Genomic DNA, 56,802 nt, shown 5'->3' on the forward strand with positions numbered 1-56,802 from the left:
CTGCAGCGTCTGGGCGGTGTCCTTCAGGCTCTCGCCCTTCGAGACGCTCGAGCCCTTGGCGCTGAACGTGATGACATCGGCCGACAGTCGCTTCGCCGCCGCCTCGAACGAGACGCGGGTGCGGGTCGAGTCCTCGAAGAAGAGGTTCACGACCGTGCGGCCGCGCAGCGTCGGGAGCTTGCGCACCTCGCGCTGCTGGACCGCCGCCATGTCCTCGGCGACGTCGAGCAGCTCGATGGCCCGCTCGCGCCCCAGATCGCGGGTCGAGAGCAGGTGCCTCATCGCACGCCCCCCTCGATGGTCACGCCATCCTCGCCGTCGATCTCGCGCAGGTGCACGTTGATGCGCTCGGTCGCCGCGCTCGGCAGGTTCTTGCCGACGAAGTCGGCGCGGATCGGGAACTCGCGGTGACCGCGGTCGACGAGCACGGCGAGGCGCACCGCGCGCGGCCGGCCGATGTCGGCCAGCGCGTCGAGCGCGGCGCGGATGGTGCGCCCCGAGTAGAGGACGTCGTCGACGAGCACGACGGTGCGGCCGTCGATGCCGACGGGCACGTCGGTCGGCGCGGGCGTGCGCGTGCGCGTGTGGGAGAGGTCGTCGCGGTACATGGTCACGTCGAGCGCGCCGGCGAGGGCGTCGGGGGCCCCGGGCTCGATGCGACGGATGACGTCGGCGATCCGGGAGGCCAGCACCACGCCGCGCGTGGGGATGCCGAGGATCACCAGGCCGTCCGCCCCGCGGTTGGATTCGAGGATCTCGTGGGCGATGCGCGTGAGCGCGCGTTCGATGTCGGCCTGCTGCAGCACGGGGCGCACAGCCATGCAGACTCCCTTCTCCGCCTCACGGGACGGACTTCAAAGGATGTCGGTTTCGTCGATTCTACCGGACAATGACGCCATGGCCGACGTCATGATCGCCGTGATGCCCTTCGCGGGGCACGTCGCACCGCTGGCCGCGGTGACCGCGGCCTTCGTCGAGGCCGGCCACGACGTGCGCGTCTACACCGGCCGCGCCTACGCCGAACGGTTCGCGGCGCTCGGCGCCGAGGTGGTTCCCTGGACGTGCGCACCGGACTTCGACGAGCTCGACCTCGCCGCCACGTTCCCCGCGCTCCGTGGCCGGAAGGGTCCGCGCCAGCTGCTCGCGAACGTCGAGCACCTGTTCGTGGGCACCGGCGCCGCACAGGGCGAGGACCTCGCCCGTGCGTTCGCGGCACGCCCGTGGGACGTCATCGTGGCCGACGGGCTCAGCCTCGGCACGCACCTCGCGGCGGAACGCCTCGGGACGCCGTCGGTCACCGTGAGCATCGTCCCGCTCTCGATGCCGACCCCGGAGCTGCCCCCGCCGATCCTCCCGCTGCTCCCGGCGACCGGTCCGCTCGGCCGCCTCCGCGACCGCGTGCTGTTCACGGCGCTGGACGTGCTCTCGCGCGGCGTGCGGCGGGCGTACGACGCCCAGCGCGCGGCGTTCGGCCTGCCGCCGACCGACGGGCCGCTCGACGATGCGTGGCACTCGCCCGACCTGGTCTGCGCGTCCGGAGTGCCCGAACTGGAGTTCCCCCGCAGCTCCTGGCCCGTGCGCGTCGAGTTCGTGGGCGCCCTCGCGCCGACGGGGTCGATCCGGCCCGAGCCGCCGGCATGGTGGGCGGACCTGCCCGACGACCGCCCGATCGTGCACGTGACGCAGGGCACGCTGAACGTCGACCCGGACGACCTGATCCGGCCGACGTTCACGGCCCTCGGCCGCCAGCCGGTGTCGATCGTGGCGACGACGGGGCGGGCCGACGCGCCGGAGCTGCCGTTCCCGGCCCCGCCGAACGCGCACGTGACGGGGCTCGTCGACTATGCGGCGCTGCTCCCGCGGCTCGACGCGATGATCACCAACGGCGGGTGGGGCGGCGTGCTCGCCGCGCTCGCGCACGGGGTTCCCCTCATCGTCGCCGGCGGCGACATCGACAAGCCGGTGATCGCCGCTCGGGTCGGCTGGGCCGGCGCGGGCATCGACCTGCGCACCGGCACGCCGAGGCCGCGGGCGATCCTGCGCGCGTGGCGGCGGCTCTCCGGGGACCCCCGCTACCGGGAGCGCGCCGCCGAGATCGGCCGCGCCCTCCGCACCCACGACGGGCCGCGCGAGGTCGTCGCCCACACGATCGCGCTCGTCGAGCGGCGGCGAGCGGGGCGTCCCGCGAGAGACGCCGGCTGACGCGGCGGAATCAGTTGCCGGTGATGAACGCCCGCACCTCGTCGGCGTCGAACGCGCCCGTGTACGGGGCGCCGTCCACGAGCAGCGTGGGCGTGCCCTCGACGCGCTCGATCTCGGCGCCCTCGATGGGCCCGGTCAACGCCTGGTCGTTCGACGCCTGCACCCAGTCGACGTAGGTGTTCGCCGCGATGCAGTCCGCTGCGCCGGGCGCGCCCGCGTCGGCCGCGAGCTGCGACAGCGCCGGGTCGTCGAGCCCGGCGGCATCCGACGGCTGGTTCGCGAAGACCGCGGCCACCATCGGCAGCAGCGCCTCGGGCGCCTCCGTCGCGACGCACGTCATCGCCGAGCCCGCGCGCGACGAGTAGGCCGTGTCGGAGGCGCGGTCGAGGAAGTTCATCGGGTGGACGGCGTAGGTGATGGTGCCGTCCTCGACGAGTTCCGCGATGGTGTCGCCGACCTCGGCCTCGAAGTCCGCGCAGTGCGGGCAGGACGGGTCGACGTACGCAGCGACCCGGATGTCGCCGTCGCCCGCGACGAGCGCGAACTCGTCGAAGTGCGCCGCGCCGATCGTGCCGGTCGGCAGGTCGGCCGAGGCATCCGCCCCGCCCGTGCCGGTCTCGCTCGCGGTGTCGGGCGCGCAGGCCGCCAGCGAGGCCGCCAGCGCGATGCCGCCCGCGATCGCCAGCACGCGACGGATCACGCGCGGTCCCCCGCCACGGCCGAGAGCAGGCCGTTCACGAAGCTCGCCGAGTCGTCGGTCGAGAGCACGGTGACCGACTCGACGGCCTCCGAGATGGCGACGCCGTCGGGCACCTCGTCGTTGTACGCGATCTCCCAGACCGCGATGCGGAGCACGGCACGGTCGACCGCGGGCATGCGCTCGAGGGTCCAGCCGCGGGAGTGCGACGTGATGAGCTCGTCGATCTCGGCACGGTGGTCGATGACGCCGTCGACGATCTCCCGCGCGTACAGCCACGACGCCTGGCGCTCGGGCTCGCCGACCGCGCGCTCCGCCTCGTCGGCGAGGACGCGCTCGACCGGCACGCCGCGGAGGTCCGCCGCGTAGAGCATGTCCAGCGCGCGCTTGCGCGCCTTCGTGCGGGCGCTCACTAGTCGTTCACGCGGCCGAGGTAGTCGCCGGTGCGGGTGTCGACCTTGACCTTGGTGCCGGTCTCCAGGAACAGCGGCACCTGGATCTCGTAGCCGGTCTCGAGCGTCGCCGGCTTGGTGCCGCCGGTCGAGCGGTCGCCCTGCAGGCCCGGCTCGGTGTAGGTGATCTCGAGCACGACCGAGGCCGGCAGGTCGAGGTAGAGCGGGTTGCCGTCGTGCAGCGCGATGGTCACGGGCTGGTTCTCGAGCATGTAGTTCTTGGCGTCGCCGACGACCGTGTCGGTCACGGTGATCTGGTCGTAGTCGGTCGCGTCCATGAACACGAAGCTCTCGCCGTCGTTGTACAGGTACGTGTAGTCGCGGCGGTCGACGTTCTGGATGTCGACCTTGGCGCCGGCGTTGTAGGTGCGGTCGACGACCTTGCCGCTCACGACGTTCTTCAGCTTGGTGCGCACGAACGCACCGCCCTTGCCGGGCTTGACGTGCTGGAACTCGATCACGCTCCAGAGCTGGCCGTCGATGCTCAGGACGACGCCGTTCTTGATGTCCGCAGTGCTCGCCATGTGGTGGTTTCCGTTTCGATAGAGAAGTCCGCGGGCGCGCCGAATCGGCTGCGGCCCGCAGAGCAGTCTAGACGCCGGGCCGCCGAACGGCCGAATACGTCAGGCGACCAGGCGCGCCACCTGGTCGATCGCGAGCCGGTACGAGTCGGCTCCGAACCCCGCGATCACGCCCGTCGCGACCTCCGACACGACGCTGTAGCCGCGGAACGCCTCCCGCGAGTGCGGGTTCGACAGGTGCACCTCGATGAGCGGCAGGCCCGACTTCGACACCATCGCGGCCGCGTCGCGCATGCCGTAGCTGTAGTGCGTGAACGCGGCGGGGTTCAGCACCACGGGGCATCCGCGGTCCACCGCCTCGTGCAGCCAGCCGATCAGCTCGCCCTCGTGGTCGGTCTGGCGCAGCTCGATGTCGATGCCGGCGGGAGCGGACGACTCGAGCCGCGCGCGGATGTCGTCGAGGGTCGCCGTGCCGTACACGTCGGGCTCGCGCGTGCCGAGGCGGCCGAGGTTGGGTCCGTTCAGCACCAGCACCGTCGTCATGCGCTCAGCCTAGCGGCGAGGTCGGCGGGCTCGGCGCGGGGCCGGGCCACCACGCTTCCGGCTCCGCGGCCGGCGTTCCCTCCGCAGGGGGCGGGTAGCCGTGCGCGACGATCCGCTCGGGCCGGTACGCCTCGCCGGCACCCACGGTGAAGGCCCAGACGAAGGGCACGAGGACCCCGAGCGCCACGTAGCCGGCGTCGCGACCGAACGCGAGCCCCGTCCGGTGCATCCCGATCCACAGGAAGATCGAGGTGACCCACGACCCGCCGGGGACGAGCTGCAGCCAGGTCAGGTGGCCCGGCTGCCCGCCGAGGCGGAGCCACGAGTACGTGCGCAGGAGCGGGACCCACGCACGCCACGCCGGGATGCCGACCCGGCCGAACAGCACCGTGAGCCCGGCCCCCATGAGCACCCAGGAACCGACGAGCACCGCGGACACGAACACGAGGCCCAGCAGCACGAACGCTCCCAGCGCCACGACGAACTCGAGCGGCGGCACCAGGGGCGACGTCGGACCGGACCCCGCCGACGCGCCGCCGAGGTCCCAGGACGGCTTCCGCACCAGCGCACCGTCTCCGCCGACCGCCTGCGCGCACTCGATCGTCGGCTCGTTCAGGTACGTGCCCGAGGCCGGGTACCAGACCCACGGGGCGAACTCCGGCTCCGACGTGCCGATCGCAACGGAGCAGACGGCGCGCGCCGTCTCGGCCATCGCCTCGGTCCCCGGATACGCGCCCTCGAGGTCCTCCCGGTGCACCAACCTCGCCGCAGCGCCGGCGTCGCAGTCCACGAGCCGCACCAGGCTCCCGAACTCGCCCCCGGCGTCCTGCGCCGGGTCGAGGCACTCGCCGATGCGCACCGCGGAGATGTGGACGACGTCCGGGTCCGCGAGCGTGCCCGCGGCGTCCGCCGCAGCGAGCGAGGTCGCGAGCCGCGACCCGTCGCGGGGCACCGCGACGCACTCCAGCTCCGGACGGTCGGCGAAGGATGCCTCGTCGGGGATCCGGTACACCGCCTCCAGCACGCTCTGCTCGATCCGGAGCCCGGACGGCACCACCGCACGATCGCACAGGGCGGCCGCGCGGACCAGGAGCGCGTCGTGGCCCGGGTACGCGCCATGCACCCGGAGCCGGGCGTACACCTCGCCGTCGTGCGCCGCATCGCACGAGGCGACCGTCGCCTCGGCCGCCACGCCGGAACCGTCGCGCGCGACGAGGTCGACGCAGCTGCCGACCTCGACGTCGCCCGCGGCGGCGCCGGCGCCGGCATCGGCCGCCTGCGCGGGCGCGGCCGTGAGCAGCATCCCGACCGCCAGGGCCGCGATCGCCGCGGCCCTGCCGGAGATCACGAACCGATCTCCTGGTACGCCGCGAACAGCAGCGACTGCTCGGGCGCCTGCAGCACGGTCGGCTTGGCGAGGTCGTCGAGCACGATGAAGCGCAGCATCGCGCCGCGGGCCTTCTTGTCCCGCTGCATGGTCGCGAGCAGCGTGTTCCACCGGCCGACGGGGTAGGTCGTGGGCAGGTTCAGCAGGTCGAGCACGCGGCGGTGCCGGTCGACGACCTCGTCGGAGAGCCGGCCCGCGAGGCGCGAGAGCTCGGCCGCGAACATCATGCCCACCGCGACCGCGGCGCCGTGGCGCCACTGGTAGCGCTCGGCGTGCTCGATCGCGTGGCCGAGGGTGTGGCCGTAGTTGAGGATCTCGCGGAGGCCCTGCTCGGTGAAGTCCTCGCTGACGACCTCCGCCTTCATCGTGATCGCCAGTTCGAGGACACGGCGGAACTGCGGGGTCGACGGGTCGGTCGCGGCATCCGGGTCGGCCTCGATGACGTCGAGGATCTCGGGGTAGCGGATGAAGCCGGCCTTCACGATCTCGGCGAAGCCCGCGAGGATCTCGTTGCGCGACAGCGTGTCGAGGTGGTCGAGGTCGCAGAGCACCGCGGCCGGCGCGTAGAAGGCGCCCACGAGGTTCTTGCCCTCGGCGGTGTTGATGCCGGTCTTGCCGCCGACCGCAGCGTCGACCATGCCGAGCACCGTGGTCGGCACCTGCACGAGCTTCACCCCGCGCAGCCAGGTGGCCGCGACGAATCCCGCGAGATCGGTCACCGCTCCCCCGCCGAAGCCGATGACCGCATCGCTGCGGGTGAAGTCGGCCTGGCCCATGACCTGCCAGCAGAACGCGGCGACCTCGACGCGCTTGCCGGCCTCCGCGTCGGGCACCTCCGCGAGCAGCACCTCGTAGCGGCCCAGCAGCGCCTCGCGGAGCGCCGCGGCCTTCGCACCGAGCGTCGGCGGGTGCACCATGAGCACCTTCGCGACGCCGCCGCCCAGGGCGTCCGCCACGCCGTCGGCCGTGATGCCCCGCCCGACGCGCACGTCGTAGCCGTCGGCGCCGCCGACCCGGATCGTCGTCGTCTCGTCGGTCACGTCTCGTTCCTCCACCAGTCGCAGATCAGGTCGGTCAGCTGGGCCGCGGTGCCGCTGCGCGTGTCGACCACGAGGTCGGCGAGCGCGTCGTAGACCGGCTTCCGCTCGGCCGCGATGCGGGTCCAGGTCTCGATGCCGCCGCCGTCGAGCAGCGGTCGGCGCGCGCCGGCCGCACCGAGCCGAGCCGCGACGGTGCGCGCATCGACGTGCAGCAGCACGACGGATGCCTCGCCGAGGTCCTCGCGCGTGCCCGCATCGAGCACCGCGCCGCCGCCGAGCGAGACGACCGCCCGCTCGCGCAGCGCCGCGGCGACCGCGGTGCGCTCCTTCGCGCGGAACCCGGCCTCGCCCTCGGTCGCGAAGATCTCGTGGATGGGACCGTGCGCCGCCACGATCTCGGCGTCGGTGTCGATGAACGGCAGGTCCAGGGCGGCGGCGACCCGTCGGCCGAGCTTGGTCTTGCCCGATCCCATCGGGCCGATGAGCACGAGCGGAAGGGGCCGCTCAGGCATCCGCGTCGGCGGTCACGGCGGAGGCCACGTGCGTGGCGAGGCGCTCGGGGATGCCGTCGAGGTAGCCGCGCAGGTTGCGCGCGGTCTCGGCGACCGCGTCGCCGCCGAACTTCTCGAGCACCGCGTTGGCGAGCGTGAGCGCCACCATCGCCTCGGCGACCACGCCCGCGGCGGGCACCGCGCAGACGTCGGAGCGCTGGTGGTGCGCGGTCGCGGCCTCGCCGGACGCCACGTCGACCGTGCGCAGCGCACGCGGCACCGTCGCGATCGGCTTCATGCCCGCGCGCACCCGCAGGACGGTGCCCGTGGACATGCCGCCCTCGGTACCGCCGGCACGGTCGCTCACGCGCGAGATGAGCCCGTCGTCGAGGTCGAGCTCGTCGTGCGCCTCCGAGCCGCGGCGCGTCGTGGTGAGGAAGCCGTCGCCGACCTCCACGCCCTTGATCGCCTGGATGCCCATGAGGGCGGCGGCGAGCTGCGAGTCGAGACGTCGGTCCCAGTGCACGTGCGAGCCCAGCCCCGGAGGCACCCCGTAGGCGAGCACCTCGACCACGCCGCCGAGCGTGTCGCCCTCCTTGTGGGCGAGGTCGACCTCGGCCACCATGCGCGCCGAGGTCTCGGCGTCGAAGCACCGCAGCGGGTCGGCGTCGAGCGCGTCGACGTCGTCGGGCATCGGCAGCGGGCGTCCCTCGGGCACGCGCACCGGGCCGATCGCGATCGTGTGGGCGACCAGGCGGATGCCGAGCCCCGCGAGGAACGACCGCGCGACGGCGCCGAGCGCCACGCGCGCGGCGGTCTCGCGGGCGCTCGCGCGCTCGAGCACCGGCCGCGCCTCGTCGAAGCCGTACTTCTGCATGCCGACGAGGTCGGCGTGGCCCGGACGCGGTCGCGTGAGCGGCGCACCGCGGCCGCGCGAGAGCCGCTCGGGATCGACGGGCTCGGGGCTCATGACCTCGGTCCACTTCGGCCACTCGGTATTGCCGATGCGCAGCGCGATCGGACTGCCCATGCTGAGGCCGTGGCGCACGCCGCCGGAGATCGCGAGCTCGTCCTGCTCGAACTTCATGCGTGCGCCGCGCCCGTAGCCGAGCTTGCGACGAGCGAGGTCGGAGCGGATGTCGTCGAGCGCGACCGGCACGCCCGCCGGCAGGCCCTCGAGGACGGCGACGAGTTCGGGGCCGTGCGATTCCCCCGCGGTGAGCCATCGAAGCATGGGGACTATCCTCCCATGTCGTCGAGCGCATGACGCATCGCAGCGAGCACGGCCGCCTCGTCGGGCAACTGGGCGCCCGGGTCGCCGAAGGCGAAGATGCGCACCTGCACGAGCGCCTGGTGCAGCAGCATCGGCAGTCCGGAGATCACCGGCCTGCTCGCATCCGACCAGATCGAGGAGGTCGCGGTCGGCCACGGGGCGTAGACGACGTCGAACAGGGTCGACGACGCGACGAGGGCCTCGTCGACCCGGACTCCGGGCGCCGTGCCGCCGGGCAGGCAGCCCACCGCGAGACTCGCCGGGCCCGCGTCGGCGAGGCCGGCGAGCGGCAGCGCGCGCACGTCGACCCCGAGCTCCGGCCCGAGCGCGACGAGTCCGTCGGCCTTCGCCGGCGTGCGCGCGTAGACGTCGACCCGGTCTGCGCCGAGCTCCGCGATCGCGACGAGCGCCGACGTCGCGGTCGCACCGGCGCCGACCAGCACCGCCCGGCCGACCTCGCCGACGCCCCGCTCGCCGAGCGCGCGCACGATGCCCGCGACATCCGTGTTGAAGCCGAGCAATCGTCCGTCGTCGGCCCGGAGCACCGTGTTCACGGCGTTCGTGAGGCGCGCGACGCGGTCGATCCCGTCGAGCGCGGGGATCACGTCGCGCTTCAGGGGCATCGTCAGTGACAGCCCCCGCCACGGGTCCCGGAGGGCCCGCACGAAGTCCGCGATGCCGTCGCCGGTCATCTCGATGGCCTCGTAGGTCCAGTCCAGGCCGAGCGCGCCGTAGGCGGCCCGATGCAGGGTCGGGCTCAGGGAGTGCGCGATCGGCGAGCCGAGCACCGCGAGGCGCCGCCCTCGCGGGAGCTCAGCCGCCATATTCGGGGTGGTCGCGGAGCCAGGCCTGGTACTGGGCGACGGCCGCCTCGTGCTCCGCGAGGGTCGTGCTGAACACGGTCTCGCCGGTATCGAGGTTCACCGTCACGAAGTACACCCAGGTGCCGTCGGCGGGGTGCAGCGCGGCGTCGATGCCCAGGTCGCCCGGGTTGCCGATCGGTCCGGGCGGCAGCCCCGGGTGCACGTACGAGTTGTAGGGGTTCGACGCGTCGGCGCGCTCGGCGTCGGTGGTCGTGATCACGCCGTCCTCGCCGATGCCGTAGTGCACGGTCGAGTCGAACTGGAGCAGGCCGTTCGTGGGCGAGTCGTCCGACAGTCGGTTCCGGATGACCCGCGACACCTTGTAGTAGTCGTCTCGCAGGCCCGCCTCGCGCTCCAGCATCGAGGCGATGATGATCGTCTCCCAGCGGTCCTCGGGGGCGACCCCCGCCTCGTCGAGCGCCTGGAACTGGCGATCGACCAGGGTGCGGACGACCTCCTCGGCCGTCGCGTCGGGTCCGAACGTGTACGTCGCCGGGAAGAGGAAGCCCTCGACCGTCGTCGCCTCGTCGGGCAGGCCCAGGGCGGCGGGGTCGGACGCCGCGGCCTCGAGGTCCTCGACCGGGATGCCCGTTCCCTGCGCCGCCGCGGAGAGCGCGTTGTCGGCCCACATGCCCTCGGTGATGACGAAGGTGTTCTCGAGCCGGTTGGCCTCGTCGAGCAGCGCGTCGAGCGCGGCCTGCGCGCTCATCTCGGCGGCGAGCTGGTACGCCCCGGGGTAGAAGACCGGGTTCTGCTCGAGGATGAGCTCGTAGAACGCGTCGAACGAGGCGGTCACGCCCTGGTCGTGGAGGTTCGCGGCGATGTCCTCCCCGGTGTCGCCGTCCTCGATCATGAAGACGAGTTCGCCGGTGCCCGCACCCGAGTAGTCGGGCGCGGGCTCGAACCGCTCCATGAACGTCGCGAGCGGCGCCTGCACGGCGAAGTAGCCGCCGACGAGCGCGCCCACGATGATGAGCACGACGATCAGGCAGCCCCAGCCACCCCGGCGCCGCGGCGGCGCCGTCTCATGCGCGTCGCCGAACTCGAGGCCCGCCGGGCCGTCGTTCGCGGGCCGCCGCTGCGCCCCGGATGACGGCGTGGCGTTCCGCTGCGGCGCGGCCTGGCCCGCCGGGGTCCGCTGCGGGCCGGTCGCCGCCTCGCGTGCGTCCCGTCGCGAGCCGGAGCCCTTGCGCCCCCGGGCCGCTGCAGCCGCGGCGGCGGCCTCGGCCTCGCGCGCCTCGCGGCGCGTCATCGGCCGGCCGGTGGGCGCCTCCCCGCCCTCCGGGGCCGGCGGCGGTGCCGGCCGCCCGCCGCCGGGCACGCCGGTCAGGACGTGGTCCCAATCGAGACCGTCGTCGTGGCGTGCGCGCGAGTCGCGTCCGTCGCTCGGCGGGGGGAATGACACGGGGGCTAGGGTCCTTCGTTCGGGTCGACCAGCGATCCCGGCGGCGTCGTAGCCGACCGCTCGGCATCGAGGGCGTGCTGGAGAATGATAACCGCAGCCACCTGGTCGACGACCGGACGGTGGTGCTTGGTGCGCTTGCCGGAGCTCCGCAGCGCCGAGTGCGCGGAGACGGTGGAGAGCCGCTCGTCGACGAGGCGCACGGGCACCCGCGCGGCCGCGGCGAGTCGCCCCGCGAAGGCGACCGCGTCGTCCGTCGACGCCGTCGCGGCGCCGGACATCGAGAGCGGATGCCCCACGACGATCTCGATCGCGTCGAGCTCGTCGGCCAGGCCGACGATGCGGCCGACGTCCGCCCCCGACTCGTCGTCGCGCGGCACGGTCTCGACCGGCGTCGCCAGCATGGCGTGCGGGTCGCAGCGCGCCACGCCCACCCGGGCGCGCCCCACGTCGACCCCGATCCGCACCCCCGGGCGCAGCGTCACGCGACCGCCCGGCGCACGGCCTCGAGCGCCGCGGGGATCGCGGAGGCGTCCTGCCCGCCGCCCTGCGCGAGGTCGTCCTTGCCACCGCCGCCACCGCCGAGCACGCCCGCCATCTGCTTCGCGAGGGCGCCCGCCTTGAGCCCGTGCTCGCGGGCGGCGGGGTTCGTGGCGACGATCGCCACCGGGCGGGACTTCACGACCGCGGTGAGCGCCACGACCGCGGCATCCGTGCCGAGGCGCTCGCGCACGCCCGTCGCGAGCATGCGCAGGTCGTCGCCCGAGCCCAGTTCGCCGAGGTCCTCGGCGATCAGTCGGACGTCGCCGATCCGTGCGGCCTGCGCGGCGATCGAGGGGATGCGGTCGGCCAGGGCGCGAGCCTCGTACTGGGCGATGCGCTTCTCGGCGGCCTTGAGGCCCTGCACGAGTTCGTTGACGCGGTCGACCAGCTGGTCCTGCGGCGTCTTGAGGTTGCTGGTGAGCTCGGCGACGAGCGCGCGCTCCGCGGCGAAGCGGCGGAACGCGTCGAGGCCGACGAGCGACTCGACGCGGCGGATGGTCGAGCCGACCGACGACTCGCCGATCAGGTTGATCATGCCGATCTCGGCACTCGTGCGCACGTGGGTGCCGGCGCACAGCTCGCGCGACCACGGGCCGCCGATGTCGACGACGCGCACGACGTCGCCGTACTTCTCGCCGAACAGCGCCATCGCCCCGAGCTCCTTCGCCTCCGCGAGCGGCATCTCGCGCGTGACGACCTCGAGGTTGTCGCGCACGGCATTGTTCGAGATCTCCTCGATCTCGCTGCGCGTCTCGGCCGACAGCGCGCTGTTCCAGCCGAAGTCGAGCCGCAGGTAGCCGGCCTTGTTGAACGAGCCCGACTGGTGCGCGTTCGGGCCGAGCACCTGGCGGAGCGCGGCGTGGATCACGTGGGTGCCCGAGTGCGCCTGGGTCGCGCCGCGCCGGTAGGTCTCGTCCACCAGCGTGGTCGCGCGATCGCCGACGGCGACCTGCCCGCTCGTCACCTCGACCGTGTGGCTGATCAGCCCCTTGACGGGCTTCTGCACGTCGAGCACCTTCAGCTCGTAGCCGTCGCCCACGATGAGTCCCTGGTCGGCGGCCTGGCCGCCGGACTCCGCGTAGAGCGACGTCTCGGCGAGCACGACCTCCGCGGTCTGCCCCGCGGTGGCGACCGCGACCGGGCGGCCTGCGACGAGCAGGCCGAGCACCGACGACTCGGTCGTGAGGTCGGTGTACCCCGTGAAGACGGTCTCGCCCCGAGCGCGCAGGTCGGCGTAGACCGACAGGTCGGCCAGCGCCTTCTTCTTCGACTTCGCGTCGGCCTTCGCACGCGAGCGCTGCTCGGCCATCAGCGTGTCGAACGCGCCGCGATCGACCGAGAGCCCGGCCTCCTCGGCCATCTCGAGCGTGAGCTCGATCGGGAACCCGTAGGTGTCGTGCAGCAGGAACGCGGTGTCGCCCGGCAGCGCGGTGCTGCCCGCCTCCTTCGTCGACCCGACCGCGAGGTCGAGGATCGACGTGCCCGCGGTCAGCGTGCGGAGGAAGGTCTCCTCCTCGCCGAGCGCGAGCTGCGAGATCTGCCCGTAGTCGTGCTCGACCTCGGGATATGCGGCCTTCATCGCGTCCCGCGAGGCGCCGAACAGGGTGGCGAACGTCGGCTCCTCGACGCCGAGCAGGCGCATGGCGCGGATGGAGCGTCGCAGCAGGCGGCGCAGGATGTACCCGCGACCCTCGTTCGAGGGCGCCACCCCGTCGCTCATGAGCATCAGCGAGGAGCGCACGTGGTCGGCGATGACGCGCATGCGCACGTCGTCCTCGTGGTCGGCGCCGTAGCGTCGGCCCGAGAGCTCGGCCGCGGCGTCGAGCACCGGGCGCACCTGGTCGATCTCGTACATGTTGTCGACGCCCTGCTTGAGGAACGCGACGCGCTCGAGGCCCATGCCGGTGTCGATGTTCTTCTTCGGCAGCTCGCCCACGATGCGGAAGTCGGTCTTCGACCGGACGTCCTCGATGAGGTACTGCATGAACACCAGGTTCCAGATCTCCACGTAGCGGTCGTCGTCCGTGGCGGGACCGCCGTCGACGCCGTACGCCGGGCCGCGGTCGAAGAAGATCTCCGAGCACGGCCCGGCGGGGCCGGGCTGGCCGGTGGACCAGTAGTTGGTGTCCTTGTCGAGCCGCTGGATGCGGTCGTCGGGCAACCCCGCGATCCGCTTCCACAGCGCGATCGCCTCGTCGTCGTCCTTGTAGACGGTGACCCACAGGTCGCGCTCGTCGAACCCGTAGCCGCCCGCGGACTCTGGCGTGGTGAGCAGCTCCCACGCGTACCCGATGGCGCCTTCCTTGAAGTAGTCGCCGAACGAGAAGTTGCCGTTCATCTGGAAGAACGTGCCGTGACGCGGCGTGCGGCCGACCTCCTCGATGTCGTTCGTGCGGATGCACTTCTGCACGCTCGTGGCGCGCGGGAACGGCGCCGGCACGACCCCGGTGAGGTACGGCACGAACGGCACCATGCCGGCCACCGTGAACATCAGGGTGGGGTCGTCGCTCACGAGCGAGGCGGAGGGGACGACGGTGTGTCCGCGCTGGGCGAAGTAGTCCAGCCAGCGCTGGCGGATGTCGGCAGTCTGCATGGTTCCGTTCAGGGGTGGTCGTCACCCGCGGCGGCGGGTGGGGCGGTGCGGTGCGGGTGGCCTAGGACTTCGCGTCCTCGGCGGCCTCGGCGACCTCCTCGGCCGCGTCCGCGAGCTCGTCCGCGGTCTCCGCGGCGGCCTCCTTGGCGCTGGCCACGACCTCGTCGACCATGGCGCGGAGCTCGGCCTCGCGCGCGTGGTAGCCGTCGGCCACGGCCTTGCCGAACTCCTTCGCACGTGCGTCGACGGTCGCGAAGAACTGCTGGCCCTGCTGGGTCTTGTTGACCTGGTGCGCGGCGACGAATCCGGCCGCAACGCCGACGGTGAACCAGAGGATGTTCTTCATTGCTGTCTCCTTCACTGCTTGTCGTGTGCCTGCGACGCGGCGCGCCGGGGACCAGTCTAGTGGCGTCGTCGGGGGCCACCGCCCGCCGCGGCACGGGTTCCCGGAGCGAGCGCCGGGGACGACGAAGGGGGCCGTGGCACGAGCCACGACCCCCTTCGTCGAACGGATGTCAGCGAGCGGCGTAGTACTCGACGACCAGCTGGACCTCGCAGGTCACGGGGACCTCGGCGCGCTTCGGGCGACGCACGAGCTTCGCCTGCAGCTTGTCGAGCTCGACCTCGAGGTAGCCCGGGGTCTTCGGGAGCACGTCGACGTGACCGCCGGCGGCCGCGACCTGGAACGGCTCGGAGCCCTCGGAACGGGTCTTGACGCCGATGGTCTGGCCCGGCTTCACGCGGAACGAGGGACGGTCGACGAGCTTGCCGTCGACGAGGATGTGGCGGTGCACGACGAACTGGCGTGCCTGCGCGGTGGTGCGGGCGAAGCCGGCGCGCAGCACGAGCGCGTCGAGGCGCATCTCGAGCAGCTCGACGAGGTTCTCGCCGGTGGCGCCCTCGGTGCGCTTGGCCTCGTTGTAGGCGATGCGCAGCTGCTTCTCGCGGATGCCGTACTGGGCCCGGAGGCGCTGCTTCTCGCGGAGGCGGATGGCGTAGTCGGAGTCGGCCTTGCGCTTGGTGCGGCCGTGCTCGCCCGGTGCGTAGGGGCGCTTCTCCATGTGGCGCGCGGCCTTCGGGGTCAGCGGGATGCCCAGGGCGCGCGAGAGGCGGGTCTTGCTACGGGTGCGTGACGTGGTGGACACGGGTTCCTTTCGGAGGGGATGCTCGTACGTATGGACTCCCGGGCACAGCGCACGGGAGGAAGTATGAGGGATTCGCCTGGGGGCGACCGGCTACAGGTCGCATCCGTTCGCCGTGGTTCTCCGCGCAGCCGCTCGCTGAGACCTGGCTTCAGGCCGCATCGATGGTAGCACGAAGCGGATGCCCCGGCCGAACCACGCGCTCACCCGCGCACGATCTTGAGCAGCCGCTCCAGTCGCGCGGCGATCTCCCGCTCGTTGCCGTGGTCGCCGGGCAGGTAGTACCGGGCGCGCTCCAGCCCCTCGGGCAGGTAGTCCTGACGTACGACGCCGGCTGCGGCGTCGTGCGGGTACGCGTAGCCCTTCCCGTGGCCGAGGCGCTTCGCGCCCGGGTAGTGCGCGTCGCGCAGGTGCTTCGGCACGGGGCCCGCGTGGCCGGCCCGCACGTCGGCGATGGCCCGGTCGATGCCGAGGTAGGCCGCGTTCGACTTCGGCGCGGTGGCGAGGTGCACGACGGCCTGTGCGAGCGGGATGCGGCCTTCGGGCATGCCGATGTACTGCACGGCGTCGGCCGCCGCGACCGCGACCTGCAGTGCCTGCGGATCGGCCATGCCGATGTCCTCGGAGGCGAGCACGATGATGCGGCGCGCGATGAACCGCGGGTCCTCCCCCGCCTCGATCATGCGCGCGAGGTAGTGCAGTGCCGCGTCGACGTCGGAGCCCCGCACCGACTTGATGAACGCGCTGATCACGTCGTAGTGCTCGTCGCCGTTGCGGTCGTACCGGAGCAGCGCACGGTCGACGGCGCGCGCGACCAGTTCGGCGGTGATCACCGGGCGCGGGTCGTGGTCGGGCTCGTCGTCGGGGGCGGCTTCGCCCCCACCGGCATCCGCCTCGTCGCCCGCGTCGTCCCGGTCCTCGCCGACGCCCGGCGCGTCGTCGCCCGCACGCGCATCGGCCCGGTCGCTCTCGTCCTGGCCGTCCTCGTCGCCGGACCCGCCCTCGCCGGTCGCGGCGGATGCCGCGGCCGCCTCGCTCGCCGCGGTCACCGAGGCCGCCTCGAGTGCCGTGAGCGCGCGCCGGGCGTCACCGGACGCCAGCCGGATGAGCGCCGCCCGCGCCTCGGGATCGAGCACCACGCGGTCGCCCAGCCCGCGCGGATCGCGCACGGCGCGGTCGACGAGCACGCCCAGGTCGTCGTCGGACAGCGGCTCGAGCGTGAGCAGCAGCGAGCGCGACAGCAGCGGCGAGACGACCGAGAACGACGGGTTCTCGGTCGTCGCCGCGACGAGGATCACCCACCCGTTCTCGACGCCCGGCAGCAGCGCGTCCTGCTGGGCCTTCGTGAAGCGGTGGATCTCGTCGAGGAACAGGACCGTCGAGACGCCGTAGAGGTCGCGGCTCGAGCGCGCCTCCTCCATGACCTGGCGGACGTCCTTCACCCCGGCCGAGACCGCCGAGAGCTCGACGAACCGCCGGCCCGAGGAGCGGGCGATCGCCTGCGCGAGCGTGGTCTTGCCCGTGCCCGGCGGGCCCCACAGGATCACCGAGACCGAGCCGGAGCGCCCGGACGCATCGCTCGCGAGCGCGACCAGCGGCGAGCCGGGCGTGAGCAGGTGCCGCTGCCCGGCGACCTCGTCGAGGCCCGACGGGCGCATGCGCACGGCGAGGGGCGTCGCGCCGGAGCGCAGCCCCGGGGCGGACTCGACCATGACTCCAGCGTAACGGCGCGCACCGACGGCGGGTCGCCCGCAGTTGGCCGCACGCGGATGCCTCCCCTAGAGTGCATCCGGACCGACGAGCACTCGACCGTCGAGCACTCGGACCGTCGAGCACGAGGAGCGGTGTGGCAGCGAAGAACACGCAGGAACGCGTCGAGCGGGAGCGCCTGCGCGCGTACCGGGCCCGGAAGCAGGTCCACGAGCACAAGCAGCGGCGGCGCGTGCGCGACAACGTCATCGCCGGGTCGGTGCTCCTGCTCGTGCTCGTGGTCGCGACGTTCGCCCAGATCGCCTACTTCTCGGCGGGACCCGGAGCCCCGGTCGCGGAGACCGAGACGCCCGTGCCGACGGACGACGCGGCCGACGGCGAGAACGTCGGCGACGTCCCGTCGCCCGACCTCGCCGAGGACCGCACCTGGACCGGCACGCTGACGCTGAACGACGTTCCACTCGGGATCGAGCTCGACGGCGCCGCCGCGCCGCAGGCGGTGGCATCCGAGGTCACGCTCATCCAGTCGGGCTTCTACGACGGACTCTCCTGCCACCGCCTGACCGAGGGCTCCATCTGGGTGCTCCAGTGCGGTGACCCCGCAGGCGACGGCACCGGCGGCCCGGGCTACAGCTACGGCCCCATCGAGAACGCGCCCGCCGACGACCTCTACCCCGCGGGCACCATCGCCATGGCGCGCGCGTCGTTCGACGCCTACAGCAACGGCAGCCAGTTCTTCATCGTCTACGAGGACACGACGCTGACCCCCGACGAGGCGGGCGGCTACTCCGTCATCGGCACCGTGACCGATGGTCTCGACGAGCTGCGCGCGTCGATCACCGACGCGGGCGTCGAGGGCGGCGGCACCGACGGCGCGCCGGCGGTGCCCACCACCATCACCGCGTTCACGATCGAGTAACGGCGAGGGCCTCCGGCGGACGGTGCAATAGGCTGGGTGCCGGCGTCGCCGTCTCGGCGGCGTCGAGTTCGACAAGGTGAGGCCGTGGCTCAAGAAGATCAGCAGCAGTGGGGTCGCGTCGATGAGACGGGAACCGTGTACGTCAAGGACGGCGACGGCGAACGCGCCGTGGGCCAGTACCCCGACGGCACCCCCGAGGAGGCGCTCGCCTACTTCGAGCGCAAGTACCACGACCTCGCCGGCCAGGTGACGCTGCTCGAGCAGCGCTCGCGCGCCGGGGCATCCGCCGCCGACGTCGCCAAGGCCGTCGCCCACCTGCAGGAGACCGTCGCGGGCGCGAACGCCGTCGGCGACCTCGCCACGCTCCGCACGCGCCTCGAGGCGCTCAGCGGCACCGTGGGCGAGCAGACCGAGCAGCAGAAGGCGGAGGCCGCGGAGGCCCTCGAGGCCGCGATCGCGGAGCGCACCGCCATCGTCGAGGAGGCGGAGGCGCTCGCCGCCGCCGACCCGTCGAAGACGCAGTGGAAGCAGGCGACGGCGACGCTCGACGAGCTGTTCGCCCGCTGGCAGCGTCACCAGCAGGACGGCCCGCGGTTGCCGAAGGGCCAGGCCAACGACCTCTGGAAGCGGTTCCGTGCCGCGCGCTCGACCGTGGAGACCCACCGCAAGGCGTTCTTCGCCGAGCTCGACGCCTCGCACCGCGAGGTGCGCGCGGCCAAGCAGCGCCTGATCGACCGCGCCGAGCAGCTCGCGCCGCGCGGCGCCGACGGCATCCCCGAGTACCGCTCGCTGCTCGACGACTGGAAGCGCGCCGGCCGGGCCGGCAAGAAGCAGGACGACGCCCTCTGGGCTAGGTTCAAGGCCGCCGGCGACGTGCTGTTCCAGGCGAAGGCCGAGATCGACGCGGTCGAGAACGCCGAGTTCGAGGAGAACCTCACCGCGAAGCTCGCGCTGCTCGACGAGGCCGAGCCGCTCCTGAAGGCGACGGATGCGGCGAAGGCGCGCTCGACGCTGACCGACGTGCAGCGTCGCTGGGACGCGATCGGCAAGGTGCCCCGTGCGCAGCTGCGCACGGTCGAGGATCGCCTCCGGAAGATCGAGAACGCGGTGCGCGCCCTCGAGGACGAGCGCTGGGAGCGCGAGGACCCCGAGAAGAAGGCACGCTCCGAGGGGCTCGCCGGCCAGCTCGAGGAGGCCATCGAGCAGCTGGAGTCCGAGCTCGACGCGGCGCGCGGCCGCGGCGACGGGAAGGCCGTCACCGAAGCCGAGGAGGCGTTGTCGGCGCGGAAGGCGTGGCTCAAGGCCATCTCCGGCTGACCGGAGGCTCCTCCACACCCCGGGTGACTGTCCACAGCACGGCCGGGCAACGCCGCGCGCTGCCGCGACGCGGCCACGATGGAGCACATGACCCGGCTCCCCTCGCTGCTGTCGGCCGACGACCTCCCCCTCGCCGAACTGTGCGCGCTGCGCATCGACGGCGAGGTGATGGCACTGCCCGCGGGCTGGGCGCCGGTCGACGAGCCCGACCGGCCCGAGCAGCGGGCCCGCTCGGTGCGCCTCGCGGTCGGACGCGACGTGATCGCGGCGCGGCTGACGGCGGCGTGGGTGCACGGTGCCGTTCCCGCTCCCCCGTCGGTGCCGCAGGTCTGCGTGCGCATCGGGGCGCGTCGCGGCAACGACCCGACCGTGCGCTGCGAGCTCAGCGAGTTGCGCCTCGCCGAGGACGAGATCGTGCGCTGGGGGCCCGCCGCCGCGACGACACCCGAGCGCACCGCCTTCGACCTGCTGCGCACCGCGCACGCTCCCGAGGCGCATCGGCGCGCCGCGATGCGCGTCCTCGAGTTCGCGGGCATCGCGCTCGACGAGTTCCGCGGGCGCGTCGTCGGGCGATCACGGCTTCCGGGCAGGCTGGCGGTGCTCGCCGCGGTCGACGCCGCACTCGAGGCGGCTCCCGGGCCGCAGACGGGCGCGGTGCCTCAGCCGTCGCTGACGCGGTAGACGTCGTACACCGCGTCGATGCGCCGTACGGCGTTGAGCACCCGGTCGAGGTGGGTCGTGTCGCCCATCTCGAAGACGAACTTGCTGATCGCGAGCCGATCGGTCGAGGTCGACACGTTCGCCGAGAGGATGTTCACGTGGTGCTCGCTCAGCACCCTCGTCACGTCGGACAGCAGGCCGCCGCGGTCGAGCGCCTCGATCTGGATCTGCACGAGGAACACGCCCTTGGAGGTCGGCGCCCACTCGACGTCGATCATGCGCTCGGGTTCGCGGAGGAGCGACTGCACGTTGTGGCAGGACGCCTGGTGCACCGAGACGCCGGAGCCGCGGGTGATGAAGCCCACGATCTCGTCCCCGGGCACCGGGGTGCAGCAGCGCGCGAGCTTCACGAGGATGTCCGGCGCGCCCCGCACGAGCACGCCCGAGTCGGAGTTGCGCGAGGCGATCGACGGGCGCGCCGCGATCGGCACGTCCGTGGTGTCGTCGTCCTCGTCCTCGTCGCGCACGAGGGAGATGACCTTCTCGAGCACCGACTGGGTCGACACGTGCCCTTCGCCGATGGCGGCGTAGAGCGAGCTGACGTCCTCGTAGCGCAGCTGCGCGGCGATCTCCGCGAGGGAGTCCTGCCCCATCAGCTTCTGCAGCGGGAGGTTCTGCTTCCGCATCGCGCGCGCGATGGAGTCGCGGCCCTGCTCGATCGCCTCGTCGCGGCGCTCCTTCGTGAACCACTGGCGGATCTTGTTGCGCGCCCGCGGGCTCTTGACGAAGTTCAGCCAGTCCTGGCTCGGGCCCGAGTCGGGGTTCTTCGACGTGAACACCTCGACGACGTCGCCGCTCGCGAGCTGCGTCTCGAGCGGCACGAGACGTCCGTTGACCTTCGCGCCCATCGTGCGGTGACCGACCTCGGTGTGCACGGCGTACGCGAAGTCGATCGGCGTCGCGCCGGCGGGCAGTCCGATGACCCGGCCCTTCGGCGTGAAGACGTAGACCTCCTTCGCACCGATCTCGTAGCGCAGCGAATCGAGGAACTCGCCGGGGTCCGCCGTCTCGGCCTGCCAGTCGGAGATGTGCGCGAGCCACGCCATGTCGGCGTCGCCGACGGCCTTGGAGTCGGTCGCCTTGCCGTTGACCTGCTCCTTGTACTTCCAGTGGGCCGCGACGCCGTACTCGGCGCGCTGGTGCATCTCGTGGGTGCGGATCTGGATCTCGACCGCGCGGCCCTTGGGCCCGATCACCGTCGTGTGCAGCGACTGGTAGAGGTTGAACTTGGGCGTGGCGATGTAGTCCTTGAAGCGACCCGGAAGCGGCGTCCAGCGCGCATGGATGGCGCCGAGCACCGCGTAGCAGTCGCGCACCGAGTTCACGAGCACGCGGATGCCGACGAGGTCGTAGATCTCGTCGAACTCGCGTCCGCGCACGATCATCTTCTGGTAGATCGAGTAGTACTGCTTGGGCCGTCCGACGACCTTGCCCCGGATGCGCGCGGCCTTGAGGTCGTCGTTGACGAGGTCGATCACCGACTGCACGAACTCCTCGCGCTGCGGCGTGCGCTGGCGCACGAGGCTCTCGATCTCGGCGTAGAGCTTCGGGTAGAGCACAGCGAAGCTCAGGTCCTCGAGCTCCCACTTGATGGTCTGGATGCCGAGCCGATGCGCGAGCGGTGCGTAGATCTCGAGCGTCTCGGTCGCCTTGCGGGTGGCGGATGCCGCGGGCACGAAGCCCCAGGTGCGCGCGTTGTGCAGGCGGTCGGCGAGCTTGATGATGAGCACGCGGATGTCCTTGGACATCGCCACGATCATCTTGCGGACGGTCTCGGCCTGCGTCGAGTCGCCGTACTTGACCTTGTCGAGCTTGGTGACCCCGTCGACGAGCATCGCGATCTCGTCGCCGAAGTCGTCGCGCAGCTCATCGAGGCGGTACTCGGTGTCCTCGACCGTGTCGTGCAGCAGCGCCGCGGCGACCGTCTTCGAGCCGATGCCGAGGTCGGCGAGGATCTGAGCGACCGCGATGGGGTGCGTGATGTACGGCTCGCCGCTCTTGCGCTGCTGCCCGCGATGTGCGCGCTCGGCCACCGCGTGCGCACGCTCGATGACCGCGAGATCGGCCTTCGGATGGTGCATCCGGACCGTGCGGAGCAGCGTGTCGACCGCCCCAGATGGCTGCGCCTTCGAGAAGATGCGCGGCACGAGGCGGCGCAGCGACGGGTTGCCCGTCGCGACGGATGACTCGCTCACCATCGCACCACCTCCGCCTTCATTATCGCCGCTCGGCGACGGAGGCGGTGCACGGGGGCCGTGAGGCCCCGCGTCGGCCGGGTCAGGAACCCACCGCCGCAGGCGCCTCGGCCGTGCCGCCGGCGCGCTCGCGCTCCTTGCGGACGCGATCGTCGTGCCGCTTGATCGCGGGCTCGCCCTCGCGGAACTGCGAGTACATCGGGGCTGCGATGAACACGGTCGACCAGGTGCCGACGAGGATGCCGATGAGCAGCGCGAGCGAGATGTCCCGCAGCGTGTCCGCCCCGAGGGCGAACGCGCCGATGAACAGGATCGCGGCGACCGGCAGGGCCGCCACCACGCTCGTGTTGATCGACCGGACGAGGGTCTGGTTCACCGCGAGGTTCACCGACTCGGCGAAGGTGCGCCGGGACTCCTCGCCGTCGTGCGACGTGTTCTCGCGGATCTTGTCGAAGACCACCACGGTGTCGTAGAGCGAGTAGCTGAGGATCGTCAGGATGCCGATCATCGCCGCCGGCGACACCTCGAACCCACTCGCGGCGTAGATGCCCGCCGTCACCACGAGGTCGGCGAACAGCGACAGGATCGCCGCGGCCGACATCTTCCAGGTCCGGAAGTACAACGCCATGAAGAGGGCGGCGAAGATCAGGAAGGCGATGAGGCCGATGATCGCCTGCCGGGTGACATCCGCCCCCCAGCTCGCACCGATGAACGACGACGTGATCTCCGATTCGGGCACGTCGTACGCCTCGGCGAGGGCGGTCGTGACCTCGCGCGTCTCCGCGGCCTCGAGCTGGTCGGTCTGCACGCGCACGCCGGAGTCGCCGACGATCGTCACCCGCGCGACCGCGTCGGGCACGACCGACGCGACGGCGTCGATGGCGGGCTGCTGGGTCGCCTCGCTCACGTTGGAGATGAGGAACTGCGACCCGCCGCGGAACTCGATGCCGAAGTTGAACCCGCGGAGCACGGGCACGAGCACCGACAGGATGATCAGCACGGCGGCGATCGCGTACCACTTGCGGCGTCCGCCGACGAAGTTGAACGAGCGCTTCCCCGTGTAGAGGTCGTTGCCGAAGGTGGTGAGCCGGTTGGCCATCAGGAGTCCTTCCCCTCGTTCGAGGGCGTGTCGCCGACGGCGGCGAGCTCGGCCGCCTTGCGCTCGGCGATGGTCTGCCGACGCTGCGCCTCGCGCGAGCTGGAGGCGACCTTCGTCTTGGTCACGTTCGCGGTGGGCTTGCGGAACTCCGCCCGGCCGCGGTAGACGGCGCCGAGCGCCGTCGGGTCGAGGCCCGACCACGGGTGGCCGCTCGAGAAGAACCGCGTCTGCGCGAGCAGCTGCAGCATCGGGTGCGTGAACAGGATCACGACGATGACGTCGATGACGGTCGTGAGACCCAGCGTGAACGCGAACCCGCGCACGCTGCCGACGGCGAAGATGAACAGCACGATCGCGGCGAGCAGGTTGACGGTCTTCGACGCGAGCACGGTGCGCAGCGCGCGCTTCCAGCCCGCCTCGACGGCGCCGACCAGCGCACGTCCGTCGCGCAGTTCGTCGCGCACGCGTTCGAAGTACACGATGAACGAGTCCGCCGTGAATCCGATCGCGACGATGAGCGCCGCGACGCCCGCGAGCGAGAGCCGGTAGCCCTGGTACCAGGACAGGATCGTGATCGAGAAGTAGGTGATCACGCCCGCCACGACGAGCGATGCGATCGTGACCGACGCGAGCGCACGGTATTGGAACAGGGTGTAGATCACGACGAGGATCAGACCGATGAGTCCCGCGATGAGGCCGCTCTGCAGCTGCGACGAGCCGAGCGTGGCCGAGATCGTGTCCGAGCTCTGCACCGTGAAGCTGATCGGGAGCGCGCCGAACTTCAGCTGGTCGGCGAGGGCCTTCGACGACTCCTGCGTGAAGCTGCCCGTGATCTGCGGACGACCGTCGGTGATGATGCCGTTCATGCTCGGCGCGGAGATGATGCGTCCGTCGAGCACGAACGCGAACTGGTTGCGCGGCGACTCGAGCCCGTACAGGCGCGTGCTGACCGCGGCGAAGTCCTCGGTGCCCTGGTCGTCGAAGCGGAGGTTCACGGCCCAGGTGCCGGTCGAGACGCCGGTCGAGCTCTGCACCATGCCGTTGGTGGCGTCGACGATGTTCTCGCCGCTGACCTCCACCGGGCCGAGCGCGTACTTGATCGAGTTCGTGGTGTCGCACGTGATGAGCGGTTCGTCGGCCGGGTGCACGTTGGCCTCGGCCTCGTCGATGCTCGAGCAGTCGAACGCGTCGTACTCGGCCTGCAGCTCGTCCGTGATCCACGCAGGGTCGCTGGCGTCGGTCGGCTCGGGTGTCTCGGCGGTCTCACCGGACGCATCGTCATCGGTCGCCTCGTCGGTCGGCTGGGCCGACTCCGTGGCGGCGACATCGGCGAGGATCACCGGACGCAGCTCGAGCTTGGCCGACGACTCGATGCGCTGGCGCGTCTCGTCGTCGAGCTCGCCGGGGATCGCCACGACGATGTTGCGATCGCCCTGCGTGGTGATCTCCGCCTCGGAGACGCCGGAGGCGTCGACGCGCTGCCGGAGGATCGAGACGGCCTGGTCGAGCTGCTCGCCCGTGACGCTCTGCCCCTCGGCGAGCTCGGGAGCCAGGATGATCTGCGTGCCGCCCTCGAGGTCGAGCGCGAGCTTGGGCGTCCAGGAGCCGTTGCCCCAGAGCACGCCCGCGCCGTTGACCGCGATGAGCGCGATGATCAGGACGCCCAGCCAGCTGAGGGAGCGCCAGGCCTTTCTGACGGTGGTCGGCCGGGACGACCGCTTGGAGGGTGCAGCCACGAATACCGCTTTCTCTGCACGACGGCGCCGACGGCGCCGTCGTGTGGTGTGGAGGGGTCTCTAGTCGTCCGACTTCTTCGGCTCGGTGCCCGAGTCGGGCGCCTGGTCGGCGTCGTCGACGCGCTCGCCGTACTCCGGCTCGCCCTCGAGCTCGGCGTCGTCGTCGTGCTCCGAACCGGGAGCGGGCGTGACGACTCGGTTGATCGTCTGGCGGTGCACGGTGAGCACGGTGCCCGGGCTCGACTCGAGGAGGACCTGGTTCTCCTCCTCGTCGATCGAGAGGATGGTGCCGAAGACTCCGAAGTTCGTCATCACCTGCGCCCCGGTGGCCACCTTCGACTGCAGCTCGCGCTGCTCCGCCGCGCGCTTGCGCGAGTTGCGGAACATGAAGAAGATGAGCAGCGCCAGGACGGCGAGCATGATGAGTGTGAACGGATCCATCTGGGGGTGCCTTCCGGTGCGCGACGTCGCGGTCACGCCAAGTCTGGGGTGCGCGGCCACGGGGAGCTGCGCGCGGGTGGGATCGGCCTGAGCCTCAAAGGATTATAGGTCATCCAATGGGAGGCCCGTCTCCGGTCCACGGAGCCCGAAGTGCCGCCATGCCGCCGGACTGGCCACACGCCCGCGCGGCGTGCGCGTGAGCAGCCCGATGCGCACGAGGAACGGCTCCACGACCGACTCGATGGTCTCCGCCTCCTCGCCCACCGAGACGGCGAGCGTGTTCAGCCCCACCGGTCCCCCGCCGAACCGGGTCAGGATGGCCTCGATGACCGCCCGGTCGAGGCGGTCGAGTCCCAATGCGTCGACGTCGTAGAGCTCCAGTGCCGCCCGCACCGCGCCGAGGTCGGCGCGCCCGCCGTGCACGAGCGCGTAGTCGCGCACGCGGCGCAGCAGGCGGTTCGCGATGCGCGGCGTACCCCGGCACCGGCCGGCGATCTCCGCCAGCGCCTCGCCGTCGACGTCGAGGCCGAGCATCTCCGCGGCCCGGCCGAGCACCTGCCGCAACTCGTCCTCGCCGTAGAACTCGAGGTGCGCCGTGAACCCGAAGCGGTCGCGCAGCGGGTTCGGCAGCAGCCCCGAGCGCGTGGTCGCACCGACGAGGGTGAACGGTGCGAGGTCGAGCGGCACGCTGGTCGCGCCGGCGCCCTTGCCGACCATGATGTCGATGCGGAAGTCCTCCATCGCGAGGTAGAGCATCTCCTCCGCCGAGCGCGCCATGCGGTGGATCTCGTCGATGAAGAGCACCTCGCCGGGCACCAGGGACGACAGGACGGCCGCGAGGTCGCCGGCGTGCTGGATGGCCGGGCCGCTCGACATGCGCAGCGGCCGCCCGCCCTCGTGCGCCACGATCATGGCGAGGGTCGTCTTGCCGAGCCCGGGCGGGCCCGCGAGCAGGATGTGGTCGGGGGTGCGCTGCTGCATCTGCGCGGCCGTGAGCAGCAGTTGCAACTGCCCGCGCACCCGCGACTGCCCGACGAACTCGCCGAGGCTCCGCGGGCGCAGCGCGCCCTCGAACGCGAGCTCCGCCTCATTGGCGAGTTCGGGGCTGGTCAGGTCGACGGACGGATCGGTCACGACGCCCTCCCCGCGTGCTGGGCGGGGCCGAGCCGGGCGAGCGTGAGCCGCAGCAGCACCGGCACGGATGCGGCGTCGGCATCGGATGCCTCGTCGAGCGTCTCCTCGAGCGCCTGCTGCGCCTGCCGCTCGGGCCAGCCGAGCCCGGTGAGCGCGGCGAGCACGTCGTCGCCCGCGGTCGCCCGCACGGTCGGGACCGCGGCGACGGGCGCCGTGACGACGAGCTTGCCCGTCAGCGACACCACGATGAGCTTGGCGGTCTTCGGCCCGATGCCGCTGACCTTGCGGAAGGCCGCGTCGTCCTCGTTCGCGACCGCGTGCGCCACCTGGTCGGGCGAGAGTGCCGAGAGCACGCCGAGCGCCGACTTCGGGCCGACGCCGGTCACGCCGATGAGCAGGTCGAAGACCTCGATCTCCTCACGGGTGGCGAACCCGAACAGGGCGAGGGCGTCCTCGCGCACGATGAGCGCGGTGTGCACGCGGAGCCTCTCCCCCTCGCGCGAGGACAGGGCGAGCGCGGGCGTCGTCGCCACCTGGAAGCCGACGCCGCCGACGTCGATGACGACCGTTCCGCCGGATGCCGCGAGCACCGTTCCACTGAGCGAGGAGATCACGGCTTCAGACTACGTGCGGCCCCCGACGTCTTCGCGGCACGCTCCGCGGCGAGCCATGCCTTCTGCGCGGGAGTCGCCCCCGCGTCCGCGCCCGCGTCGGCGGAGGATGCGTCGCGCGACGCCGGTCCGGACCGCCATGCGTGGCAGATCGCCAGCGCCAGTGCGTCGGCGGCGTCCGCGGGCGTGGGCGGAGTCGCCAGCCCGAGGATGCGGGCCACCATCGCACCGACCTGCTTCTTGTCGGCGCGACCGTAGCCGGTGATCGCCGCCTTCACCTCGCTGGGCGTGTGCAGCGCGACCGGGAGCTCCCGGCGCGCGGCCAGGTGCATCGCGACGCCGGAGATCTGGGCGGTCCCCATGATGGTCGACACGTCGCTGCGGGCGAAGACCCGCTCGAGGGCCACGGCCTGCGGCCGGTGCTCCTCCAGGATCGCCTCCAGGCCCTCGGCGATGCGCAGCAGCCGCCGCTCGATCGCGAGGTCGGCCGGCGACCGCAGCACGACCACGTCGACCAGCGTCGCCCGACGGTCGGGGGCGACGTCGACGATGCCGACACCGCACCGGGTGAGCCCCGGGTCGATGCCGAGCACGCGCATGGCGGCTACTCGTCCGCCTCGAGCTCCGCCAGCACCTCGGCGCTGACGTCGTAGTTGCTGTAGACGTTCTGCACGTCGTCCGAGTCCTCGAGGGCGTCGATGAGCCGGAACACCTTGCGCGCCGTCTCCGCGTCGACCTCGACCTTGAGCGACGGCACGAACGCGACGTCGGCCGAGTCGTAGTCGATGCCGGCGTCCTGCAGCGCGGTGCGCGTCTGCACCAGGTCGGTCGCCTCGGTGATGACCTCGAAGGTCTCGCCCTCGTCGGTGACCTCCTCGGCGCCCGCGTCGAGCACCGCGGCGAGCACGTCGTCCTCGGTGAGCCCGTCGGCGGCGCCGACGACGATGAGGCCCTTGCGGTTGAAGTTGTACGCGACGCTGCCCGGGTCGGCCATCGTGCCGCCGTTGCGCGTCATCGCGGTGCGCACCTCGGCCGCCGCGCGGTTCTTGTTGTCGGTGAGGCACTCGACGAGGAGCGCGACGCCGTTCGGCGCGTATCCCTCGTACATGATGGTCGTGTACTCGATCGACTCACCGGAGATGCCGGCGCCGCGCTTGATGGCGCGATCGATGTTGTCGTTCGGGACCGAGGTCTTCTTGGCCTTCTGCACGGCGTCGTACAGCGTCGGGTTGCCCGCCAGGTCGGCGCCGCCGAGCTTCGCGGCGACCTCGATGTTCTTGATGAGCTTCGCGAACGACTTCGCACGGCGCGCGTCGATGACGGCCTTCTTGTGCTTGGTCGTCGCCCACTTGGAATGGCCTGACATGAATCTCCCGGGTCGTCTCTCGCGGCGCGCGCGATGCATCCGCGCCGACATGCCATTGTAGGACAGCGCTCGTCGCCGACGGCCCGTCGGCACTCCGTCAGGTCATGCGCCGCAGCGTGCGCAGGTTGCGGTTCGTGGTGGTCGGCCTGTACTTCGCCTTCGCGAGCAGCTTCGCGAACGGGGTGTCGGTGGTCGTGCCCTTCACCGGGTTCCAGTACATGACGCCGTCGCCGCGGCGGAGCGGGTCGACCTCGGCGTCGAGCCCGGATGCGGTCGCCTCGAGCTCGTCCAGTGCCGAGGCGTCGCTCGCGAAGACGACCCACGGCTGCCGCTCGTCGTCGTCGGCGTCGAACGGGAACGCGTCGATCACGTCGGCGACCGCATCGACGGTCGTGAGCACGATCCACGCGTCGTACCCGAACCGCTCCTCGAGGGCGCGCTCGACCGTGCGCTTCACGGCATCGGGCGCAGCGGATGCCTCGAAGACGACGTTGCCGCTCGCGAGCACCGTGCGCACCGCGTCGTAGCCCAGCCCGACGAAGACGTCGCGCAGGTCGGCGGATCGGATGGTCACGCCGCCGACGTTCACGCCGCGGAGCAGGGCGATGTACCGGGTCATGGCGCTCACGCTACGCGCCGCCGCCGACACGCCGGGCACGCCGCGGCGACCGCGTCAGCCGCGGGCACGCACCTTCGACAGGAAGTACTCGTGGAACCGGTACTCCCCCGTGATCTCGGGGTGGAAGCTGGTGCCGAGCAGGTTCCCCTGCTCGACCGCGACCACCCGGCCGTCCTCGAGCGTCGCGAGCGGCGTGGCGGACGGCCCGACCGACTCGACGACCGGCCCGCGGATGAACACCGCGTGCACGGGGTCGTCGCCGATCACCGGCACGTCGAGGTCGGTCTCGAACGACTGGTTCTGCGAGCCGAACGCGTTGCGCCGCACGACGACGTCGAGCCCGCCGAGGCTCTGCTGGCCCGCGATCGCGTCGAGCACCGTGTCGGCGAGCATGATGAGGCCGGCGCAGGTGCCGTAGACGGGCAGGCCGTCGGCGATCGCCTGCTTCAGCGGGTCGGCGAGCCCGAACGCACGCGAGAGCTTGTCCATCACGGTCGACTCGCCGCCGGGGATCACGAGCCCGTCGACCTCGGCAAGCTCCGAGGCGCGACGCACGGTCGAGACCTCGGCGCCGAGCCCCGAGAGCACCGCGACGTGCTCGCGGAAGTCGCCCTGCAGGGCCAGTACACCGACTCGCGTCATGACGTCACCGTTCCGGACGCCGCTGCGCGCGGCATCCGCTCGTCGTCTTCCCCGCTACCAGCCGCGCTCGGCGAGGCGGTGCGGGGCGGGCAGGTCGCCGACGTTGATGCCGACCATGGCCTCGCCGAGTCCGCGCGACGCCTCGGCGATCACCGCGGGGTCGTCGTGGAAGGTGGTGGCCTTGACGACCGCGGCGGCGCGCGCCTCGGGGTTGCCCGACTTGAAGATGCCCGAGCCGACGAAGACGCCGTCGGCGCCGAGCTGCATCATCATGGCCGCGTCGGCCGGGGTGGCAACGCCGCCCGCGGTGAACAGCACGACGGGCAGCTTGCCGGTCTCGGCGACCTCGAGCACGAGCTCGTACGGGGCCTGGAGCTCCTTGGCGGCGACGTAGAGCTCGTCCTTGGTCATGGACTTCAACGCGTTGATCTCGGCGGTGATCTTGCGGATGTGCTTGGTGGCCTCGGAGACGTCGCCCGTGCCGGCCTCGCCCTTCGAGCGGATCATCGCCGCGCCCTCGTTGATGCGGCGCAGCGCCTCGCCGAGGTTGGTCGCACCGCAGACGAACGGCGTGTTGAACTGCCACTTGTCGATGTGGTTCACGTAGTCGGCGGGCGAGAGCACCTCGGACTCGTCGATGTAGTCGACGTCGAGCGCCTGGAGCACCTGCGCCTCGACGAAGTGGCCGATGCGGGCCTTCGCCATGACGGGGATGGAGACCTCGGCGATGATCGCCTCGATGAGATCGGGGTCGCTCATGCGCGCGACGCCGCCCTGGGCGCGGATGTCGGCGGGCACGCGCTCGAGCGCCATGACGGCGACGGCGCCGGCGTCCTCGGCGATGCGGGCCTGCTCGGCCGTGACGACGTCCATGATCACGCCGCCCTTCAGCATCTCGGCGAGACCGCGCTTGACGCGGCTGGAGCCGAACTCGGCAGTGCTCATCGGTGCTTCCCTTCGACGGAGGTCGCGCGAACCGCGCAGATGTCGGACAAGCGCCTTGCTTGACCTAGGCCAAAAGATAGCATGGGCGGGACACCGCCCACGCACATCGATCGGATCGCGACATGACCATCGAGATCGCCGGCCGCTCGGCCGCGGACATCGCCGACAGCGTGCGTGCGCTCATCGAGCGCGGCACGCTGCGACCCGGCGACCCGCTGCCGCCCGTGCGAAGCCTCGCGGAGCAGCTCGGCGTGAACCGCAACACCGCGGTGGCGGCCTACCGCCAGCTCACCGCCGCGGGCCTCGTGGTCACGCGCGGTCGCGGCGGCACGCACGTCGCCGACCCCGCCGTCGTCCCCCAGGAGGGGTTCGCGCAGGGCAGCGTGCTGCGCGACGTCGCGACCGGCAACCCCGACCCGAACCGCATCCCCGATCCGACGCTCGCGCTCGCGGGCATGGCCGGCCGACCCGTGCTCTACGGCGAGCCCGTGATCGACCCGGGGCTGGAAGGCTGGGCGCGCGAGTGGATGGCCGCCGACCTCGCACCGGCCGACCTGCGGCTCACGGTCACCAGCGGCGCCGCCGACGCGGTCGACCGCCTGCTGGCGCTCGCGCTCGTGCGCGACGACGCGGTCGCGCTCGAGGACCCGTGCTTCCTCACCAGCATCCACACCGTCCGGGTCGGCGGCTACCGACCGGTCGCGGTGCCCGTCGACGACGAGGGCATGACGGTCGACGGCCTGCGCGCCGCGCTCGACCAGGGCGTGCGCGCCGTCGTCTGCACGCCGCGCGCCCAGAACCCGACCGGCGCGAGCCTGTCGGAGCGCCGCGCGGCCGACCTGCGCGCCGTGCTCGCCGACCACCCGTACGTGCTCGTCATCGAGGACGATCACTTCTCGATGCTCGCGCGCACCCCGTTCCGGTCGATCATCGGGCCCGGGCACCGTCGGTGGGCGCTCGTGCGGTCGGTGTCGAAGTTCCTCGGACCCGACATGTGCCTCGCGGTCACGGCCTCCGACCCCGACACCGCCGACCGCCTCGCGATGCGCCTGAGCCCGGGCACGACCTGGGTGAGCCACCTGCTCCAGCGCCTCACGCTCGCACTCGTCACCGACCCGGCCGTCACGGCGCGCATCGACGAGGCCGGTGCCCACTACGCCGCGCGCAACGCCGCGTTCGCCGCACGGCTCACCGAGCTGGGCGTCCCGGCGGCGGCAGGCGACGGCCTGAACCTCTGGATCCCGCTGCCGGTCGCCGCCCGCGACGTCTCCGAGCAGCTCATGCGCCGCGGCTGGCTCGCACGCGCGGGCGACGAGTTCGTGCTGGGCGAGCTCCCCGCCGTGCCGCGCCTGCGCCTGACCGTGCACGATCTCGCCGACGTCGACGCCGAGCGCCTGGCCACCGACGTCACCGCGGCCGTGCGGGCCGCCGGTGGACGACTCGTGCCCGCCGGGATGGAATGATCGAGCGGGTGAAGGTCCTCTCCATCCAGTCCGCCGTCGCCTACGGGCACGTCGGCAACTCCGCGGCAGTCTTCCCCCTCCAGCGCATCGGCGTGGAGGTGATGCCGGTCTACACGGTGAACTTCTCCAACCACACCGGCTACGGCGCGTGGCGCGGCCCGATGATCGCACCCGACGACGTGCGGGCGGTCATCGACGGCATCGAGGACCGCGGCGCGTTCGCCGACGTCGACGTGGTGCTCTCGGGCTACCAGGGCGGCGAGGGCATCGCCGACGTCATCCTCGACGCGGTCGCCCGCATCAAGGCGGCGAACCCCGACGCGATCTACTCGTGCGACCCGGTGATGGGCAATGCGAAGAGCGGATGCTTCGTGGCGCCGGCCATCCCCGTGCTGCTCCGCGACCGCGTGGTGCCCGCCGCCGACCTCATCACGCCGAACCAGTTCGAGCTCGGCTACCTGACCGGCACCGAGCCCGACACGCTCGAGTCGACGCTCGCGTCGGTCGACCTCGCGCGCGCCTCGGGGCCGAGCACCGTGCTCGTCACGAGCGTCGAGCGCCCCGACCGGCCGGAGGGCACGATCGAGATGCTCGCCGTCGACGAGCGCGGCGCGTGGATCGTGCAGACCCCGCGCCTGCCGATGAAGGCCAACGGCTCGGGCGACGTCACGGCGGCGCTGTTCACCGCGCACCACCGTCGCACGGGCGACGCCGCAGGCGCCCTCGCGCGCACCGCGTCGAGCGTGTTCGACCTGCTTGCGAACACCCACGCGTCGGGCGCGCGCGAACTGCAGCTCGTCGAGTCGCAGGAGGCGTACGCGCACCCGCGCCTGCAGTTCGACGTGCAGCAGGTGCGCTGAGCGATCGGATGCCTCGGGGCGCTCGCGCTCCCGGAGGCATCCGCTCGGCCGTGTCGCCGCGCGACTCGCCGACCTCGCGGGGGGGGGGGCGCCCCGGGTCAGTGCGGCCAGGCGTCCGCGATCTCCTGGCGCACGTCGCCGAGCAGCCGCGGGATCGCCTTGGTCTTGGCGATGATCGGGAAGAAGTTCGCGTCGAGCGCCCAGCGCGGCACGATGTGCTGGTGCAGGTGCTCGGAGATGCCGGCGCCCGCGATGCGGCCCTGGTTCATGCCGATGTTGAACCCGTCGCAGCGCGAGACCTCGCGCACCACACGCATCGCGACCTGGGTGATGCGGCCGATGTCGTCGACCTCCTCGGGCGTCGCCTGGTCGTAGGTGGCGATGTGCCGGTACGGGCAGACGAGCAGGTGGCCGCTGTTGTACGGGTACAGGTTCAGCAGCGCGTAGGCGTGCTCGCCGCGCGCGACGATCATCGACTGCTCGTCGGGCAGCTCCGGGGCGCGACAGAACGGGCAGGCGTGCTGCTCGGGCTGCTGGCCCTGCTCGATGTACACCATGCGATGCGGGGTCCACAGCCGCTGGAACGCATCGGGCACGCCGGGCATCTCGCCCGAGGCATCCGTCGGCACCTCCTCGAACTCGTCGGGGCTGTACGGACCCGGCATCAGAAGTCGTCCCGCGAGACGACCTGGCGGTGCTCGTCGATCGCGGCATGGATGCGCGCGACGGCCTGGTCGATCGGCACGCCGTTCTCCTGGCTGCCGTCGCGGAAGCGGAAGCTGACCGTGTTCTGCGACCGGTCCTCCTCGCCCGCGATGAGCTGGAAGGGCACCTTGAGCTTGGTGTGCGTGCGGATCTTCTTCTGCATGCGGTCGTCGCTCGCGTCGAGCTCGGCACGCACCCCCGAGGCGCGCAGCTGCTCGATCACGGCGCCGAGGTACGACTCGTACTCCTCGGCGACCGGGATGCCGACGACCTGCACCGGCGCGAGCCAGACCGGGAACACGCCGGCGTAGTGCTCGAGCAGGATCGCGAAGAACCGCTCGATCGAGCCGAACAGCGCCCGGTGGATCATGATCGGCCGGTGCTTCTCGCCGTCGGGGCCGGTGTACTCGAGGCCGAAGCGCTCGGGCAGGTTGGGATCGACCTGCACGGTCGAGAGCTGCCAGGTGCGGCCGATCGCGTCGCGGGTCTTGAGGTCGATCTTCGGACCGTAGAACGCCGCCTCGCCGGGCACCTCGGTGAGCTTCAGCCCGCTCGCGACCGCGACGTTGCGCAGTGCGTTCGTCGAGTAGTCCCAGAACTCGTCCGAGCCGATCCACTTCGACTTCTCGTCGTCGCGCATCGACAGCTCGAGCTCGAAGTCGTCGAGGCCGAAGTCGCGCAGCATCGAGATGACGAACTCGAGCACGCGGGACGTCTCGTCCTCGAGCTGCTCGGGGGTCACGAACAGGTGCGAGTCGTCCTGGGTGAAGCCGCGCACCCGGGTGAGGCCGTGCAGCGCGCCGGAGAGCTCGTTGCGGTAGACCGTGCCGTTCTCGGCGAACCGCATGGGCAGGTCGCGATAGCTGCGCGCGCGCTCCTTGAAGATCAGGATGTGCATCGGGCAGTTCATGGGCTTCAGGTAGTAGTCCTGGCCCTGCTTGGTGACGTTGCCCTCCTCGTCGCGCTCCTCGTCCATCACGATGGGCGGGAACATGCCCTCCTTGTAGGTGACGAGGTGGTTCGACTGGATGAAGAGGTCCTCCTTCGAGATGTGCGGCGTGTACACGTAGGTGTAGCCGCCCTCGAGGTGGCGGCGGCGCGCGTGCTGCTCCATCTCGCCGCGGACGATGCCGCCCTTGGGGTGCCACACCGACAGGCCGGAGCCGATCTCGTCGGGGAAGCTGAACAGGTCGAGCTCGCGGCCGAGCTTGCGGTGGTCGCGCTTGGCGGCCTCCTCGAGCCGGTGCTGGTAGGCGCGCAGCTCGTCCTTGGTGGGCCAGGCGGTGCCGTAGATGCGCTGCAGCTGCGGGTTCTTCTCGCTGCCGCGCCAGTACGCGCCGGCGACGCGCATGAGCGCCCAGCCGTTGCCGATCATGCGGGTGTTCGGCAGGTGCGGACCCCGGCAGAGGTCCTTCCAGGCGACCTCGCCGGTCTTCGGGTCGACGTTGTCGTAGATGGTCAGCTCGCCCGCGCCGACCTCGACGCCCTCGTTCTCGCCGCCGGCCGAGGCGCTGCCCTTCAGCCCGATGAGCTCGAGCTTGTACGGCTCGCCCGCGAGCTCGGCGCGCGCCTCGTCGTCGGTGACGACGCGGCGCACGAAGCGCTGGCCGGAGCGGATGATGCGGGCCATCGCCTTGTCGAGGGCCTTGAGGTCCTCGGTGCTGAACGGCTCGGCGACGTCGAAGTCGTAGTAGAAGCCGTCGGTCACGGGCGGGCCGATGCCGAGCTTCGCGTCGGGATTCACCTGCTGCACCGCCTGTGCGAGCACGTGCGCGGTGGAGTGGCGCAGGATGGCCAGGCCGTCGGGCGAGTCGATGGTGACCGGCTCGACCTCGTGGGCGTCCGTGACCGTCGTCGCGAGGTCCTTCAGCTCGCCGTCGACGCGCATCGCGACGACGGATCGATCGGTGAAGAGCTCGAAGCCGTCGACCAAGTGGATCCACTCCCTAGCAGTGTGAGACGCAATCACTCAACTGTAGTCGTGACGACGCCCGCGCGCCGCCGCGGAGGGGTCGTGGCCGGCGCTGCCGTCGGCTTGCACCGATCGCGCAAGCCGCGACGCGCAGCACGCGCGATGTTCCATCACTTGCGCTCGATTCCGCAAGAACTGAACTTTCCCACGGCATTTCACCGCAGTCCCTTGTCCACTGCTCCGCAGCCGCAATAGCCTCGCCCCACTCGAGGGCACCGCGACGCCCGCAGTGCCCGATGACGCGCACGACCGAGAGGACACGAGTCGACGATGACCCGCCCCAGCACGCCCGTTCCCCCGCCGCAGGCCGCCCCCGCGCGCACGCGCCGCGCCCTCGCGATCGCCGCCTCCGCGGCGCTCGCCCTCGGCGCTGCCGTCGTCGCGCCAGTGGCCGCATCCGCCCAGCCGGTCGCGAGCCCCGCGGTCACGCGCGCCGCGCTCGACCCGATGCTCGTCGCCGGTCGCGGCGCCGACGTGCCGTTCCTCGAGCAGGAGGCCGAGCACGCGACGACCTCCGGCGAGGTGATCGGGCCCGACCGCACCGCGTACACGCTGCCTGCCGAGGCATCCGGCCGCAGTGCCGTGCTGCTCGACCCGGGCGAGTACGTCGAGTTCACGCTGCCCGCGGCCGCCAACGCGATCACGGTGCGGTACAGCATTCCCGACGCGCCGGAGGGCGGAGGCATCCGCGCACCCCTGGCCGTCTCGGTCGACGGCGGCGAACCCGCGACGATGCAGCTCACGAGCGAGTACGCCTGGCTGTACAACCAGTACCCGTTCTCGAACGACCCCGGAGCGCAGCTGCTGCACCCCGACTGGTGGATCACCGAGTGCGGGTGCGTGCCCGGCGAGGGCTACGAGGTCGAGACGCCGTTCCGGCCGATGCACTTCTACGACGAGGAGCGGATGCTGCTGGATGCGACCTACCCCGCGGGGTCGGTGTTGCGCCTCACGGCGCCGATGGGCACGGATGCCGCGTGGACGGTCATCGACCTGCTCGACTCCGAGCTCGTCGCGCCGCCGCTCCCCCAGCCCGCGGGTTCCGTGAGCGTCGCGAAGTTCGGTGCCGACCCGACCGGCGTGCGCGACGCGGCGCCGGCGTTCCGCACCGCCATCCGCTGGGCGCAGCGGCACGACGTCGAGGTGTTCATCCCCGCGGGCGAGTTCCGCGTCAGCGAGCACCTCGTCGTCGACGACGTCACGATCCGCGGCGCCGGCAACTGGCACTCGGTCGTGTTCGGCGAGGAGGTCGCGCTGAAGCATCCGGCCGACGACGGCTCGGTGCACACGGGCGTCGGGTTCTACGGCAGGGACGCCGCCGACGGCGGCAGCGCGAACGTGCACCTGGCCGACTTCGCGATCCGCGGCGACGTGCGCGAGCGCATCGACACCGACCAGGTCAACGGCATCGGCGGCGCGATGAGCGACTCCACCATCGAGCGCCTGCACATCTCGCACACGAAGGTCGGCCTCTGGTTCGACGGGCCGATGGACGGCACGGCCGTGCGCGACAACATCGTCGTCGACCAGATCGCCGACGGCCTGAACTTCCACACCGGCGTGACGGACTCGGTCGCCGAGGGCAACTTCGTGCGCAACACCGGCGACGACGGGCTCGCGATGTGGGCGCAGGGCGACACCAACGCCGGCAACGCGTTCGTCGGCAACACCGTGCAGTCACCGTCGCTCGCGAACGGCATCGCGATCTACGGCGGAGCGGACATCACGGTCGAGGGCAACCTCGTCGCCGACCCGGTTCGGGAGGGCAGCGCGCTGCACGCCGGCGCGCGGTTCGGCGCCGAGCCGTTCACGGGCACGCTCGCGTTCACGGACAACACGACCGTGCGGGCCGGCACATACGAGCTCAACTGGAACATCGGGCTCGGCGCGATCTGGTTCTATGCGCTCGACCGGTCGATCGACCAGGCCGACGTGCGCGTGACCGGCGACCACTACCTCGACAGCACGTACAACGCGATCATGCTCGTGTCGGACTGGCCCGTGAAGGACCAGGTCTCGATCTCGGGCGTGGAGTTCGCCGACGTGCGGGTCGACGGCACCGGCACCTCGGTCGTGAGCGCCCGCGTCGCCGGCTCGGCGTCGTTCGAGAACGTCGACGCACGCAACGTGGGCGCGGTCGGCGTGAACAACTGCGGGTCGTTCAACTTCCCGCCGACCGGCAGCGAGTTCTCGCTCGTCGACCTGGGCGGCAACGACTCCAGCGGCGTGAACACCACCGGCCCATGGCTGGCCGACTGGGTGCTGCCGAACACGATCACCTGCGACGATCGCCCACCGGTGGTCGCGCCGCCGGCGCCGACGGCCTGGTGAGCCCGGGCTGCGGGCGCGTCCGAGCGGCGCGCCCGCGGCCGGGCACGGTGCCTCGCCGGCGCTCAGTCGTCCTCAGCCATCAGCGACTCGATCGCCGTGATCGATCGCTCGAGCATGGGCCGGAACTGCGCGGCCCCCTCGTCGTCGAGGCCGGGCATGTCCGCCCCGAGCGTCATGGAGGTGCGGCCCTCGCCATCCTGGGCGAGCCGCATGATGCCGCGGAACTCGATGCCGCGCTCCGCAGTCACCACGGTCATCGCCCGTTCGGGGTCGAACTCGACGACCTCGGTCGTGCCGGTCGAGTCGATGCCGAACCGCGTGTTGCGCCGCTCGTAGACCGTGCCCACGCCCACGGGCCCGTCGGTGAGCTTCCGCAGCGAGATGTCATGGTCCCATCTGGGATGGTTCTGCTCGTGATGCACTGCGGCGAAGTCCCAGACCTTCGCCACGGGCTGTTGCACGGTTCGCGTTGCTTCGACCAGCATGATGTCCCCCCATCGCCGGTACGCGGCCGAGGCTACTCCGTCGCAGCGCGTGCGGATCGACGCGGGGGACGGATGGCCCGAGGCATCCGCTCGCCCTCAGAACCCGTAGAACGTCTGCACACCGCTCAACATGAGCTGGGCACCGATGGTCGCGACGAACAGGCCGCCGAACTTCTGCGCGAGCGACAGCCCCTGCTCGCTGAAGCGGATGCGGTTCACGAGCACGAGGTGTCCGACCGGGATCAGCGCGACGACGATCACCGAGGCGATGACCGCGGCGATCGTGCCCTGGAAGCCCTCCCCCGCCGTCGAGATCGTGATGACCGTGGTGATCGCGCCCGGACCCGCCATGAACGGGATCGCATAGGGCACGATGATCTGATCGGCGGCGGACTCGACCGGATGCGCCTCGGCCGCCGCCGCACCACCCTGCGCCCGGCTCGGCCGCCCCGCGAACAGCATCTCGAAGCCCATCAGCACGAGCACGAGCCCGCCGATGATGCCGAAGGCACCGAGGTTGATGCCGATGAGGTCGAGCAGGAACTTTCCGACCAGTGCGCTGCCGAGGAGGATGACCGCGATCACGATCATGAGCCGGCGCACGTACTTCGCCCGGTTCTCGGGCTCGTTCTCGGTGAGCACTCGGAAGAAGATCGCCCGGAAGATGGGGTCGACCAGCACGACCAGCGAGATCGTGGCCTGTACCGTGAGGTCCAGGAGGCTCATGGCCCACAGGGTAGCGGCGCGGCCACGCCGACGTCACCCCCGGAACGACGAAACCCCCGGCGAGCCGGGGGTTTCTGTGTGTGGGCGATACTGGGATCGAACCAGTGACCTCTTCCGTGTCAGGGAAGCGCGCTACCGCTGCGCCAATCGCCCGCTACCGTTCTCACTCGGAGCGGTTCGAGGTGGATACGGGATTCGAACCCGTGTATACGGCTTTGCAGGCCGCTGCCTCGCCTCTCGGCCAATCCACCGTTTCCTGGGTTCTCCCACCACAGAAAGAAACGGGCTTTCGCCCGATCATTTCCGAGCGGATGACGAGACTCGAACTCGCGACCCTCACCTTGGCAAGGTGATGCGCTACCAACTGCGCCACATCCGCACTGCCCGCATCGCTGCGTGCAGAGAGACTCTAACCCACTCCCGGCGCGAATCACAAACTGACGGACCCTCGTGTGACATCGCCCCCGCCGATGTGCGCGGGAGGCCGTCCATCGGCTACTATCGAGTCCGCTGGCTCCGGACTCCGGATGCCGCGACGGGCGATTGGCGCAGTTGGTAGCGCGCTTCCTTCACACGGAAGAGGTCATCAGTTCGAGTCTGGTATCGCCCACCGGAATTCATTCCTCCAGCGGCACGCATTCCACCCCGCGTTTGCCTGCGATCAGCAGCACGTCCGGCGCATCGGTTCCGGTGAACGCATCGACCAGCGCCTCCACGTCGGGGCCGGCCGCGTCGTCGGCTCGACGGCGGACCGCCACCGCCGCGCCCGTGCGCTCGTGCAGCTGACGCCCGAGCGCCTCCGCCTCGCCTCCGGTGACGAGCAGCACCGACCTCCGTCGCGCCGGCCCGGGCCGTGGCGCCGCATGCGTCCGGTCCACGCGCCACGTCGCGAAGTGGTAGGCCGAGACGACCGCGGTCGCGACGAGCCAACCGAGGGGGGCACGCACCTCGTCGAGGAGGCTCCCCGCTGCTCCCCCGCCGCCGAGGAGGTGCTCGAACAGCCGGTAGCCGATGATCAGCAGCGCGATGAGCGCGACCAGCGCACTCACCCCGAACAGGAGCACGAGGAACACGCGGCGCCCGGTCGATGCGGCCTCCTCGGGACCGACGGCCCGCAGCGGTCGCCAGGACAGCCACCACGTCGGCGCACCGACGATGAGCGCGCTGACACCGGCGATCAGGACCGTCGGCGCGAACTCGCCCGCAAGCGGTGCGGGCACCAGCGCCGCGAGGCCGCCGTTGACGCTCACGCCGATGCCGATGGCCGTGGCGACGACCGCCACCCCGGAGACCGCGAAGGTCTCGGCCCGTCGCACCTCGGGCTCGCGCCCGACGAGCTGCAGGTGGTGGATGCGCCAGACGAGCACCCCGACGAGTGCCAGCGCGATCCCGTCGCCGATGCCGAGCACGACCTCCCCGGTGGTCGCGGAGGCATCGAGCGCGAGGCGCAGGAGCGCATCCAGGAGCGTGCCCGCGCCGTACAGCGTCGCGGCGACGGCGGCCGCGATGCCGACGAGCAGGGTCACCACGTCGGCGAAGACCGTGCGGACCGCCGCTGCACCGTCGATCCGCAGGTGCCACCACCACACGAGCAGGCCGAGTGCCACCCACGGCAGCGCCTCGACGACCGGGGTCCACCAGGCGGATCCGGCCATGCCGGGCGCCGCCCAGGGGCCGAGCGCCCCGTCGACCGACGCACCGATCGCGCGGACCCCGCCCACTGCCCACAGGACCAGGCCGAACGCGGCGCCCACGACCGCCGGGGCCGTCGGCAGCCGCAGCGGCGAACGGCCGGGGCGACGCGACATCCAGGCGTGCCAGGCCCAGATTCCCGACCACACGATGCCGTTGGCCAGTTCCGCCTCGAGCCACCGCCCGGTGACCAGGGACTCCGCCCAGGCCAGCAGCGAGAACGACGCCACTGCGAGCGAGACCGTGCGCGCGATCAGCAGGTAGACCCCCCACGAGAGGGCATCGCGCTCCCCCGCTTCGGGGAGCCGCCGCCAGAGCAGCCACCACAGCAGCCCCGCGAGCGGCACCCCCACCAGCGAGAACGCGAGCGCGAGGGCCAGCCCCGCCGTGTCGGAGCCCGCGATCGGGTCCGCAGCGCGGAAGAGCCGCTCCAGCAGGCCGGCGAGGCCGCTCGCCGCGACGCCGATCGCGACGGCGAGCAGGACGACGATGACGACCCGCCGGACCGTCGACTGCGCGCTCCTCGCGGCCATCAGCCGAACGCTCCCGGAGCGCACACGGCGAGCTCCCACGGCGCGGACTCGATGAGCCAGCCGTCTCCCGACCGCACCAGGGAGAAGCGCCCGTCGGAGCGGTACTCGTCGGGTCCGAACAATCCGCCGCTGTAGGACGTGATGATCGTGACCTCGACCGATGCGGTGTCGCCCCGGTCCGTGGCCGAGACGAGCGCCACGCGCACGTCGTCCTCGTAGGGCTCCACGCGCTCGCACGCGTCGACGACCTCGGGCGCGAGGAGGTCCATCGCCGCCTGCGTGTCGCCGTCGATCACGGCCGTGCTGTAGCGCTGCACCACCCCCTCCGGGGTGGTCTCGTCGAACTGCTCGGGCTCGCCGCGCAGCAGCACCGCAACGACGGCTGCGACGATGACGACGACGATCGCGATGCCGATGCCGATGAGTGCGCGGTCGGGGCGCCTCGGCGCTGGGGCGTCTTCCATGTGCTCATCATGGCCTGCGCGCAGGCGCGCCGGAAGGGACTTCCGGCACGCGAAAGGGCGGTGGGATCTCTCCCACCGCCCTCGCGTTCAGATCAGCGCGACCCAGGGTGCCGCGCCGGCCCGAACCGGTGTCAGACCGAGGTATCGAGCTTGTAGCCCTCGCCACCGTGCACGACGGTGTCGATGCCGGCGAGCTCGTCCTCGTTCTTCACGCGGAACCCGATGGTCTTCTCGATCGCGAAGCCCAGGATGAAGGCCACCACGAAGGAGTAGATCAGGACGCCGAAGGCTGCGATCGCCTGCACGGCCAGCTGGCCGAAGTCGCCACCGGTGAAGAGGCCGGTGTCGATGGCGAAGAAGCCGAGGTAGAGGGTACCGATGAGACCACCGACGAGGTGGATGCCGACCACGTCGAGCGAGTCGTCGTAGCCGAGCTTGAACTTCAGCTCGATCGCCAGGGCGCAGACCGCACCGGCGATGACGCCGAGGAGGGTCGCCCAGCCCGGGGTCAGGTTGGCGCAGGCCGGGGTGATCGCGACGAGACCCGCGACGGCACCGGAGGCGGCGCCGACGGCGGTGGGCTTGCCGTCCTTGATCTTCTCGATGACGAGCCAGCCGAGGATGGCCGCAGCGGTCGCGACGAGCGTGTTGACGGCGATGAGGCCGACGCCGCCCATGTCCTCGGCGAGGAACTCGGCACCGGCGTTGAAGCCGAACCAGCCGAACCAGAGGATCGAGGCGCCGATGAGGGTCAGCGGCACGTTGTGCGGCTGGTCCATGCCCTTGGCGAAGCCGACGCGCTTGCCGAGGACGAGCGCCAGGGCGAGGGCCGCAGCACCCGCGTTGATGTGGACCGCGGTACCACCCGCGTAGTCGATGACGCCGGGGAGCCCGCCGAGCTCGTCACCGAGGTTGAGGATCCAGCCACCGCCCCAGACCCAGGCCGCGACCGGGAAGTAGACGACCGTCGCCCAGATGCCGGCGAAGATCATCCACGATCCGAACTTGGCACGGTCGGCGATGGCGCCCGAGATCAGCGCGACGGTGATGATGGCGAACGTCGCGCCGAAGATCACGCCGAGCAGGTCGCCGTTGGCGGTCTCACCCGAGGCGAGGCCGGAGATGGCGAAGTCGGAGAACGGGTTGCCCGAGAAGTCCCAGACGCTCCCGACCGCGCTCATGTTGAAGCCGTAGAGCACCCACAGCACGCTGATGAGACCCATTGCTCCGAAGCTCATCATCATCATGCTGACGACGCTCTTGGCCTTGACCAGTCCGCCGTAGAAGAACGCCACGCCCGGCGTCATGAAGAGCACCAGGGCCGATGCTGTGACGGCCCATGCGATGTTGCCCGTATCCATTCGTTTCCTCACACCTCTCGGATTTGCAGGGGAGCCCCGCGAAGGTCCGAAGTTCGGGTTCCGGCGCGGGTACGCCACTCAGAATGGTGCCGGGACGTTTCGGTCAGGATGCCGTAAGTGTTTCGGGTCGGTTACGAAGATCGCCCGAATGTAAACAGGATGTTTCGTGGCGCCGCGAGGATGCCGCAAGAGCACGCAGCGATTCCGCGTCAGCCGGCCGGGTGTGGCTACAACGCTGCGCCCCGTGCGCGCAGGCGCCCGGATCAGTCGTGCGGCGGCAGTTCGCCGGTCGTGAGCGCGACCAGGCGCGACATCGACCGGAGGTACTTCTTGCGGTACCCGCCGCCGAGCATGTCGTCGTCGAACACCTCGCTGAGCGGCACGCCGCTGGACACGATCGGCACCTCGGCGTCGTAGAGCCGGTCGACGAACGCCACCAGCCGCAGCGCCGCGTTCTGGTCGTGCAGGACGCGCGCCTCCTCGATCGCCAGGACCTCGAGCCCCTCGATCAGACGGATGTACTTCGACGGGTGCACGGTGGCCAGGTGGGCGATCAGCTCGTCGAAGCCGGCGGATGCCACGGTGTGGCCGCGCTCGGCGAGCGCCGCGACCATCCGGCCGAGCGACTCCGCGTCGACCGCGACCGCCTCGCCCGTCGTGTCGCGCCGCCGGTAGTCGAGGCCGTCGATGCGGAGCGTCTCGAAGTTCGACGACAGCGCCTGGATCTCGCGCAGGAAGTCCGCCGCGGCGAACCGGCCCTCGCCGAGCGCGTTCGGCGGCGTGTTCGACGTCGCGGCGACGCGCGTGCCGCCGGCCATGAGCTCGCCGAGCAGTCGCGTCATCAGCATCGTGTCGCCCGGGTCGTCGAGCTCGAACTCGTCGATGCAGATGAGCTCCGCGCCCCGCAGCAGCGAGACCGCGTTCGCGTAGCCGAGCGCACCCACCAGCGCGGTGTACTCGATGAAGGTGCCGAAGTACTTCCGCCCCGGCGCCGTGTGCCACAGCGCGGCCAGGAGGTGCGTCTTGCCCACGCCGAACCCGCCGTCGAGGTACACCCCGGGCAGCTCGGCCTTCGCCTTGCGGTTCCAGGAGAAGAAGCCGCCCGGCCGCTGGCTCGACGTCCAGGTCGCCCCGAACGCCTGGAGGCGCTCGACCGCGGCCAGCTGCGACGGGTAGTCGTGGTCGGGACGGTAGGACTCGAAGCTCGCGTGGGCGAACTGCGGCGGCGGCACGAGCTCCGCGGCGATCTCCGCGCCGGAGATCGACGGATCCCGCTCGACGAGCCGGATGATCGTGCCGGGCGTGGTCGCACTCACCTGGGGGGCCTCCCGTGTTGCACCGGGTTACAGCCCGCCTGACCGGGACCGACCCTCCGCGTACATTCGTAGTGGAACAGGCCACCAGCCTAGTCCGCTCCCCGACCACCCCCGCCCACCCGGGCGACACCTGGAGGCTCCATGTCCGTCGCATTCGACCCCGCCGAGAAGTTCGCCGCATACGCCCACCCCGAGCGGCTCGTGTCGACCGACTGGCTCGCGGCGCACCTCGGCGAGCCGGGCCTGGTCGTCGTCGAGTCCGACGAGGACGTGCTGCTCTACGAGACCGGCCACATCCCCGGCGCCGTCAAGGTCGACTGGCACACCGACCTCAACGACCCCGTGGTGCGCGACTACCTCGACGGCGAGCAGTTCGCCGCGCTGCTCGGCTCGAAGGGCATCTCGCGCGACACCACGATCGTCGTCTACGGCGACAAGAACAACTGGTGGGCGGCCTACGCGCTCTGGGTCTTCACGCTCTTCGGCCACGAGGACGTGCGCCTGCTCGACGGCGGCCGCGACCTGTGGGTCGCCGAGGGCCGCGAGCTCACGACCGACGTCCCCGCGCCCGCGCCGACCGAGTACCCGGTGGTCGAGCGCGACGACGCGACCATCCGCGCCTTCAAGGAGGACGTGCTCGCCCACCTCGGCAACCCGCTGATCGACGTGCGCTCCCCCGAGGAGTACACCGGGGAGCGCACCCACATGCCGGCGTACCCCGACGAGAGCGCGCTGCGCGGCGGGCACATCCCCTCGGCCGCATCCGTGCCCTGGGCCCGCGCAGCGGCGCCCGACGCGACCTTCCGCACCCGCGACGAGCTCGACGCGATCTACCGGGGCGAGGCGGGCCTGGCCGACGGCGACGAGGTCATCGCGTACTGCCGCATCGGCGAGCGGTCGAGCCACACCTGGTTCGTGCTCACCCACCTGCTCGGCTTCGAGCACGTGCGCAACTACGACGGCTCCTGGACCGAGTGGGGCAGCGCGGTGCGCGTACCGATCGTCACGGGCGCCGAGCCCGGCGAGGTCCCGGGCCGGTGAGCGCACGGCGATCGCACGCGCCCCGGATGGGAGAATGGACGCGATGACCACGACCGCCCTCCCCGCCCAGCTCGCCGAGATCCGCGAGGACTTCCTCGCACTCGGCGTGCGCGATCGCCTGCAGCTCCTGCTCGAGTTCTCCCGGGAGCTCCCCGAGCTGCCCGAGCGGTACCGCGACCACCCCGACCTGCTGGAGCGGGTCGAGGAGTGCCAGTCGCCGGTGTACATCTTCACCGAGACGGATGCCTCGGGCGCGGTGCACCTGCACGCGACGGCGCCCGTGGAGGCGCCCACCACTCGCGGGTTCGCGTCGATCCTCGCCCAGGGGATCGAGGGGCTCAGCGTGCAGGAGGTGCTCGACGTGCCGGGCGACTACCCGCAGTCGCTCGGGCTCACCGAGGCCGTCTCGCCGCTGCGCATCCGCGGCATGACCGCGATGCTCGCGCGCGTCAAGCGCCAGCTCGGGCAGTCCCGGGCGGCCTGACCGGCCCGCTCAGCCCCTCGCGGGCACCGCGGCGGTCGACGCCGCGGGCCCCCGTCGCGCGGCGAGCTCCCCGAGCCAGACCCCCAGCGCGCCGTTCCAGCGCACCGGGTCGTCGTTCCAGAGCTTGGTGTGACGCGCCCGGGTGAACCGCTCGTACGTGATCAGGTCGGGCCTGGCCGCCGCCAGCCGGTCGGAGCCGGCGACGGGCACGAAGCCGTCGTCCGCGCTGTGGAATAGCAGCATCGGCACGTCGAACTCGGATGCCCGTGCCACGACGTCCAGCCGGTCGAAGTCGATGGGCGCCGAGAGCCCGGTGAACGGGCGCGCCCACCGGTGCGAGAGCATCGCGATCACGAGGCGCGTGAGCGGCCGTGGCAGCCGGTAGGTCGCCCCCTGGTAGGAGAGGATGTCGTGCCAGTCGATCGCCGGCGACTCCAGCACGATGCCGACGACCGTCTCGCGGGAGCGTCGCGACCGGAGCGCGGCCTGCAGCACCGTCGCTCCGCCCATCGACCAGCCCATGAGCACGACCTCGCGGGCGCCGTGCGCCACGGCGTAGGCGATCGCGGCATCCACGTCGAGCCACTCGGTGTCGCCCAGGCGGTACCGCCCGTCCGGACCGCTCGGCGCCTCGCCGTCGTTGCGGTAGCTCACCACGAGCGACGTGTACCCCGCCGCGTGCGCCGCGGGCACGCCGCGGAGGCACTCCTGCCGGCGGACCGCGCGACCGTGCACGTGGATGATCCACCGCCCGGTGTCCTCGGCGGCCGGCACGAGCCAGGCCGGCGCCGGCCCGACGGGGGTGTCGACCACCACGTCGCGGTACGGGTGCCCGAGTTCCCAGGGCCCGAGGTGGAACCAGCCCCCGAAGCGGCCGCGGTGCGCCGTCGCGAGCACGCCGAAGTCCACGCTCAGCAGGCGCCGCCGCACGATGGTCGGAGTGGTCTCGATGACGTCGCCCAGGCGCGCGTGCCCGGTGTCCTGGTGGAACCAGAACGAGTACTCGCCGCGCATGCGCGCATCGGGGGTCGCGCCGAGCGTGATCTCGTGTCGAGCGGGGTCCACGGCCACCACCCGCGTGTCCTCGAGCTTGTATCGCGAGGGGGTCACCACGGCTCGCGCCACGAACGAGGCGACCAGCGCGGAGGCGGCGCCGACCGCGGCCACGGCGGCCGAGACCGCGAGCGCTCCCCCGGCGGTGATCCCGAGCAGGGCGCGTGCGCCCTCCGAGGCATCCGACCTGCTGCTGCTCCCCGGCACGTGCAACCCCGCCTCCCCGTGACCCGCTGCGACGGCGTGCCGCTGCCGCGGTCCCTGTTCGAGACTCTAGTCTGCACACGTGCCCGAGCAAGCGTCACCTCCGCCGCCGCCGGAGTTCGCGGCTGCGCTCGACGCGCTGCGCCGGGCGTCGACCCGGTCCGAGCTCGCCGTCACCGAGATCCCGGCACCGTCGTCGCTCGCGCCGTACGCCGTCGCGCTGGCCGCCGACGTCTCCCCCGCCCCGCACGGCGCCGACTCGGAGCTCGGCACCGGACGGTTCGTGCTCCTCTACGACCCCGAGGAGCCCGAGGAGTGGGGCGGCAGGTTCCGCATCATCTGCTTCGCGCAGGCCCCCCTCGAGACCGAGATCGGCCTCGACCCGTTCCTCGCCGACGTCGCCTGGTCGTGGCTCGTCGACGCGCTCGACGCACGGGGGGCGCGCTACACCGCCGCGTCCGGCACCGCCACCAAGGTCCTGTCGACGGGCTACGGCGAGCTCGCCGAGCAGGGCGACGGCGCCCAGATCGAGTTGCGGGCCTCCTGGACGCCCCTCGACCACGAGGTGGCCGCTCATGTGGAAGGGTGGGGGGAACTGCTCTGCATGCTCGCGGGGCTGCCGCCATCGACGGAGGGAGTGACCCTCCTCGCACGAAAGAGGGCCCGGCGTGGCTGACTACCAGGTGATCGACACCGCCGACGGCTTCGCTGCCGCCACGGCGGCGATCGCCTCGGGCGAGGGCCCGGTCGCCGTCGACGCCGAGCGTGCGAGCGGCTTCCGGTACTCGCAGCGCGCGTACCTCATCCAGGTCTTCCGCCGCGGCGCCGGTACGTTCCTCTTCGACCCCCCGCCCATCGGCGACTTCGCCGACCTGCAGGCGGTCATCGGCGACGAGGAGTGGATCCTGCACGCGGCGAGCCAGGACCTCGCCTGCCTGCGCGAGGTCGGGCTCGACCCCGCACGCATCTTCGACACCGAACTCGGCGCGCGCCTGCTCGGGCGACCGAGGGTCGGCCTCGCGGCGGTCGTGGAGGACCTGCTCGGCGTGACCCTCGCGAAGGAGCACTCGGCGGCGGACTGGTCGACCCGGCCCATCCCGCAGTCCTGGCTGCACTACGCCGCGCTCGACGTGGACTACCTGGTCGACGTGCGCGAACGCATGGGGGCCGAGCTCGACGCGGCGGGCAAGCGCGCCATCGCCGAGGAGGAGTTCGACGCGGTGCTGCGGCGCGAGGCCAAGCCGCCCCCCGCGGAGCCGTGGCGCCGACTCTCCGGCATCCACGGGGTGCGCGGCCAGCGCGCCCTCGCCGTCGCGCGCGCCCTCTGGACGGCACGCGACGAGTACGCGCGCGAGATCGACGTCGCGCCCGGCAGGCTCGTGCCCGACGCGGCGATCGTGTCGGTCGCGAAGTCGATGCCCGACAGCAAGCGGGCGCTCGCCGACCTGCGCACCTTCACGGGCCGCGCGAGCCGCAGCGAGATCGACCGCTGGTGGGCCGCGATCGACGCCGGGCGCACGACCGGCGACCTGCCCGCCACCCGGGTGCCCGCCGACACGCTGCCGCCGGCGCGGGCCTGGTCGTCGCGGAACCCCGAGGCCGACGCGCGCCTCAAGCCCGCGCGCGCGGCCCTCACCGAGGTCGCCGAGTCGCTGGAGATGCCGGTCGAGAACCTGCTCACCCCCGAGTACCTGCGACGCGTCGCCTGGGACCCGCCGCAGCCCGCGACGACCGCCGCGATCGGCGCCGCGCTCGCCGAACTGGGCGCCAGGCGCTGGCAAGTTGAGGCAACCGCACAGAGAATCGCGGATGCCTTTGTAGAGGCGACCCAAGCCGACGACGCGGCCGTCACGACCGGTTCGTAGGAACCGGCAAACGATTCCTCGGGCCGGAACCCCCTCCCTAGGATCGGACCGTTCCGAAGCGAAAGGTGGAGGCAGAGTGGCCGGAAGAGCTGAAGTCGTATTCGTCGACGGGGTGCGCACCCCGTTCGGCCGGGCCGGTGAGAAGGGGATGTACTGGCACACCCGCGCCGACGATCTCGTCATCAAGGCGATGATCGGGCTGTTGGAGCGCAACCCCGAGGTCCCGAAGGACCGCATCGACGACGTGGCCATCGCCGCGACGACCCAGACCGGCGACCAGGGCCTCACCCTCGGCCGCAGCGCCGCCATCCTGGCGGGCCTGCCGAAGTCGGTGCCGGGCTTCTCGATCGACCGCATGTGCGCCGGCGCGATGACCGCCGCGTCGATGATGGGCGCATCGATCGGCTACGGCGCGTACGACCTCGCCATCGCCGGCGGCGTCGAGCACATGGGACGCCACCCGATGGGCTCGGGCGTCGACCCGAACCCGCGGTTCGTGGCGGAGAAGCTCGTCTCCGAGGACGCCCTCGTGATGGGCGCGACCGCCGAGCGCATCCACGACCGCTTCCCGCACCTCACCAAGGAGCGTGCCGACCGGTTCGCCCTCGGCAGCCAGCAGAAGGTCGCGGCCGCCTACGAGGCCGGCAAGATCCAGCAGGACCTCATCCCGGTCGCGATCCGCACCGGGGAGGGCTGGGGCCTCGCCACGAAGGACGAGGCGCCGCGCCCAGAGACCACCATGGAGGGCCTCGCGGGCCTGAAGACCCCGTTCCGGCCGCACGGCCGCATCACGGCCGGCAACGCGTCCGGCCTGAACGACGGCGCGACGGTGGCGCTGCTCGCCTCCGGCGACGCCGCGAAGGAACTCGGCCTCACCCCGAAGATGAAGCTCGTCAGCTTCGCCTTCGCCGGCGTCGACCCCGAGATCATGGGCATCGGCCCCGTGCCGTCGACCGAGAAGGCGCTCCGCAGGGCGGGCCTGTCGATCGACGACATCGGCCTGTTCGAGCTCAACGAGGCCTTCGCGATCCAGGTGCTGTCGTTCCTGGACCACTTCGGCATCGCCGACGACGACCCGCGCGTCAACCAGTGGGGCGGCGCGATCGCCCTCGGGCATCCGCTCGCCTCCTCCGGCGTGCGCCTGATGAACCAGCTCGCCCGCCAGTTCGAGGAGCAGCCGGGCGTGCGCTACGGGGTCACCGCCATGTGCGTGGGCCTCGGGCAGGGCGGCACGATGATCTGGGAGAACCCGAACTGGTCGAAGTCGGCCGAGCGCAAGAGCAGGAAGGGCTGAGCACCGCGATGACCGATTACACGAAGATCGACTTCACGGAGCTCGAGAGCCTGTCGGACGACGAGGTCGTCACGCACTCGTACGTGCGCGACATCCCCCTCTCCGACGGACGCGTGCTCGCGCTGGTGACCCTCGACAACGGGCGCGACCACACCCGGCCGAACACCCTCGGCCCGAAGTCGCTGCTCGGCTACGCCGACACCCTCGACCGGCTCGCCGAGCGCGCCGCCGCCGGGGACATCGACGCGGTGGCCGTGACCGGCAAGCCGTTCATCCTCGCCGCAGGCGCCGACCTCTCGAAGATCGCCGAGATCCCCAACCGCGAGATCGCCCTGCGCATGGCCCAGCTCGGGCACCACGCACTCGGCAAGCTGCACACCGTCGGCGTGCCGTCGTTCGCCTTCATCAACGGCCTCGCCCTCGGCGGCGGCCTCGAGATCGGCCTGCACGCCGACTACCGCACGGTGGACGCCTCGGCGCCCGCCGTCGCCCTGCCCGAGGTGTTCCTCGGCATCGTGCCCGCGTGGGGCGGCGCCACGCTGCTGCCCAACCTGATCGGCATCGAGAACGCCCTCAAGGTGGTCATCGAGAACCCGCTCAAGCAGAACCGCACGCTCAAGGCGACGGACGTGCTCGAGCTCGGCATCGCGGACCGCATGTTCGCGTCGGCCGCGTTCCTCGAGGACTCGATCCGGTGGGCCGACGACGTGCTCGCCGGTCGCGTGAAGGTGAAGCGACCGAACGAGCCCGGCAAGGTCGAGCGCCTGGTGAAGTGGGATGCCGCGATCGGCATCGCCACCAAGATGCTGAAGCGTCGCATCGGCGAGGTGCAGCAGTCGCCCTACCGGGCCCTCGAACTGCTCAAGGGTGCCAAGGCGAACGACCGCGAGGCCGGCTTCGCCGCCGAGGACGAGGCGCTCGCCGACCTCATCGTGGGCGACCAGCTCCAGGCCAGCATCTACGCGTTCAACCTCGTGCAGAAGCGCGCGAAGAAGCCCGCCGGCGCGCCCGACAAGGCCCTGGCCAAGCCGGTCACCAAGGTCGGCGTCATCGGCGCGGGCCTCATGGCGAGCCAGTTCGCGCTGCTGTTCGTGCGCCGCCTGCGCGTGCCGGTGGTCATCACCGACCTCGACCAGGCGCGCGTCGACAAGGGCCTCGCGTACATCCGCGACGAGATCGGCACGCTCGAGCAGAAGGGCCGCATCTCCCCCGACGAGGCGAACCGCCTGCGCGCGCTCGTGAGCGGCACGACCGACAAGGCGGACTTCGCCGACTGCGACTGGGTCATCGAGGCCGTGTTCGAGGAACTCGGCATCAAGCAGGACGTGTTCGCCGAGATCGAGCAGCACGTCTCCCCCGAGGCCGTGCTCGCCACGAACACGTCGTCGCTGTCGGTGGAGCAGATCGGTGCGAAGCTCGCCCACCCCGAGCGGCTCGTGGGCTTCCACTTCTTCAACCCGGTGGCCGTCATGCCGCTGATCGAGGTCGTGAACGCGCCGCAGACCGACGAGGCCACGCTGTCGACCGCGATGGTCACGGCGGCCAAGCTGCGCAAGAACGCCGTCATCACGCGCGACACCCCCGGGTTCGTCGTCAACCGGGTGCTCGCGAAGGTGCTCGGCGAGACCATGCACGCGGTCGACGAGGGCACGCCGTTCGAGGTCGTCGACGAAGCCGTGAAGCCCTTCGGCCTGCCGATGGGCCCGTTCGAGCTGCTCGAGCTCGTCGGCCTGAAGGTCGGCGCGCACGTGCTCGACACGCACCACGCCGCCTTCCCGGAGCGCTTCTTCGCCAGCGAGAACCTGCACCGCCTCGCGGAGCACGGGAAGCTGCTCGCGCGCGACGGCAAGGGCAACGTCACCGGCTACGACACGGGCGCCGTGAAGATCGTCGCCGGCGGCACGAACCCGCTGACCGCCGACGAGATCCGCACCCGGCTCGAGGACGGCCTGGCCGACGAGATCCACCGGATGCTCGAGGACGACGTCGTGCACGCGCCCGAGGACATCGACCTGTGCATGATCCTCGGTGCCGGCTGGCCGTTCCAGATGGGCGGGGCGACCCCCTACCTGGACCGGGTCGGTGCCAGCGAGCGCGCGTTCGGCGACACGTTCCACCACCCGCCGGTTGCGGGCGTGGGCGCCTGACGCCACCGCGATACGAGGAACGCCCCGGAAGCTGCGAGCTCCGGGGCGTTCGTCGTCTGGCGGGCCGTCCGCTGACGCGACGGCGGACGGGGGCCCGGCACGGGCTCGCCCGGTCCGGGGCCGTCAGTGCGTCGAGGCCTCCTCGTCGGCGGGCACCGCACGGGCGTGCGGCAGCTTGCTGCCGAGCACCATGGCCGTCACGTCGCGGGCGATGTGCTGCGGGGTGAGCCCGACGCGCTCGAGGATGTCGCCGCGCGAGCCGTGGTCGAGGAACTCGTCGGGCAGGCCGATCTCGGTCACCGCCGTGTCGACGTCGGCCTCGCGGAGGTCCTGGCGGATGCGGGTGCCGATGCCGCCGACGCGGATGCCGTCCTCGATGCTCACGACGATGCGGTAGTCGCGGGCGAGCTCCACGACGCTCGTCGGCACGGGCACGACCCAGCGCGGATCGACGACGGTCGCGCCGATCCCCTGGTCGGCGAGCCGGTCGGCCACCTCGAGGCCGATGCCCGCCATCGGGCCGACGGCCACGACGAGCACGTCGCGACGCTCCGTCTCTCGCAGCACGTCGACGCCGTCGGACGTGCGTCGCTCGGCCGGGTACTCGGTGCCGACCGAGCCCTTCGGGAAGCGGATCACGGTCGGCGCGTCCTGCACCGCGACCGCCTCGTGCAGCTCCTCGCGGAGCCGCTCGGCGTCGCGCGGCGCAGCGAGCCGGATGCCGGGCACCACCTGGAGGATCGACAGGTCCCACATGCCGTGGTGGCTGGGCCCGTCGGGGCCGGTCACGCCCGCGCGGTCGAGCACGAAGGTGACGCCGGCGCGGTGCAGCGCGACGTCCATCAGCACCTGGTCGAAGGCGCGGTTCACGAACGTGGCGTAGACGGCCACGACCGGATGCATGCCGCCGAACGCCAGCCCGGCGGCCGACGTGACCGCGTGCTGCTCGGCGATGCCGACATCGAGCACCCGGTCGGGGAACCGCTCGGCCATGCGGTGCAGGCCGGTCGGTCGCAGCATGGCCGCGGTGATCCCGACGATGCGCTCGTCGGCCTCCGCGACCCGCACGAGCTCCTCCGAGAACACCCCGGTCCACGACGGCGCCGACGACGCCACCAGGGGCTCCCCCGTCTCGGGGTCGATCTGCCCGACCGCGTGGAACTGGTCGGCGACGTCGCGCAGGGCGGGCTCGTAGCCGCGGCCCTTCTCGGTGATGACGTGCACGATCGCGGGCGTGCCGTAGTCGCGGGCCTGGACGAGCGCGCGCTCCACGGCGACCTCGTCGTGGCCGTCGACCGGTCCGATGTACTTGATGTCGAGGTTCGAGTAGAGCGCCTCGTTGTTCGAGAACCGGCTGAGGAACCCGTGCAGCCCGCCCCGGACACCGCGGTAGACCGCGCGGGCGGGCCCACCGAGCCGGTCGAACGCGCGACGGCTCGACTGGTGCAGCGCACGGTAGCTGCGGCGCGTGCGCACCGAGTTCAGGAACCTCGCCATGCCGCCGATCGTCGGCGCGTACGAACGGCCGTTGTCGTTGACGACGACGACCAGGCGGCGGTTGTTGTCGTCGGTGATGTTGTTGAGCGCCTCCCACGTCATGCCGCCGGTCAGCGCCCCGTCGCCGACCACGGCCACGACGTGGCGGTCCTGCTGGCCGGTCATCTGGAAGGCGCGGGAGATGCCGTCGGCCCACGACAGCGAGCTCGACGCGTGGGAGCTCTCGACGATGTCGTGCACCGATTCGGAGCGCTGCGGGTAGCCCGCCAGCCCCCCGGTCGATCGGATGGTCGACAGGTCGCGCCGACCCGTGAGCAGCTTGTGCACGTACGACTGGTGCCCCGTGTCGAAGACGATCGCGTCGCGCGGCGAGTCGAAGACCCGGTGGATGGCGAGCGTCAGCTCCACGACGCCGAGGTTCGGGCCCAGGTGCCCGCCGGTCTGCGCGACGCTCGCCACGAGGTACTCGCGGATCTCGCGTGCGAGCTGGACGAGCTGGTCCTCCGAGAGCGCATCCAGGTCGCGAGGGCCGTTGATCGTCTCGAGCAGGGTCATGCAGGATGCCTTTCCGATACGCGGGCGACCGGTGGGGTCGACGCCGTCCGCCGAGTCTACGCCGGGAGTCTGGGGAAGCGACGAGCGACCCGGCAGCTGGACTGCCGGGCCGCTCGCGTGCTACAGGCGGATGCTCAGACGAGGCTGCGCAGCACGTACTGCAGGATGCCGCCGTTGCGGTAGTAGTCGGCCTCACCGGGGGTGTCGATGCGCACCACGGCGTCGAACTCCACGGTCTCCTTGCCGGCCGGCGAGTGCTCGCTGGGCGCCGCGACGACGTGCACGGTCTTCGGCGTGCTGCCCGCGTTCAGCGCCTCGAGGCCCGTGATCGAGACCACCTCGGTGCCGTCGAGCCCGAGCGAGTCGGCCGACTGGCCGGCCGGGAACTGCAGCGGAACGACGCCCATGCCGATGAGGTTCGAGCGGTGGATGCGCTCGAAGCTCTCGGTGATGACGGCCTTCACGCCGAGGAGGTTCGTGCCCTTCGCCGCCCAGTCGCGGCTCGAGCCGGAGCCGTACTCCTTGCCGCCGAAGATGACCAGCGGGATGCCCTGCGACTGGTAGTTCATCGACGCGTCGTAGATGAACGACTGCGGGGCGTCGGCCTGCGTGAAGTCGCGCGTGTAGCCGCCCTCGACGTTGTCGAGGAGCTGGTTGCGCAGGCGGATGTTCGCGAACGTGCCGCGGATCATGACCTCGTGGTTGCCGCGGCGCGAGCCGTAGGAGTTGAAGTCCTTGCGCTCCACGCCGTGCTCGACGAGGTACCTGCCGGCCGGGCTGTCGCCCTTGATGGCGCCCGCGGGGCTGATGTGGTCGGTCGTGACCGAGTCGCCCAGCTTCGCGAGGACCCGCGCGCCCGTGATGTCGGTCACCGGCGTCGTCTCCATGGTCATGCCCTCGAAGTACGGGGGGCGACGCACGTAGGTCGACTCGGGGTTCCACTCGAAGGTCGCGCCGGTCGGCGTCGGCAGCGTGCGCCACCGCTCGTCGCCCTCGAACACGCTCGCGTACTGCGTCGTGAACATGTCCTTGTTGATGGACGAGTCGATCGTGTCCTGGACCTCCGAGGCATCCGGCCAGATGTCCTTGAGGAAGACGTCGTTGCCCTCGGTGTCGGTGCCGAGCGGGTCGGACGCGAAGTCGAAGTTCATCGACCCGGCGAGCGAGTACGCGATCACGAGCGGCGGGCTCGCGAGGTAGTTCATCTTGACGTCGGGGTTGATGCGGCCCTCGAAGTTGCGGTTGCCCGAGAGCACCGCGGTCACGGCCAGGTCGTTGTCCTGCACGGCCGCCGAGACCTCCTCGATGAGGGGACCCGAGTTGCCGATGCAGGTGGTGCAGCCGTAGCCGACCGTGTAGAAGCCGAGGTCCTCCAGGTCTTGCGTGAGGCCGGCCTTCTCGTAGTAGTCGGTGACGACCTTCGACCCGGGGGCGAGCGTCGTCTTCACCCACGGCTTGGCCTTGAGGCCCTTCTTCACCGCGTTGCGGGCGAGCAGGCCCGCGGCGAGCATGACCGACGGGTTCGAGGTGTTCGTGCACGAGGTGATCGCGGCGATGGTCACCGAGCCGTGGTCGAGCGTGTACGACGAGCCGTCGGCAGCGGTCACCGTGGTCGGCTTCGACGCGGTCTTCGGCGCGTGGCTCCGGTGGTGGTGCTCGTGGTGGCTGTACTCGTCCTCGGGCGAGTTGCCGGGCGGGTCGGATGCCGGGAAGGACTCGGCGATCTCGAGGTCGACGAGGTCGTGGTCGACGTCGGCGTAGTTGGTGAGGTCGGACTCGAACTGCGTCTTCGCCTCGGAGAGCACGATGCGGTCCTGCGGGCGCTTCGGGCCGGCGATCGACGGGACGACCGTGGCGAGGTCGAGCTCCAGGTACTCCGAGAACGACGGCTCGTTGGCGGCGTCGTGCCAGAGGGTCTGGGTCTTCGCGTACGCCTCGACCAGGGCGACCTCGGCATCGCTGCGGCCGGTGAGGCGCAGGTAGTCGAGGGTGACGTCGTCGATCGGGAAGATCGCGGCCGTCGAGCCGAACTCGGGGCTCATGTTGCCGATGGTGGCGCGGTTGGCGAGCGGCACCGACGCCACGCCGGGGCCGTAGAACTCGACGAACTTGCCGACCACGCCGTGCTGGCGGAGCATGTCGGTGATCGTG

General features: G+C 71.7%; 52 protein-coding genes and 4 tRNA genes (2 of these 56 running past the window's edge). 14 read left to right on the top strand and 42 right to left on the bottom strand.

The window, feature by feature from the left end:
- Positions 1-282: the 5' end (the start) of an aspartate carbamoyltransferase catalytic subunit gene (locus ABZK10_RS14645; RefSeq protein ID WP_353810034.1), read on the bottom strand. It extends 672 nt beyond the left edge of the window; 282 of the gene's 954 nt are visible here — the first part of the coding sequence; the start codon lies at positions 280-282; its stop codon lies off the left edge, out of view.
- Positions 279-821: a bifunctional pyr operon transcriptional regulator/uracil phosphoribosyltransferase PyrR gene (gene pyrR / locus ABZK10_RS14650; protein WP_353810035.1), complete on the bottom strand. Its 543-nt coding sequence runs from the start codon at positions 819-821 to the stop codon at positions 279-281. Before pyrR ends, ABZK10_RS14645 begins: the two co-directional genes overlap by 4 nt.
- A gap of 76 nt (positions 822-897) precedes the next feature.
- On the opposite strand from pyrR, the gene ABZK10_RS14655 reads away from it, so the two are divergent.
- Complete coding sequence (locus ABZK10_RS14655; protein WP_353810037.1) at positions 898-2,202, top strand: glycosyltransferase; 1,305 nt, start codon at positions 898-900, stop codon at positions 2,200-2,202.
- Between the two features lie 10 nt (positions 2,203-2,212).
- On the opposite strand, the gene ABZK10_RS14660 is transcribed toward ABZK10_RS14655, so the two are convergent.
- The 15 genes from ABZK10_RS14660 to ABZK10_RS14730 all read right to left on the bottom strand — a co-directional run bounded on the left by ABZK10_RS14660 (position 2,213) and on the right by ABZK10_RS14730 (position 16,861).
- Entirely contained in the window at positions 2,213-2,902 is a 690-nt protein-coding gene (locus ABZK10_RS14660; RefSeq protein WP_353810039.1) for a DsbA family protein, read from the bottom strand.
- The gene (nusB, locus tag ABZK10_RS14665) at positions 2,899-3,312 is read right to left on the bottom strand and encodes a transcription antitermination factor NusB (protein WP_353810040.1); all 414 of its coding nucleotides are present in this window, start codon (positions 3,310-3,312) and stop codon (positions 2,899-2,901) included. Before nusB ends, ABZK10_RS14660 begins: the two co-directional genes overlap by 4 nt.
- Positions 3,312-3,875 carry an elongation factor P gene (gene efp, locus ABZK10_RS14670; RefSeq protein WP_353810041.1) on the bottom strand — a complete coding sequence of 188 codons (564 nt, stop codon included), beginning with the start codon at positions 3,873-3,875 and terminating at the stop codon, positions 3,312-3,314. Before efp ends, nusB begins: the two co-directional genes overlap by 1 nt.
- 99 nt (positions 3,876-3,974) lie before the next feature.
- The gene (locus ABZK10_RS14675) at positions 3,975-4,415 is read right to left on the bottom strand and encodes a type II 3-dehydroquinate dehydratase (protein WP_353810042.1); all 441 of its coding nucleotides are present in this window, start codon (positions 4,413-4,415) and stop codon (positions 3,975-3,977) included.
- Positions 4,416-4,419: 4 nt separating this feature from the next.
- Positions 4,420-5,763: a DUF5684 domain-containing protein gene (locus ABZK10_RS14680; RefSeq protein ID WP_353810043.1), complete on the bottom strand. Its 1,344-nt coding sequence runs from the start codon at positions 5,761-5,763 to the stop codon at positions 4,420-4,422.
- Positions 5,760-6,842 (bottom strand): 3-dehydroquinate synthase, encoded by a 1,083-nt coding sequence (aroB, locus tag ABZK10_RS14685; RefSeq protein ID WP_353810044.1) that lies wholly within the window; start codon positions 6,840-6,842, stop codon positions 5,760-5,762. Before aroB ends, ABZK10_RS14680 begins: the two co-directional genes overlap by 4 nt.
- Positions 6,839-7,354, bottom strand: a complete 516-nt coding sequence (locus ABZK10_RS14690) for a shikimate kinase (protein WP_353810045.1) — start codon at positions 7,352-7,354, stop codon at positions 6,839-6,841. The genes aroB and ABZK10_RS14690 overlap by 4 nt, the downstream gene beginning before the upstream one ends.
- Positions 7,347-8,567: a chorismate synthase gene (gene aroC / locus ABZK10_RS14695; RefSeq protein WP_353810046.1), complete on the bottom strand. Its 1,221-nt coding sequence runs from the start codon at positions 8,565-8,567 to the stop codon at positions 7,347-7,349. Before aroC ends, ABZK10_RS14690 begins: the two co-directional genes overlap by 8 nt.
- Before the next feature lie 5 nt (positions 8,568-8,572).
- Positions 8,573-9,430 (bottom strand): shikimate dehydrogenase, encoded by an 858-nt coding sequence (locus ABZK10_RS14700; RefSeq protein WP_353810047.1) that lies wholly within the window; start codon positions 9,428-9,430, stop codon positions 8,573-8,575.
- Complete coding sequence (mltG, locus tag ABZK10_RS14705) at positions 9,420-10,874, bottom strand: endolytic transglycosylase MltG (protein ID WP_353810048.1); 1,455 nt, start codon at positions 10,872-10,874, stop codon at positions 9,420-9,422. Before mltG ends, ABZK10_RS14700 begins: the two co-directional genes overlap by 11 nt.
- Before the next feature lie 5 nt (positions 10,875-10,879).
- Positions 10,880-11,350 (bottom strand): Holliday junction resolvase RuvX, encoded by a 471-nt coding sequence (gene ruvX / locus ABZK10_RS14710; protein ID WP_353810551.1) that lies wholly within the window; start codon positions 11,348-11,350, stop codon positions 10,880-10,882.
- Positions 11,351-11,352: 2 nt separating this feature from the next.
- A complete protein-coding gene (gene alaS / locus ABZK10_RS14715) occupies positions 11,353-14,007 on the bottom strand; it encodes an alanine--tRNA ligase (protein ID WP_353810049.1) in 2,655 nt (884 codons plus the stop codon).
- A gap of 61 nt (positions 14,008-14,068) precedes the next feature.
- The gene (locus tag ABZK10_RS14720) at positions 14,069-14,353 is read right to left on the bottom strand and encodes an ATPase (RefSeq protein ID WP_353810050.1); all 285 of its coding nucleotides are present in this window, start codon (positions 14,351-14,353) and stop codon (positions 14,069-14,071) included.
- A 169-nt stretch (positions 14,354-14,522) separates the two neighbouring features.
- Positions 14,523-15,152 carry a 30S ribosomal protein S4 gene (rpsD, locus tag ABZK10_RS14725; protein WP_353810051.1) on the bottom strand — a complete coding sequence of 210 codons (630 nt, stop codon included), beginning with the start codon at positions 15,150-15,152 and terminating at the stop codon, positions 14,523-14,525.
- Positions 15,153-15,352: 200 nt separating this feature from the next.
- On the bottom strand, positions 15,353-16,861 hold the full coding sequence (locus tag ABZK10_RS14730) for a replication-associated recombination protein A (RefSeq protein WP_353810052.1): 1,509 nt from the start codon (positions 16,859-16,861) through the stop codon (positions 15,353-15,355).
- 134 nt (positions 16,862-16,995) lie between these two features.
- Between ABZK10_RS14730 and ABZK10_RS14735 the strand changes: the two genes are divergently transcribed.
- The 3 genes from ABZK10_RS14735 to ABZK10_RS14745 all read left to right on the top strand — a co-directional run bounded on the left by ABZK10_RS14735 (position 16,996) and on the right by ABZK10_RS14745 (position 19,776).
- Positions 16,996-17,778, top strand: coding sequence for a peptidylprolyl isomerase (locus ABZK10_RS14735; RefSeq protein ID WP_353810053.1), 783 nt, complete (start codon positions 16,996-16,998; stop codon positions 17,776-17,778).
- Between the two features lie 84 nt (positions 17,779-17,862).
- Entirely contained in the window at positions 17,863-19,095 is a 1,233-nt protein-coding gene (locus tag ABZK10_RS14740; protein WP_353810054.1) for a DUF349 domain-containing protein, read from the top strand.
- 87 nt (positions 19,096-19,182) lie between these two features.
- On the top strand, positions 19,183-19,776 hold the full coding sequence (locus ABZK10_RS14745; protein WP_353810055.1) for a hypothetical protein: 594 nt from the start codon (positions 19,183-19,185) through the stop codon (positions 19,774-19,776).
- Here ABZK10_RS14745 and ABZK10_RS14750 read toward each other — a convergent pair.
- The 11 genes from ABZK10_RS14750 to pdxS form a co-directional block, all read right to left on the bottom strand.
- Positions 19,755-22,013 carry a RelA/SpoT family protein gene (locus ABZK10_RS14750; RefSeq protein WP_353810056.1) on the bottom strand — a complete coding sequence of 753 codons (2,259 nt, stop codon included), beginning with the start codon at positions 22,011-22,013 and terminating at the stop codon, positions 19,755-19,757. The genes ABZK10_RS14745 and ABZK10_RS14750 overlap by 22 nt on opposite strands.
- A 79-nt stretch (positions 22,014-22,092) precedes the next feature.
- The gene (gene secF / locus ABZK10_RS14755) at positions 22,093-23,109 is read right to left on the bottom strand and encodes a protein translocase subunit SecF (protein WP_353810057.1); all 1,017 of its coding nucleotides are present in this window, start codon (positions 23,107-23,109) and stop codon (positions 22,093-22,095) included.
- Complete coding sequence (secD, locus tag ABZK10_RS14760; protein WP_353810058.1) at positions 23,109-24,845, bottom strand: protein translocase subunit SecD; 1,737 nt, start codon at positions 24,843-24,845, stop codon at positions 23,109-23,111. The genes secF and secD overlap by 1 nt, the downstream gene beginning before the upstream one ends.
- 60 nt (positions 24,846-24,905) lie before the next feature.
- The gene (yajC, locus tag ABZK10_RS14765) at positions 24,906-25,286 is read right to left on the bottom strand and encodes a preprotein translocase subunit YajC (RefSeq protein ID WP_353810059.1); all 381 of its coding nucleotides are present in this window, start codon (positions 25,284-25,286) and stop codon (positions 24,906-24,908) included.
- Between the two features lie 102 nt (positions 25,287-25,388).
- Positions 25,389-26,420 carry a Holliday junction branch migration DNA helicase RuvB gene (gene ruvB / locus ABZK10_RS14770; protein ID WP_353810060.1) on the bottom strand — a complete coding sequence of 344 codons (1,032 nt, stop codon included), beginning with the start codon at positions 26,418-26,420 and terminating at the stop codon, positions 25,389-25,391.
- Positions 26,417-27,034, bottom strand: coding sequence for a Holliday junction branch migration protein RuvA (gene ruvA / locus ABZK10_RS14775; protein ID WP_353810061.1), 618 nt, complete (start codon positions 27,032-27,034; stop codon positions 26,417-26,419). Before ruvA ends, ruvB begins: the two co-directional genes overlap by 4 nt.
- Entirely contained in the window at positions 27,031-27,630 is a 600-nt protein-coding gene (ruvC, locus tag ABZK10_RS14780) for a crossover junction endodeoxyribonuclease RuvC (RefSeq protein ID WP_353810062.1), read from the bottom strand. The genes ruvA and ruvC overlap by 4 nt, the downstream gene beginning before the upstream one ends.
- Positions 27,631-27,635: 5 nt before the next feature.
- On the bottom strand, positions 27,636-28,397 hold the full coding sequence (locus ABZK10_RS14785; RefSeq protein WP_286309561.1) for a YebC/PmpR family DNA-binding transcriptional regulator: 762 nt from the start codon (positions 28,395-28,397) through the stop codon (positions 27,636-27,638).
- Positions 28,398-28,494: 97 nt separating this feature from the next.
- The gene (locus ABZK10_RS14790; protein ID WP_353810063.1) at positions 28,495-29,016 is read right to left on the bottom strand and encodes a DUF1697 domain-containing protein; all 522 of its coding nucleotides are present in this window, start codon (positions 29,014-29,016) and stop codon (positions 28,495-28,497) included.
- Positions 29,017-29,070: 54 nt separating this feature from the next.
- Positions 29,071-29,658, bottom strand: coding sequence for a pyridoxal 5'-phosphate synthase glutaminase subunit PdxT (gene pdxT / locus ABZK10_RS14795; protein WP_353810064.1), 588 nt, complete (start codon positions 29,656-29,658; stop codon positions 29,071-29,073).
- Positions 29,659-29,712: 54 nt separating this feature from the next.
- A complete protein-coding gene (pdxS, locus tag ABZK10_RS14800; protein ID WP_353810065.1) occupies positions 29,713-30,603 on the bottom strand; it encodes a pyridoxal 5'-phosphate synthase lyase subunit PdxS in 891 nt (296 codons plus the stop codon).
- A gap of 122 nt (positions 30,604-30,725) precedes the next feature.
- Here pdxS and ABZK10_RS14805 point away from each other — a divergent pair, with 122 nt between their 5' ends.
- Both ABZK10_RS14805 and pdxY read left to right on the top strand, forming a co-directional pair.
- Positions 30,726-32,066 (top strand): aminotransferase class I/II-fold pyridoxal phosphate-dependent enzyme, encoded by a 1,341-nt coding sequence (locus ABZK10_RS14805; RefSeq protein ID WP_353810066.1) that lies wholly within the window; start codon positions 30,726-30,728, stop codon positions 32,064-32,066.
- An 8-nt stretch (positions 32,067-32,074) separates the two neighbouring features.
- The gene (gene pdxY, locus ABZK10_RS14810; RefSeq protein ID WP_353810067.1) at positions 32,075-32,926 is read left to right on the top strand and encodes a pyridoxal kinase PdxY; all 852 of its coding nucleotides are present in this window, start codon (positions 32,075-32,077) and stop codon (positions 32,924-32,926) included.
- A 98-nt stretch (positions 32,927-33,024) separates the two neighbouring features.
- Here the strand turns inward: pdxY and ABZK10_RS14815 are convergent, their stop codons facing one another.
- Positions 33,025-33,531, bottom strand: coding sequence for an HIT family protein (locus tag ABZK10_RS14815; protein WP_436408543.1), 507 nt, complete (start codon positions 33,529-33,531; stop codon positions 33,025-33,027).
- A 59-nt stretch (positions 33,532-33,590) separates the two neighbouring features.
- Entirely contained in the window at positions 33,591-35,519 is a 1,929-nt protein-coding gene (gene thrS / locus ABZK10_RS14820; RefSeq protein ID WP_353810552.1) for a threonine--tRNA ligase, read from the bottom strand.
- A 354-nt stretch (positions 35,520-35,873) separates the two neighbouring features.
- Here thrS and ABZK10_RS14825 point away from each other — a divergent pair, with 354 nt between their 5' ends.
- Positions 35,874-37,934, top strand: a complete 2,061-nt coding sequence (locus tag ABZK10_RS14825; RefSeq protein WP_353810069.1) for a glycosyl hydrolase family 28-related protein — start codon at positions 35,874-35,876, stop codon at positions 37,932-37,934.
- Between the two features lie 62 nt (positions 37,935-37,996).
- On the opposite strand, the gene ABZK10_RS14830 is transcribed toward ABZK10_RS14825, so the two are convergent.
- The 5 genes from ABZK10_RS14830 to ABZK10_RS14850 all read right to left on the bottom strand — a co-directional run bounded on the left by ABZK10_RS14830 (position 37,997) and on the right by ABZK10_RS14850 (position 39,524).
- Entirely contained in the window at positions 37,997-38,419 is a 423-nt protein-coding gene (locus ABZK10_RS14830) for an SRPBCC family protein (protein WP_353810070.1), read from the bottom strand.
- Positions 38,420-38,515: 96 nt separating this feature from the next.
- A complete protein-coding gene (locus ABZK10_RS14835; protein ID WP_353810071.1) occupies positions 38,516-39,145 on the bottom strand; it encodes a MarC family protein in 630 nt (209 codons plus the stop codon).
- 81 nt (positions 39,146-39,226) lie between these two features.
- A tRNA-Val gene (locus ABZK10_RS14840) sits at positions 39,227-39,298 on the bottom strand.
- A 27-nt stretch (positions 39,299-39,325) separates the two neighbouring features.
- A tRNA-Cys gene (locus tag ABZK10_RS14845) sits at positions 39,326-39,396 on the bottom strand.
- Between the two features lie 55 nt (positions 39,397-39,451).
- Positions 39,452-39,524 (bottom strand) — tRNA-Gly (locus tag ABZK10_RS14850).
- A gap of 158 nt (positions 39,525-39,682) precedes the next feature.
- Between ABZK10_RS14850 and ABZK10_RS14855 the strand changes: the two genes are divergently transcribed.
- Positions 39,683-39,755, top strand: a tRNA-Val gene (locus ABZK10_RS14855).
- Positions 39,756-39,762: 7 nt separating this feature from the next.
- Here ABZK10_RS14855 and ABZK10_RS14860 read toward each other — a convergent pair.
- From ABZK10_RS14860 to zapE, 4 genes are all read right to left on the bottom strand, one after another.
- Positions 39,763-41,370, bottom strand: coding sequence for a DUF5671 domain-containing protein (locus ABZK10_RS14860; RefSeq protein ID WP_353810072.1), 1,608 nt, complete (start codon positions 41,368-41,370; stop codon positions 39,763-39,765).
- Complete coding sequence (locus ABZK10_RS14865) at positions 41,370-41,834, bottom strand: LpqB family beta-propeller domain-containing protein (protein WP_353810073.1); 465 nt, start codon at positions 41,832-41,834, stop codon at positions 41,370-41,372. Before ABZK10_RS14865 ends, ABZK10_RS14860 begins: the two co-directional genes overlap by 1 nt.
- Before the next feature lie 131 nt (positions 41,835-41,965).
- On the bottom strand, positions 41,966-43,195 hold the full coding sequence (locus ABZK10_RS14870; protein WP_353810074.1) for an ammonium transporter: 1,230 nt from the start codon (positions 43,193-43,195) through the stop codon (positions 41,966-41,968).
- Between the two features lie 263 nt (positions 43,196-43,458).
- Positions 43,459-44,511 (bottom strand): cell division protein ZapE, encoded by a 1,053-nt coding sequence (gene zapE / locus ABZK10_RS14875; protein WP_353810075.1) that lies wholly within the window; start codon positions 44,509-44,511, stop codon positions 43,459-43,461.
- A gap of 141 nt (positions 44,512-44,652) precedes the next feature.
- On the opposite strand from zapE, the gene ABZK10_RS14880 reads away from it, so the two are divergent.
- Both ABZK10_RS14880 and ABZK10_RS14885 read left to right on the top strand, forming a co-directional pair.
- Complete coding sequence (locus ABZK10_RS14880; RefSeq protein WP_353810076.1) at positions 44,653-45,552, top strand: sulfurtransferase; 900 nt, start codon at positions 44,653-44,655, stop codon at positions 45,550-45,552.
- 43 nt (positions 45,553-45,595) lie between these two features.
- The gene (locus tag ABZK10_RS14885) at positions 45,596-46,036 is read left to right on the top strand and encodes a SufE family protein (RefSeq protein WP_353810077.1); all 441 of its coding nucleotides are present in this window, start codon (positions 45,596-45,598) and stop codon (positions 46,034-46,036) included.
- Between the two features lie 9 nt (positions 46,037-46,045).
- On the opposite strand, the gene ABZK10_RS14890 is transcribed toward ABZK10_RS14885, so the two are convergent.
- Entirely contained in the window at positions 46,046-47,296 is a 1,251-nt protein-coding gene (locus ABZK10_RS14890; protein ID WP_353810078.1) for an alpha/beta hydrolase family protein, read from the bottom strand.
- 79 nt (positions 47,297-47,375) lie between these two features.
- Between ABZK10_RS14890 and ABZK10_RS14895 the strand changes: the two genes are divergently transcribed.
- From ABZK10_RS14895 to ABZK10_RS14910, 4 genes are all read left to right on the top strand, one after another.
- Entirely contained in the window at positions 47,376-47,969 is a 594-nt protein-coding gene (locus ABZK10_RS14895; RefSeq protein ID WP_353810079.1) for a DUF3000 domain-containing protein, read from the top strand.
- Positions 47,962-49,158, top strand: a complete 1,197-nt coding sequence (locus ABZK10_RS14900; RefSeq protein WP_353810080.1) for a ribonuclease D — start codon at positions 47,962-47,964, stop codon at positions 49,156-49,158. Before ABZK10_RS14895 ends, ABZK10_RS14900 begins: the two co-directional genes overlap by 8 nt.
- 76 nt (positions 49,159-49,234) lie before the next feature.
- Entirely contained in the window at positions 49,235-50,452 is a 1,218-nt protein-coding gene (locus ABZK10_RS14905; RefSeq protein WP_353810081.1) for a thiolase family protein, read from the top strand.
- 8 nt (positions 50,453-50,460) lie between these two features.
- Positions 50,461-52,599, top strand: coding sequence for a 3-hydroxyacyl-CoA dehydrogenase NAD-binding domain-containing protein (locus tag ABZK10_RS14910; RefSeq protein WP_353810082.1), 2,139 nt, complete (start codon positions 50,461-50,463; stop codon positions 52,597-52,599).
- Between the two features lie 123 nt (positions 52,600-52,722).
- Here ABZK10_RS14910 and dxs read toward each other — a convergent pair whose 3' ends face one another.
- Positions 52,723-54,651 carry a 1-deoxy-D-xylulose-5-phosphate synthase gene (gene dxs, locus ABZK10_RS14915; RefSeq protein ID WP_353810083.1) on the bottom strand — a complete coding sequence of 643 codons (1,929 nt, stop codon included), beginning with the start codon at positions 54,649-54,651 and terminating at the stop codon, positions 52,723-52,725.
- A gap of 134 nt (positions 54,652-54,785) precedes the next feature.
- Positions 54,786-56,802: the 3' portion of an aconitate hydratase AcnA gene (gene acnA, locus ABZK10_RS14920; RefSeq protein ID WP_353810084.1), read on the bottom strand. It continues 794 nt past the right edge of the window; only the last 2,017 of its 2,811 coding nucleotides appear in the window; its start codon lies off the right edge, out of view; its stop codon occupies positions 54,786-54,788.

It is taken from the genome of Agromyces sp. SYSU T00194 (assembly GCF_040496035.1).
GTDB classification, from domain to species: domain Bacteria; phylum Actinomycetota; class Actinomycetes; order Actinomycetales; family Microbacteriaceae; genus Agromyces; species Agromyces chitinivorans.

Excerpts from the sequence above, each read along its gene's own strand:
- pyrR (WP_353810035.1), bottom strand. The coding sequence starts at position 821 with ATGGCTGTGCGCCCCGTGCTGCAGCAGGCCGACATCGAACGCGCGCTC.
- ABZK10_RS14655 (WP_353810037.1), top strand. The coding sequence starts at position 898 with ATGGCCGACGTCATGATCGCCGTGATGCCCTTCGCGGGGCACGTCGCA.
- efp (WP_353810041.1), bottom strand. The coding sequence starts at position 3,875 with ATGGCGAGCACTGCGGACATCAAGAACGGCGTCGTCCTGAGCATCGAC.
- ABZK10_RS14675 (WP_353810042.1), bottom strand. The coding sequence starts at position 4,415 with ATGACGACGGTGCTGGTGCTGAACGGACCCAACCTCGGCCGCCTCGGC.
- ABZK10_RS14690 (WP_353810045.1), bottom strand. The coding sequence starts at position 7,354 with ATGCCTGAGCGGCCCCTTCCGCTCGTGCTCATCGGCCCGATGGGATCG.
- aroC (WP_353810046.1), bottom strand. The coding sequence starts at position 8,567 with ATGCTTCGATGGCTCACCGCGGGGGAATCGCACGGCCCCGAACTCGTC.
- ABZK10_RS14700 (WP_353810047.1), bottom strand. The coding sequence starts at position 9,430 with ATGGCGGCTGAGCTCCCGCGAGGGCGGCGCCTCGCGGTGCTCGGCTCG.
- alaS (WP_353810049.1), bottom strand. The coding sequence starts at position 14,007 with ATGCAGACTGCCGACATCCGCCAGCGCTGGCTGGACTACTTCGCCCAG.
- ABZK10_RS14720 (WP_353810050.1), bottom strand. The coding sequence starts at position 14,353 with ATGAAGAACATCCTCTGGTTCACCGTCGGCGTTGCGGCCGGATTCGTC.
- ABZK10_RS14730 (WP_353810052.1), bottom strand. The coding sequence starts at position 16,861 with ATGGTCGAGTCCGCCCCGGGGCTGCGCTCCGGCGCGACGCCCCTCGCC.
- ABZK10_RS14745 (WP_353810055.1), top strand. The coding sequence starts at position 19,183 with ATGACCCGGCTCCCCTCGCTGCTGTCGGCCGACGACCTCCCCCTCGCC.
- ABZK10_RS14750 (WP_353810056.1), bottom strand. The coding sequence starts at position 22,013 with ATGGTGAGCGAGTCATCCGTCGCGACGGGCAACCCGTCGCTGCGCCGC.
- secF (WP_353810057.1), bottom strand. The coding sequence starts at position 23,109 with ATGGCCAACCGGCTCACCACCTTCGGCAACGACCTCTACACGGGGAAG.
- yajC (WP_353810059.1), bottom strand. The coding sequence starts at position 25,286 with ATGGATCCGTTCACACTCATCATGCTCGCCGTCCTGGCGCTGCTCATC.
- ruvC (WP_353810062.1), bottom strand. The coding sequence starts at position 27,630 with ATGCGCGTGCTCGGCATCGACCCGGGGCTCACCCGGTGCGGTGTCGGC.
- ABZK10_RS14785 (WP_286309561.1), bottom strand. The coding sequence starts at position 28,397 with ATGTCAGGCCATTCCAAGTGGGCGACGACCAAGCACAAGAAGGCCGTC.
- ABZK10_RS14790 (WP_353810063.1), bottom strand. The coding sequence starts at position 29,016 with ATGACCCGGTACATCGCCCTGCTCCGCGGCGTGAACGTCGGCGGCGTG.
- pdxT (WP_353810064.1), bottom strand. The coding sequence starts at position 29,658 with ATGACGCGAGTCGGTGTACTGGCCCTGCAGGGCGACTTCCGCGAGCAC.
- pdxS (WP_353810065.1), bottom strand. The coding sequence starts at position 30,603 with ATGAGCACTGCCGAGTTCGGCTCCAGCCGCGTCAAGCGCGGTCTCGCC.
- ABZK10_RS14805 (WP_353810066.1), top strand. The coding sequence starts at position 30,726 with ATGACCATCGAGATCGCCGGCCGCTCGGCCGCGGACATCGCCGACAGC.
- ABZK10_RS14815 (WP_436408543.1), bottom strand. The coding sequence starts at position 33,531 with ATGCCCGGCGTGCCCGATGCGTTCCAGCGGCTGTGGACCCCGCATCGC.
- thrS (WP_353810552.1), bottom strand. The coding sequence starts at position 35,519 with ATGCGCGTCGACGGCGAGCTGAAGGACCTCGCGACGACGGTCACGGAC.
- ABZK10_RS14825 (WP_353810069.1), top strand. The coding sequence starts at position 35,874 with ATGACCCGCCCCAGCACGCCCGTTCCCCCGCCGCAGGCCGCCCCCGCG.
- ABZK10_RS14830 (WP_353810070.1), bottom strand. The coding sequence starts at position 38,419 with ATGCTGGTCGAAGCAACGCGAACCGTGCAACAGCCCGTGGCGAAGGTC.
- ABZK10_RS14835 (WP_353810071.1), bottom strand. The coding sequence starts at position 39,145 with ATGAGCCTCCTGGACCTCACGGTACAGGCCACGATCTCGCTGGTCGTG.
- ABZK10_RS14860 (WP_353810072.1), bottom strand. The coding sequence starts at position 41,370 with ATGGCCGCGAGGAGCGCGCAGTCGACGGTCCGGCGGGTCGTCATCGTC.
- ABZK10_RS14865 (WP_353810073.1), bottom strand. The coding sequence starts at position 41,834 with ATGGAAGACGCCCCAGCGCCGAGGCGCCCCGACCGCGCACTCATCGGC.
- ABZK10_RS14870 (WP_353810074.1), bottom strand. The coding sequence starts at position 43,195 with ATGGATACGGGCAACATCGCATGGGCCGTCACAGCATCGGCCCTGGTG.
- ABZK10_RS14880 (WP_353810076.1), top strand. The coding sequence starts at position 44,653 with ATGTCCGTCGCATTCGACCCCGCCGAGAAGTTCGCCGCATACGCCCAC.
- ABZK10_RS14885 (WP_353810077.1), top strand. The coding sequence starts at position 45,596 with ATGACCACGACCGCCCTCCCCGCCCAGCTCGCCGAGATCCGCGAGGAC.
- ABZK10_RS14910 (WP_353810082.1), top strand. The coding sequence starts at position 50,461 with ATGACCGATTACACGAAGATCGACTTCACGGAGCTCGAGAGCCTGTCG.
- dxs (WP_353810083.1), bottom strand. The coding sequence starts at position 54,651 with ATGACCCTGCTCGAGACGATCAACGGCCCTCGCGACCTGGATGCGCTC.